This is a genomic window from Parafannyhessea umbonata, assembly GCF_900111255.1.
GTDB classification, from domain to species: Bacteria; Actinomycetota; Coriobacteriia; order Coriobacteriales; family Atopobiaceae; genus Olsenella_J; species Olsenella_J umbonata_A.
The window spans coordinates 115,344-173,014 of the sequence record NZ_FOGP01000002.1; the positions used below are offsets into that span (position 1 = coordinate 115,344).

General features: G+C 63.5%; 46 protein-coding genes and 7 tRNA genes (2 of these 53 cut by a window edge). 15 read left to right on the forward strand and 38 right to left on the reverse strand.

Annotation, left to right across the window (positions count from 1 at the left end):
• The 9 genes from BMY31_RS03255 to BMY31_RS03295 form a co-directional block, all read right to left on the reverse strand.
• Positions 1–5, reverse strand: partial view of a zinc ribbon domain-containing protein gene (locus BMY31_RS03255; protein WP_078686846.1) — the 5' portion only. The gene continues 427 nt to the left of window position 1, outside the view; only the first 5 of its 432 coding nucleotides appear in the window; it begins with the start codon at positions 3–5; its stop codon lies beyond the left edge, outside the window.
• Between the two features lie 177 nt (positions 6–182).
• Entirely contained in the window at positions 183–1,604 is a 1,422-nt protein-coding gene (locus tag BMY31_RS03260) for a bifunctional folylpolyglutamate synthase/dihydrofolate synthase (protein ID WP_091008271.1), read from the reverse strand.
• 25 nt (positions 1,605–1,629) lie between these two features.
• Positions 1,630–2,214, reverse strand: a complete 585-nt coding sequence (folE, locus tag BMY31_RS03265) for a GTP cyclohydrolase I FolE (protein WP_091008274.1) — start codon at positions 2,212–2,214, stop codon at positions 1,630–1,632.
• 1 nt (position 2,215) lies between these two features.
• On the reverse strand, positions 2,216–3,070 hold the full coding sequence (locus BMY31_RS03270; RefSeq protein ID WP_180371344.1) for a bifunctional 5,10-methylenetetrahydrofolate dehydrogenase/5,10-methenyltetrahydrofolate cyclohydrolase: 855 nt from the start codon (positions 3,068–3,070) through the stop codon (positions 2,216–2,218).
• Entirely contained in the window at positions 3,070–3,699 is a 630-nt protein-coding gene (locus BMY31_RS03275; RefSeq protein WP_091008276.1) for a cyclodeaminase/cyclohydrolase family protein, read from the reverse strand. The genes BMY31_RS03270 and BMY31_RS03275 overlap by 1 nt, the downstream gene beginning before the upstream one ends.
• Positions 3,700–3,758: 59 nt before the next feature.
• The gene (locus tag BMY31_RS03280; RefSeq protein ID WP_091008278.1) at positions 3,759–5,432 is read right to left on the reverse strand and encodes a formate--tetrahydrofolate ligase; all 1,674 of its coding nucleotides are present in this window, start codon (positions 5,430–5,432) and stop codon (positions 3,759–3,761) included.
• Between the two features lie 164 nt (positions 5,433–5,596).
• Positions 5,597–6,193 (reverse strand): 5-formyltetrahydrofolate cyclo-ligase, encoded by a 597-nt coding sequence (locus BMY31_RS03285; protein WP_180371345.1) that lies wholly within the window; start codon positions 6,191–6,193, stop codon positions 5,597–5,599.
• Positions 6,194–6,233: 40 nt separating this feature from the next.
• Complete coding sequence (locus tag BMY31_RS03290; RefSeq protein ID WP_091008283.1) at positions 6,234–7,745, reverse strand: serine hydrolase domain-containing protein; 1,512 nt, start codon at positions 7,743–7,745, stop codon at positions 6,234–6,236.
• Positions 7,746–7,908: 163 nt separating this feature from the next.
• Entirely contained in the window at positions 7,909–10,596 is a 2,688-nt protein-coding gene (locus BMY31_RS03295) for a valine--tRNA ligase (protein ID WP_091008286.1), read from the reverse strand.
• Positions 10,597–10,824: 228 nt separating this feature from the next.
• On the opposite strand from BMY31_RS03295, the gene BMY31_RS03300 reads away from it, so the two are divergent.
• Together BMY31_RS03300 and BMY31_RS03305 are read left to right on the forward strand one after the other, a co-directional pair.
• Entirely contained in the window at positions 10,825–11,619 is a 795-nt protein-coding gene (locus BMY31_RS03300; protein ID WP_091008288.1) for a tRNA threonylcarbamoyladenosine dehydratase, read from the forward strand.
• The gene (locus tag BMY31_RS03305) at positions 11,616–12,473 is read left to right on the forward strand and encodes a TatD family hydrolase (RefSeq protein ID WP_091008293.1); all 858 of its coding nucleotides are present in this window, start codon (positions 11,616–11,618) and stop codon (positions 12,471–12,473) included. The genes BMY31_RS03300 and BMY31_RS03305 overlap by 4 nt, the downstream gene beginning before the upstream one ends.
• Before the next feature lie 114 nt (positions 12,474–12,587).
• On the opposite strand, the gene clpX is transcribed toward BMY31_RS03305, so the two are convergent.
• The 7 genes from clpX to gdhA form a co-directional block, all read right to left on the reverse strand.
• Positions 12,588–13,877 carry an ATP-dependent Clp protease ATP-binding subunit ClpX gene (gene clpX / locus BMY31_RS03310; protein ID WP_078686856.1) on the reverse strand — a complete coding sequence of 430 codons (1,290 nt, stop codon included), beginning with the start codon at positions 13,875–13,877 and terminating at the stop codon, positions 12,588–12,590.
• A 35-nt stretch (positions 13,878–13,912) separates the two neighbouring features.
• On the reverse strand, positions 13,913–14,527 hold the full coding sequence (locus BMY31_RS03315) for an ATP-dependent Clp protease proteolytic subunit (RefSeq protein ID WP_078686857.1): 615 nt from the start codon (positions 14,525–14,527) through the stop codon (positions 13,913–13,915).
• An 81-nt stretch (positions 14,528–14,608) separates the two neighbouring features.
• The gene (tig, locus tag BMY31_RS03320) at positions 14,609–15,928 is read right to left on the reverse strand and encodes a trigger factor (protein ID WP_091008296.1); all 1,320 of its coding nucleotides are present in this window, start codon (positions 15,926–15,928) and stop codon (positions 14,609–14,611) included.
• 65 nt (positions 15,929–15,993) lie between these two features.
• Positions 15,994–16,080 (reverse strand) — tRNA-Leu (locus tag BMY31_RS03325).
• Between the two features lie 99 nt (positions 16,081–16,179).
• Entirely contained in the window at positions 16,180–19,404 is a 3,225-nt protein-coding gene (gene carB / locus BMY31_RS03330) for a carbamoyl-phosphate synthase large subunit (RefSeq protein WP_078686859.1), read from the reverse strand.
• On the reverse strand, positions 19,404–20,657 hold the full coding sequence (gene carA, locus BMY31_RS03335) for a glutamine-hydrolyzing carbamoyl-phosphate synthase small subunit (protein WP_091008299.1): 1,254 nt from the start codon (positions 20,655–20,657) through the stop codon (positions 19,404–19,406). The genes carB and carA overlap by 1 nt, the downstream gene beginning before the upstream one ends.
• Positions 20,658–21,036: 379 nt before the next feature.
• On the reverse strand, positions 21,037–22,392 hold the full coding sequence (gdhA, locus tag BMY31_RS03340) for an NADP-specific glutamate dehydrogenase (RefSeq protein ID WP_078686861.1): 1,356 nt from the start codon (positions 22,390–22,392) through the stop codon (positions 21,037–21,039).
• Between the two features lie 214 nt (positions 22,393–22,606).
• On the opposite strand from gdhA, the gene BMY31_RS03345 reads away from it, so the two are divergent.
• The 3 genes from BMY31_RS03345 (at position 22,607) to BMY31_RS03355 (ending at position 23,912) form a co-directional block, all read left to right on the forward strand.
• Positions 22,607–22,683: transfer RNA gene (locus BMY31_RS03345), tRNA-Pro, on the forward strand.
• 4 nt (positions 22,684–22,687) lie between these two features.
• Positions 22,688–22,763 (forward strand) — tRNA-Gly (locus tag BMY31_RS03350).
• A gap of 192 nt (positions 22,764–22,955) precedes the next feature.
• Positions 22,956–23,912, forward strand: coding sequence for a diacylglycerol/lipid kinase family protein (locus tag BMY31_RS03355; RefSeq protein WP_091008302.1), 957 nt, complete (start codon positions 22,956–22,958; stop codon positions 23,910–23,912).
• Between the two features lie 120 nt (positions 23,913–24,032).
• Here the strand turns inward: BMY31_RS03355 and ptsP are convergent, their stop codons facing one another.
• The 5 genes from ptsP to BMY31_RS03380 form a co-directional block, all read right to left on the reverse strand.
• On the reverse strand, positions 24,033–25,736 hold the full coding sequence (ptsP, locus tag BMY31_RS03360; protein WP_078686863.1) for a phosphoenolpyruvate--protein phosphotransferase: 1,704 nt from the start codon (positions 25,734–25,736) through the stop codon (positions 24,033–24,035).
• A gap of 105 nt (positions 25,737–25,841) precedes the next feature.
• Positions 25,842–26,768: a 1-phosphofructokinase gene (gene pfkB, locus BMY31_RS03365; protein ID WP_078686864.1), complete on the reverse strand. Its 927-nt coding sequence runs from the start codon at positions 26,766–26,768 to the stop codon at positions 25,842–25,844.
• A gap of 213 nt (positions 26,769–26,981) precedes the next feature.
• Positions 26,982–27,058 (reverse strand) — tRNA-Arg (locus BMY31_RS03370).
• A gap of 73 nt (positions 27,059–27,131) precedes the next feature.
• Entirely contained in the window at positions 27,132–28,022 is an 891-nt protein-coding gene (locus tag BMY31_RS03375) for an ROK family protein (RefSeq protein ID WP_078686865.1), read from the reverse strand.
• A gap of 142 nt (positions 28,023–28,164) precedes the next feature.
• Positions 28,165–28,677, reverse strand: a complete 513-nt coding sequence (locus tag BMY31_RS03380; protein WP_234970655.1) for an NUDIX hydrolase — start codon at positions 28,675–28,677, stop codon at positions 28,165–28,167.
• Positions 28,678–29,051: 374 nt separating this feature from the next.
• Between BMY31_RS03380 and BMY31_RS03385 the strand changes: the two genes are divergently transcribed.
• The gene (locus tag BMY31_RS03385; RefSeq protein ID WP_091008304.1) at positions 29,052–30,671 is read left to right on the forward strand and encodes a DEAD/DEAH box helicase; all 1,620 of its coding nucleotides are present in this window, start codon (positions 29,052–29,054) and stop codon (positions 30,669–30,671) included.
• Between the two features lie 898 nt (positions 30,672–31,569).
• Here the strand turns inward: BMY31_RS03385 and BMY31_RS03395 are convergent.
• The 3 genes from BMY31_RS03395 to BMY31_RS03405 form a co-directional block, all read right to left on the reverse strand.
• Positions 31,570–31,645 (reverse strand) — tRNA-Lys (locus BMY31_RS03395).
• Positions 31,646–31,687: 42 nt separating this feature from the next.
• Positions 31,688–31,763, reverse strand: a tRNA-Lys gene (locus BMY31_RS03400).
• A gap of 16 nt (positions 31,764–31,779) precedes the next feature.
• A tRNA-His gene (locus BMY31_RS03405) sits at positions 31,780–31,855 on the reverse strand.
• A gap of 428 nt (positions 31,856–32,283) precedes the next feature.
• Here BMY31_RS03405 and BMY31_RS03410 point away from each other — a divergent pair.
• The 5 genes from BMY31_RS03410 (at position 32,284) to BMY31_RS03430 (ending at position 40,038) form a co-directional block, all read left to right on the forward strand.
• Positions 32,284–36,810, forward strand: a complete 4,527-nt coding sequence (locus tag BMY31_RS03410; RefSeq protein ID WP_143802925.1) for a VaFE repeat-containing surface-anchored protein — start codon at positions 32,284–32,286, stop codon at positions 36,808–36,810.
• Positions 36,811–37,006: 196 nt separating this feature from the next.
• The gene (locus BMY31_RS03415; protein ID WP_159443976.1) at positions 37,007–37,564 is read left to right on the forward strand and encodes a class B sortase; all 558 of its coding nucleotides are present in this window, start codon (positions 37,007–37,009) and stop codon (positions 37,562–37,564) included.
• Between the two features lie 117 nt (positions 37,565–37,681).
• Complete coding sequence (locus tag BMY31_RS03420) at positions 37,682–38,530, forward strand: substrate-binding domain-containing protein (protein ID WP_091008312.1); 849 nt, start codon at positions 37,682–37,684, stop codon at positions 38,528–38,530.
• 55 nt (positions 38,531–38,585) lie between these two features.
• The gene (locus BMY31_RS03425; RefSeq protein ID WP_200802601.1) at positions 38,586–39,224 is read left to right on the forward strand and encodes an amino acid ABC transporter permease; all 639 of its coding nucleotides are present in this window, start codon (positions 38,586–38,588) and stop codon (positions 39,222–39,224) included.
• Positions 39,217–40,038 carry an amino acid ABC transporter ATP-binding protein gene (locus tag BMY31_RS03430; protein ID WP_091008313.1) on the forward strand — a complete coding sequence of 274 codons (822 nt, stop codon included), beginning with the start codon at positions 39,217–39,219 and terminating at the stop codon, positions 40,036–40,038. The genes BMY31_RS03425 and BMY31_RS03430 overlap by 8 nt, the downstream gene beginning before the upstream one ends.
• Before the next feature lie 115 nt (positions 40,039–40,153).
• On the opposite strand, the gene BMY31_RS03435 is transcribed toward BMY31_RS03430, so the two are convergent.
• Genes BMY31_RS03435 through BMY31_RS03445 form a run of 3 tightly spaced genes read right to left on the reverse strand, consistent with a single transcriptional unit; the run spans position 40,154 to position 43,696 of the window.
• Positions 40,154–41,167, reverse strand: a complete 1,014-nt coding sequence (locus BMY31_RS03435) for an aspartate-semialdehyde dehydrogenase (RefSeq protein ID WP_078686873.1) — start codon at positions 41,165–41,167, stop codon at positions 40,154–40,156.
• Between the two features lie 51 nt (positions 41,168–41,218).
• Complete coding sequence (locus BMY31_RS03440; protein ID WP_078686874.1) at positions 41,219–42,562, reverse strand: aspartate kinase; 1,344 nt, start codon at positions 42,560–42,562, stop codon at positions 41,219–41,221.
• A 3-nt stretch (positions 42,563–42,565) separates the two neighbouring features.
• Entirely contained in the window at positions 42,566–43,696 is a 1,131-nt protein-coding gene (locus BMY31_RS03445) for a homoserine dehydrogenase (RefSeq protein WP_091008315.1), read from the reverse strand.
• A 105-nt stretch (positions 43,697–43,801) separates the two neighbouring features.
• Here BMY31_RS03445 and thrC point away from each other — a divergent pair, with 105 nt between their 5' ends.
• Together thrC and thrB are read left to right on the forward strand one after the other, a co-directional pair.
• Positions 43,802–45,286: a threonine synthase gene (gene thrC, locus BMY31_RS03450; RefSeq protein ID WP_091008319.1), complete on the forward strand. Its 1,485-nt coding sequence runs from the start codon at positions 43,802–43,804 to the stop codon at positions 45,284–45,286.
• Positions 45,283–46,200 (forward strand): homoserine kinase, encoded by a 918-nt coding sequence (gene thrB, locus BMY31_RS03455; protein WP_078686877.1) that lies wholly within the window; start codon positions 45,283–45,285, stop codon positions 46,198–46,200. The genes thrC and thrB overlap by 4 nt, the downstream gene beginning before the upstream one ends.
• A 24-nt stretch (positions 46,201–46,224) precedes the next feature.
• On the opposite strand, the gene BMY31_RS03460 is transcribed toward thrB, so the two are convergent.
• Both BMY31_RS03460 and BMY31_RS03465 read right to left on the reverse strand, forming a co-directional pair.
• Positions 46,225–47,046: a PHP domain-containing protein gene (locus BMY31_RS03460; protein WP_078686878.1), complete on the reverse strand. Its 822-nt coding sequence runs from the start codon at positions 47,044–47,046 to the stop codon at positions 46,225–46,227.
• Between the two features lie 130 nt (positions 47,047–47,176).
• On the reverse strand, positions 47,177–47,533 hold the full coding sequence (locus BMY31_RS03465; RefSeq protein ID WP_090991503.1) for a winged helix-turn-helix transcriptional regulator: 357 nt from the start codon (positions 47,531–47,533) through the stop codon (positions 47,177–47,179).
• 115 nt (positions 47,534–47,648) lie between these two features.
• Between BMY31_RS03465 and trxA the strand changes: the two genes are divergently transcribed.
• Together trxA and BMY31_RS03475 are read left to right on the forward strand one after the other, a co-directional pair.
• Positions 47,649–47,966, forward strand: a complete 318-nt coding sequence (gene trxA, locus BMY31_RS03470; protein WP_078686879.1) for a thioredoxin — start codon at positions 47,649–47,651, stop codon at positions 47,964–47,966.
• A gap of 145 nt (positions 47,967–48,111) precedes the next feature.
• Positions 48,112–48,519, forward strand: a complete 408-nt coding sequence (locus tag BMY31_RS03475) for a hypothetical protein (RefSeq protein WP_078686880.1) — start codon at positions 48,112–48,114, stop codon at positions 48,517–48,519.
• A gap of 167 nt (positions 48,520–48,686) precedes the next feature.
• Here the strand turns inward: BMY31_RS03475 and BMY31_RS03480 are convergent, their stop codons facing one another.
• The 9 genes from BMY31_RS03480 to rho form a co-directional block, all read right to left on the reverse strand.
• Positions 48,687–49,397: an ABC transporter ATP-binding protein gene (locus tag BMY31_RS03480; protein ID WP_078686881.1), complete on the reverse strand. Its 711-nt coding sequence runs from the start codon at positions 49,395–49,397 to the stop codon at positions 48,687–48,689.
• Position 49,398: 1 nt separating this feature from the next.
• Positions 49,399–50,247, reverse strand: coding sequence for an ABC transporter ATP-binding protein (locus tag BMY31_RS03485; protein ID WP_091008322.1), 849 nt, complete (start codon positions 50,245–50,247; stop codon positions 49,399–49,401).
• Positions 50,240–51,364, reverse strand: coding sequence for a branched-chain amino acid ABC transporter permease (locus BMY31_RS03490; RefSeq protein ID WP_091008326.1), 1,125 nt, complete (start codon positions 51,362–51,364; stop codon positions 50,240–50,242). The genes BMY31_RS03485 and BMY31_RS03490 overlap by 8 nt, the downstream gene beginning before the upstream one ends.
• 12 nt (positions 51,365–51,376) lie before the next feature.
• The gene (locus BMY31_RS03495) at positions 51,377–52,252 is read right to left on the reverse strand and encodes a branched-chain amino acid ABC transporter permease (RefSeq protein ID WP_218969852.1); all 876 of its coding nucleotides are present in this window, start codon (positions 52,250–52,252) and stop codon (positions 51,377–51,379) included.
• 169 nt (positions 52,253–52,421) lie between these two features.
• Positions 52,422–53,615, reverse strand: a complete 1,194-nt coding sequence (locus tag BMY31_RS03500) for an ABC transporter substrate-binding protein (protein ID WP_091008328.1) — start codon at positions 53,613–53,615, stop codon at positions 52,422–52,424.
• A 237-nt stretch (positions 53,616–53,852) separates the two neighbouring features.
• Positions 53,853–55,067 (reverse strand): ABC transporter substrate-binding protein, encoded by a 1,215-nt coding sequence (locus BMY31_RS03505; RefSeq protein WP_078686886.1) that lies wholly within the window; start codon positions 55,065–55,067, stop codon positions 53,853–53,855.
• 153 nt (positions 55,068–55,220) lie between these two features.
• Positions 55,221–55,679: a VanZ family protein gene (locus BMY31_RS03510; RefSeq protein WP_091008331.1), complete on the reverse strand. Its 459-nt coding sequence runs from the start codon at positions 55,677–55,679 to the stop codon at positions 55,221–55,223.
• 3 nt (positions 55,680–55,682) lie between these two features.
• A complete protein-coding gene (locus tag BMY31_RS03515) occupies positions 55,683–57,092 on the reverse strand; it encodes a hypothetical protein (protein ID WP_091008333.1) in 1,410 nt (469 codons plus the stop codon).
• Between the two features lie 314 nt (positions 57,093–57,406).
• A protein-coding gene (gene rho / locus BMY31_RS03520; protein WP_091008336.1) for a transcription termination factor Rho crosses the window boundary here: on the reverse strand, positions 57,407–57,671 show its final stretch. The gene runs 1,877 nt beyond the window's last position; 265 of the gene's 2,142 nt are visible here — the last part of the coding sequence; the start codon falls outside the window, past its right edge; the stop codon is at positions 57,407–57,409.

The following is a 57,671-nucleotide window of genomic DNA, read 5'->3' on the forward strand; positions in this document are numbered from 1 at the left end:
GACATGTCGTCGATGACCTTTCTTCTTCGTCAAAGGTTCCGTTGATGGCCTCAGGCCATAACTCGAGCAATTGTATCAGACCTGCGCCCAAGCGAGTGCCCAAACGGGCAAGGCACGGCGTCACCACACCTCATCGGCACGCGAGCGCGGAGGCGGCCGCAGGGACAAACTCCGGCGAGTGGCTACCAGCGGTCGCTTCCGCGCAGGATCTTAGAGACCTCCCCGGCCGTCGTGATGGATCCGCAGGCGACGAAGGGCCTGTCGCTCAGGGCCGTGAGGGCCTCCTCAACGGAGGGGTAGGTCGCCTCGACCTCTCCCCCCTCCTCGCGCAGGATCCGTGCGAGTCCGGACTCGTCAAGCGCGCGGGGACTCTGCGTCTTCGTGACAACGAAGCGCGGGAACTCGGGCGCCAGGATGCGACAGATGCCACGGACGTCCTTGTCGGCAAGGACGGCAAGGAGAAGAACAGGGCGCTTCCGGACGTCAGGCTCGACCCCCCTCACGGCAGAGACGAATGTGGCAACCGACTGGGGGTTATGGCACGCATCAATCAGGCCGACCGGCTCGGGTCGCACGACGTCGAAACGTCCGGGCGTAGGGCAGGTCACAACCGAGTCGAAGAGTGCGTCAGCATCGAGGTGGCGACCCAGGAACTGCTCGCTCAGGACGATGGCGCAGGACACGTTGGCCGCCTGGTAGCTAGGCTTGAGCGCGCTCACGCCGTCGTACTCGGCAAGGGGCGTCTTGATGTCAACCACAAGCGAGCCGCCGATACGGCCCGGGAAGCGGCTGATGCGGTATCCCGCCCTGGGAAGATCGCCATGGAAGGCGAGCTCGCCGGAATTGAGCTCTCCGGCGGCGTCAAAGGGGCGGTCGGGGCGCAGGAGGACGGGGGTCACGCCCACGTCCCGGCAGCGGTCGAGAAAGACGTCTTCCACGCTCGCGGGCGTCGCGGTCCCCACACCCAGGACGCAGGTGCGCCCATGCTTGATGATGGCGGCCTTCTCGCCCGCGATAGCCTCGAGGGTGTCACCCAGGATGCGCGTGTGGTCGAGGCCGACGCCGGTCACGGCGACGGAGCAGATGGACTTGGCGGCACTCGTCGCGTCCCAGCGCCCGCCCATGCCGCATTCCAGCACGGCAACGTCGACCTGGGCCTCCGCGAAAGCGACCATGGCCGCAACCGTCAGCGTGTCGAACTCGGTGATGTCGTAGGGCCTCAGGCCCTGTGCCTCGCGAGACTCGTTGACCCTTCTGCCCGCCTCGCGCGCGACGGCAATGCTGTGGGCGAAGGCGTCCCTGGCGATTGGCGCGCCGCAGATCTCCATGCGCTCGTTGTAGCTTACGAGCTCGGGACTGGTGTAGAGTGCGACCTTGAGCCCCTCCCCCGCCAGTATTGCCGCCGTGTAGCGGGCGGTCGAGGTCTTGCCGTTGGTACCGGAGATCTGGATGCACTTGAAGCAGAGGTCGGGGTCGCCGCAGGCGGTCAACATGTCCTCGACGCTCTCGAGCATGGGCTGGATGCCAAAGCGCAGCGCGGAGTGAAGGACGTCCAGCGACTCCTCGAAGGTGAGGGGCTCGACGTCGAATGGAACCTGGTACATGTGGGGAATGCTCCTTCCGGGAAGGCTATACGCCCAAGAGGCGCAGCGCCTCCTCGCGGGTCTTGAGGTTATCGAAGCAACCGCGCACGGCGGAGGTGACGGTGAGCGCTCCCGCGCTGCGAACGCCCCTCATCGTCATGCAGGTGTGCTCGGCCTGCATGACCACGAGGACGCCTAGGGGCTCGAGCTCGCGCATCATCGCGTCGGCGATCTGCGAGGTGAGGCGCTCCTGAAGCTGGGGGCGCTTGGCGTAGCCGTTGACGCACCTCGCGATCTTTGAGAGACCCGTGATCCTGCCCTTGCGCGGGATGTAGCAAACGTGGGCCTTGCCGACGAACGGGAGCAGGTGATGCTCGCACATGGACGAGAACGCGATGTCCCTGACGATGACCATCTCCTCGTTCTCGCCCTCGTGGAACTGCTTGCGCAGGTAGACGCCAGGATCCTCCTGCATGCCACCGAAGATCTCCTCGCAGGCGCGCGCCACGCGGTCAGGGGTGCCCCTGAGCCCCTCGCGGTCCGGGTCCTCGCCGATGGCAAGTAGGAAGTCGCGAACGGCGGCCTCGACGCGCTTCTTGTCGAGCGCGTTGTACGATAGTTGGTTGTCCATGCTAGCGAACGCTCCTTTCGGCAGCCCTGACAACGTGCTCGGCCAGGACCGCGGTGGTGACGGAGCCCACGCCGCGCGGCACGGGCGTAATGGCGCGGACGATGGGAGCGACGCCCTCGAAGTCGACGTCGCCGACGAGGCGCTGGTTCTCCTCGTCCCAGTTGATTCCAACGTCCACGACGACCTGTCCGGGCCTGACGTGCTCGGGACGCAGCGTGTTGGGCCTTCCCGTGGCGACCACGATGACGTCCGCCTCCCTGCAGGCGCCGGCGAGGTCGACCGTGTGCGAGTGACACAGAGTGACCGTGGCGTCACGCGCCTGGAGCAACATCGCCACGGGCCTGCCGATGACGAGCGAGCGGCCCACAACGGTCACGCGGGCACCGTCGAGCGCAACATCGTAGTGATCAAGAAGGCAAACGCAGGCCTCAGCCGTGCAGGGCGAGAAACCCAGGCTCTGGGACGCATACACGCCAAAGGAGGAGGCGCGCGTCACGCCGTCGACGTCCTTCTGGAACGCGAGCTCCTCGCAGGCCTGTACCTCGTCGAGGTGCTCTGGAAGGGGCCTAAAGAGCAGGCAGCCATGGACCGAGGGGTCTGAGTTTGCCTCGCGAATGGCACCGAGGAGCTCCTCCTGCGCACAGCCCTGGTGAAGAACAACTCTGCGCACGGCCATGCCGAGACCCTCGCAGCGCTTGGTGGCAGCGCGCTCGTAGGTGAGGTCGTCGGGTCGGTCGCCGACGCGGATTATGGCCAGCGTGGGAACGACGCCCTCGTCTGCAAGGCGCCCGACGCGCTCGGAAAGCTTGGCCCCAAGGGCCTTGGCGACCGGCGCTCCCCTCATCTCAAGCTCCATCAGTGCCTCCTGATTCGATCCGCCACTCGCCTCGTGATGGCCTCGGCGCGGGGCACGTAGTCGTCCAGCATGTCGGCGCAATCCGCCTCGAGGCTCTGGGCAAAGCCCCTGTCGCCCAGCGACTCGGTGTTGACGAAGACCGAGAGGCTGGCGGCCTCAAGCGCGGATCGGCAGAGGATCGCACCACATCCGATGTCCGAGAGGAGCATATGGCTCACCTTGTTCTCAAGATCCTCGATCAGGTCGATGGCGGAGCAGATCTCCCGCATCATCGCAAACGGGACCTTCGCCGCGCCCTTGGTCGCACGCTCGATCACGTCAGCCCTCGAGGCGTCAGTGCGGTCCATCTTGTAGGCCTGCGATAGCTCAAGGTAGGCGGCGGCATCGCCGTCGACCAGCTCGATCAGGCTGCCCCTCACGCGCTCGGCGGCCTCGAGGTCGGCCCGCACGTCGTCCTGGAACTGTTCCAGGCTCGCCTTTCCAAGCGCGAACGAGCCCGCCATGGAACCGAGGGCGACGCCCAGCGCGCCGACGTAGGCGGCGGCGCCACCACCACCCGGGACGGGCTTGCGCGCAGAAAGCTCCTCGGCAAAGCCCGCAAGAGTCTTGTCAGTCAGTCTCTCGTGCATACATCTCCTAGCAAAGGGCGCCCCGCAGGGCGCCCGAAACAACGTTTGAGCGACGATGGCTAGAACAGGCCCACGATCCTGCCGTCCTCGGTAACGTCAATCTTCTCGGCGGCAGGAACCTTGGGAAGGCCCGGCATGGTCATGATGTCACCGGTCAGCGCAACGATGAAGCCGGCGCCGGCGGATACACGAAGGTTACGCACCGTGATCCTGAAGCCCTTGGGCGCGCCCAGCTTCTTCGGGTCGTCGGTGAAGGAGTACTGGGTCTTGGCGACGCAGATGGGAAGCTTGTCATAGCCAAGGTCGGTGAGCTTCTTGAGCTGCTTTCTCGCGGTGGGCGTGAAGTCGACGCCGTCGGCGTGGTAGATGCGCGTCGCGATGGCCTCGACCTTCTCCTCGATGCTGCCGTCGAGCTCGTAGGAGAAGTGGAAGTCAGAGGGCTCGTCGCAGAGGCGCACGACCTCCTCCGCGAGTGCGACTCCGCCCTCGCCGCCCTTGGCCCAGACCTCGGAAAGCGCGACGTTGACGCCAAGTTCGTTGCACTTGGCCTCGACTAGGTCGAGCTCAGCCTTGGTGTCAGTCGGGAACGCGTTGATGGCGACGACGACGGGCAGGCCGTAGACATCCGTGATGTTGGACACGTGCTGGAGCAGGTTGGGCATGCCCGCCTCGAGCGCCTCGAGGTTCTCATCGGCCAGCTGGTCCTTGGGCACGCCGCCATTGTACTTGAGGGCGCGCACGGTCGCGACGAGGACGACGGCACTCGGGACAAGGCCGGTAGCGCGGCACTTGATGTCCAGGAACTTCTCGGCACCAAGGTCGGCGCCGAAGCCCGCCTCGGTCACGACGTAGTCCGCGAGCTTGAGGGCAGTCGTGGTGGCCTCCACGGAGTTGCATCCGTGCGCGATGTTGGCGAAGGGCCCGCCGTGCACGAAGGCGGGATTGTTCTCGAGGGTCTGCACCAGGTTGGGCTTGATGGCATCCTTGAGCAGCGCGGTCATGGCACCCTCGGCGTGGATGTCGGCGACCGTGACCGGCCTCTGGTCGAAGGTGTAGGCGATCACCATGCGCGACAGGCGCTCCTTGAGGTCCTTCAGGTCAGTAGCGAGGCAGAACACCGCCATGACCTCGGATGCGACCGTGATGTCGAAGCCGTCCTCGCGCGGCATGCCGTTGGCGACTCCGCCGAGGCCGTCCACGACGTTGCGCAGCTGTCGGTCGTTCATGTCGACGCAACGCTTCCAGACGACGCGACGGGGGTCGATGCCCAAGGCATTGCCCTGCTTGATGTGGTTGTCGAGCATCGCGGCACACAGGTTGTTGGCGGCGCCGATCGCGTGGAAGTCGCCCGTGAAGTGAAGGTTGATGTCCTCCATCGGGACGACCTGCGCGTGTCCGCCGCCGGCTGCGCCGCCCTTGATGCCGAAGACGGGCCCGAGACTGGGCTCGCGCAGGCACAGCAGCGTCTGCTTGCCCATCTTGTTCATGGCATCCGCAAGTCCTACGGAGGTGGTCGTCTTGCCCTCTCCCGCGGGAGTGGGATTGATGGCGGTCACGAGGACAAGCTTGCCCTTGAGGGGCTTGTCCTTGAGGGAGTGGATGTCGACCTTTGCCTTGGTGTAGCCATAGGGCTCGAGCGTGTCCTCGTCGAGTCCCGCCCTCTTGGCGACCTCGAAGATGGGAAGCATCTCTGCCTCCTGAGCGATCTCGATGTCGGACTTGTAATCTGCCATCTAGCAACTCCCCCTTGGATAACGTATGGCGACACCGGGCGCCGCCGCGCGACGGTACAAATGATACTATCCCGCAATCGATGGCACGAGGGGACGAGACGCAAAGCTATCCGCAATCGCAACAATATGGGCGGCGGAAAAGTGCCTCACCCTTCGCCCGTGCCCTACAGGCGAAGTATGCCGGCAGGAGTCGCAACCGCCCCTACCGGCAGGTCGAGGCACGTCACGAGCCCGGCGGAAGCCAGACTGTCAGCCAGCTGCTCCGTGCGGCAGAGCCCCAGCGTGGCACCCTCGAAGGAAGAGAGGAAGACGTCATAGTAGCCGCCACCGTACCCCAGCCTATGGCCCGAGCGGTCGAAGGCGAGGCCCGGCACCAATGCGAGCGCCTGCCCCATGAGGGACGAATCGAGCAGGGTCGCGGGGTCTCCGTCGGGCTCCTCGACGCCAAAGCGACTCCTGACGAGTCCGTCCAGACTCGTGACCACGTGCCACTCCATGCGTCGTCCGGGGACGCAGCGCGGCAGGGCAACCACCTTGGCAGCCTCCAGCGCCGCGGCGATTATCGCGCGCGTATCGACCTCGCCAGGCATCGAGAGGTAGGTGAGCAGCGCCGGCGACGAGGCGAACGGGCTCGACTCAAGCACGTGGCGCGAGATGTCTCGGTCGGCCGCGATGCGATATGCGGGATCGAGCGACGACCTCAGGGCAAGGCACCTCTCCCTTGCCTCGCGCTTCCTCATGGCCACTTCTTCTTGCGTCAAGCGATGCTCCTCATCGGCGTTCGAAACGAAATGGAACCACTCAACTACCTGCGGGCTCTTCCGACCCATCCCCCTTGCGCCTCCCGCGCAGGTCCCAAAGGGCCAGGGCGACCTTCGCCGCGCCTTCCGCGACGAGCAGACCAAGCACCAGGGTCATCACGAGGCCCTGCTCGGGATAGAAGTCGCAGAAGTCGTGCCAGCGCATTCCCATCTGGCCGGACGAGCACCAGATCAGCAGCGGGAGGAGGGCGTGCTCGAAGGCGACGCAAAGCCAAAGGACCAGGCGCGGGCGAGAAGAACGCAGCCACTTAGCCTTCCAGCGTCTCAGCAGAGCGAGCGGCGCCGCTGCCGCCACGACCGCGACGAGGTAGGCAAGGTTGAGCATGGCGTGGGTGCCGAGCGACCCGCCGGCATCGACGTCCTGGGGCTCATATCCCATGGCGATGGAGTACACGCCGTCAGCGAGCTGGCCAAAGCCCTCGTTGTCCCCTATCTCGTCGTCGCAGTCCGTGAGGACGACTATGCCGAGGTCTCGTCCGGGGACGACGACCATCTGCGCGGCGTAGTTCTCGACCTGGCCAGGATGCACCATAACGGGCTCTCCATCGTCATCGCACACGAACCAGCCCATCGCGTACGCGGAGTCGGGGTCACCCAAAAGGGCGCAGTCCCGAACTGTCTGGTCGATGTCGCCCCGCTCGAGGACGTCCCTTCCACCGTTGAGGTACATGCGCAGGTAGCTGGCCATGTCGTTGACGCTCGAGCGTATGTAGCCGGAGGCCGGGCCACCCCAGGCGCCATCGCCGGTCCCGTGGCGGAAGCCGTCCGCGACGTACACGCCGAACCAGCTGCGATGTCCTGGCGCCTCGCTGGCGCGCCCCTGCTCGACGCCGTCGATCGAGGAGTCGTTCATCTGCAGGCGGTCGAGCACGTTCTCGTGCAGGTAGTCGGCGTACGACTGGCCCGTGACCCTCTCGACGATGCGTCCGAGGAGGTCGTAGTTGACGTTTGCGTACGAGAAGGTCCCCACGCCCTCCTGTGTGCCCAGGTCGTCGAGGGGCGAGAAGTACCCGAGCCCGCTGGTCTGGTCAAGAAGATCCCGAACGGTGACCGCGTCTCCGAGCCCATACTCCGGTACGTAGAGCGACACGGGGGCGTCGAGTCGGACCAGGCCGCGCTCGGCAAGCTGCATGATACAGACGCCCGTAAAGGACTTCGAGAGCGAGCCTATGACGAAGGTCTGGCTGGAATCGGTCACGTCGCCATAGGTCGCGACGTAGCGGACGCCCTTCGAGCTGACGACGGCAACGGCAAGGCCAGGGACGCGCGACGCCGAGAAGTTTCGGTCGAGGTAGTCGTCGAGCGCCGCGGAAAGGTGATCGTCAGACATGGTGACGTGAACGGTCGGCTGGTCGCTTCCGTCGCGGTCGGCCTCGAGCGCCGAGACGAACGCCCCGTCGGGCATCGCGACGCGCGCACAGGCAACCAGCAGGAAAAGAAGGACGACGACCCCGCAAAAGAGGGCCAGCCCGAAACGAAGCCTCTTGGCCATGGGATGCGCCTCCGTTCGCCAGCTCGACGGCCATACCACCTACCGTAACGATACGCACACGGACGAGAGGGGGCAAGCGTCGCCCCAGATGCCCACGGTTCGATGAACAAGAAAGGAGGGGAGCCAAGCCCCCCTCCCCAATTAGCCATGAAAGCCAGCGCGACTACGAGAAGTCGGAGATCTGGTCCTTGAGCTGAGCGATGGTCTGCTCGAGCTCGGCCTGCTGGGCGCGCTTCTTCTCGATGACGGCGGGAGCGGCCTTTGCGACGAAGCCGGCGTTGCCAAGGGTCCTCGAGACGGAGGCGAGGTCCTTCTCGGCCTTCGCGAGCTCCTTCTCCAGGCGCTTCGCCTCTGCGGCGAGATCCACAAGACCACCGAGCTCGACAAAGATCTCGAGGGTGCCGTCGGCGGCGCTGACCGATCCCTCGGGCTTCTCCTGGCCGTCGGACACGGCGAGCGCGCTCACGCGGCCGACGGAGCGAATGAAGGCATCCTGGGCAGCGAGGACGTCAGCGTCCTCCTGGGAGCAGCGAACCGCGACCGCGAGCTCGGCCTTGGGAGACAGGCGGTAGCGGGCGCGCGTGGAGCGAACCGCGGAAACGACGCGCCTAGCAAGGTCGAAGTCGTGCTCTGCCTTGTCGTTGACGAACCCGGCGAAGTCGGCAGGCTCGGGCCACTTGGCGACCATGAGGAACTGCGCGTCATGGTCGTCGAGGCCGGAGGCCGGCAGGGCGTCCCAGACGCTCTCGGTGACGAACGGCATGACCGGGTGCAGAAGGCGCATAGATGCATCGAGAACGAACACGAGGTTGCGCTGGACCTGCAGCTTCTCGTCGGGCGTGCCGTCCAGGAGGCGGCCCTTGCACAGCTCGATGTACCAGTCGCAGACCTCACCCCAGAAGAAGGACTGGATGTTGCGAGAGTAGTCACCGAAGTTGTAGCTCTCAAGCTGCTCGGTCGACTCGGCGACGACCTTCGCGAGGCGGGAGAGCATCCAGGCGTCCTCGGGCGTCTCTGCCTTCGGGTCGCCCGGGACATAACCCTCGAGGTTCATCTGGACGAAGCGGCTGGCATTCCAGATCTTGGTGACGAACGACCTGGCCTGCTCGGTACGCGGGCTGTCGATGAGCTCCCTCGTCTTCTTGTCGATGTTGGCATCGAACTTGACGTCCTGGTTGTTGGTGATGAGTGTCAGCAGGTTGTAGCGCATAGCGTCCGCACCGTACTTCTCCATGAGGTCCATGGGGTTGACGCCGTTGCCCTTCGACTTCGACATGCGGCTTCCGTCCTTCGCCAGGATGGTCGCGTAGATATACACGTCGTGGAACGGAATCTGGTCCGTGAAGTAGAGCGAGCTCATGATCATGCGGGCGACCCACAGTGCGATGATGTCGCGCGCGGTGACGAGGACCTTGGTCGGGTGGTGCTGGGCGAGCTCCTCGTTGTCGTCAGGCCAGCCCTGGGTGGCAAAGGTCCACAGCTGCGAGGAGAACCACGTGTCAAGGACATCCTCGTCCTGGTGAACGTGGTGGCCTCCGCACTTCGGGCAGACGTCGGCGTCCTCCATAAGTGCGTCTTCCCAGCCGCAGTCCTCGCAATAGAACACGGGGATGCGGTGGCCCCACCAGAGCTGACGGCTGATGCACCAGTCCTTGAGGTTCTCCATCCAGGTGAGGTAGGTCTGGGTCCAACGCTCGGGGTGGAAGGTCACCTCGCCGCTCTTCACGACCTCGGTCGCGCGCTCCTTGAGCTTGTCGACGGCGACGAACCACTGCTCGCTCAGCCACGGCTCGAGCGCCGTGTCGCAGCGATAGCAGTGCATGACGGAGTGGTCGAGCTCCTCGATGTGGTCGAGCAGGCCGTGCTCGTCGAACCAAGCGACGACGGCCTCGCGGCACTCGTCGCGGTCCATTCCGCTAAACTCGCCGTAACCGTCCACCACGTGGGCGGTCTCGTCGAAGATATTGATCTGCTCGAGGTCGTGCGTCTGGCCCATGGCGTAGTCGTTGGGGTCGTGGGCGGGCGTGACCTTGACGAAGCCGGTGCCAAAGTTGGCGTCGACGTGCCAGTCGGAGAAGATCTCTATCTCGCGGTTGACGATCGGGAGCATGACCTTCTTGCCGATGAGCTTCTGCTTCTCGGGGTCGGAGGGACTCACCGCGATGCCAGTGTCGCCGAGCATCGTCTCGGGACGGGTCGTCGCGACGGTGATGTACTCGATGCCGTCGACGGGCTCGACCAGCGGGTAGCGAAGGAACCAGAGGTGGCCCTTCTCGTCGTGGTACTCGGCCTCGTCGTCAGAAATGGCCGTGCGACAATGGGGGCACCAGTTGACGATGCGCTTGCCGCGATAGATCAGGCCGTCGTGGTACCAGTCGACGAAGACCCTGCGGACGGCCTTCGAGAACTCGGGGCTCATCGTAAACTTCTCATCGTCGAAGTCGATGGAGCATCCCATGCGCTTGATCTGGCTGACGATCGTTCCACCGTACTCGTGGGTCCAGTCCCAACAGGCGTCGAGGAACTTCTCGCGGCCAATCTCGAGGCGGGAAACGCCCTCGCTCTTGAGCTTCTTGTCGACCTTGGTCTGAGTCGCGATGCCGGCATGGTCGGTGCCCAGAATCCAGCGGGTCGAGCGGCCGCGCATGCGGTTGTAGCGGATGAAGGTGTCCTGGATGGTGTCGTCCATCGCGTGGCCCATGTGCAGGATGCCCGTAACGTTGGGCGGCGGGATTACGACAGTGCAGTCTCCCACTCCCTTACTGCGCTGGTAGCATCCGGCGCTCATCCACTTATCGATGAGCTCGGGCTCTGCCGACTGAGGATCGTAGTTCTTAGGCATTTCTTCCACGGTAATGACCGCCTTAGTACGCGCCCGACAGACGGTGTGGGCACTCGTGTCATGAGCGCGCGCCTCTGCCCGGCTGGGTTGCAAAACGGCTGCACGACGCAGCCAAGTAATGAGAATAGCACGCAAGCCTCGCCAGGCGGGCCACATCGAAACATAGAGTTAGGACTACAGAAAAGCGCGTGCTACCATGGGCGAGAAGAGCATGACCGACCACCCGAGGAGCCCTGCATGACCGAAGACACGCTGCCCGTCGAAGCACAGGAGAGCCCGACCGACCGCCTGCGCATCGTCATGGGAGACGAGGCGCTCGAGCGCGTGCAGAACGCGCGCGTCATGATCTTGGGCATCGGAGGCGTCGGCTCCAACTGCGCCGAGGCGCTGGCGCGCGGCGGGGTGGGAGAGCTCGTCCTTGTCGACCGCGACGTCGTGGCGCCGTCGAACATCAACCGCCAGGCCGTGGCCTTCCACTCCACGGTTGGCCGGCCAAAGACCGAGGTCATGGCCGAGCTCATCGCCGACATCAACCCCGAGTGCAAGCTGACCCTGGTCCACAAGTTCCTTTCGAAGGAGAACCTCGTACCGACGCTCGCGGCGCTTCCCCGCCCCGACTACGTCGTCGACGCGATCGACACGGTCAGCCAAAAGCTCATCGTCGCGCAGTGGTGCCAGGACGAGGGGCTGCCCGAGATCTCGAGCATGGGCGGGGCAAACAAGCTCAACCCGGAGCGCCTGCGCTTCTCGACCATCGAGAAGACCAAGTCGGACCCCCTCTGCAAGGTAGTGCGCAAGGAGTGCCGCAAGCGCGGCATCAGGGGACTCCAGGTGCTCTACTCGTCGGAGGTGCCCCTCCCCGTCACGCCTCGCGGGCGCGAGCTGCCCGAGGACGGCTCGCGCCCTCAGAGGGGCGTGACGCTGGGCACCATGAGCTACATGCCGCCCATCATGGGCATGATGATCGCCGGCCGCGTGATCTGCGAGCTGGCCGGCCTCTCCAACGAACTCGACGTGCAGAAGCCGCTATGAGCGACGCGACGAAAGACAACGCCGCGTTCCCGCCCGAGGGCACGCGGCTCTTCGACGCGCACTGCCACCTCGACTTCATGACGAACGCGACCGAGGTGGCCGAGGACGCCCGGAGGATCGGGCTCTCCATCTTGGCGACGACCATTGGGCCCGAAGGATACCGTTCGCTCGCGCACGTACTCGCGAACCGACCGAACGTTCGGGTCGCGCCGGGGCTTCATCCCTGGTGGGTAGCCGATGGCCGAGCGGACGGGAGGGCCGTGGACGCAGCCTGCAGCCTCGCTGAGGGGTCATCCTGGGTGGGTGAGGTGGGCATCGACCTTTCGCCGCACCATGTACCAGAAGGGTCTCGCGACATCCAGGCACAGGCCTTCGAGCGGGTCTGTCAGGCCGCCGCACGTTCAGCGCGAAAGAGCGGCTCTCCCACCGTCATCTCGATTCACTCGGTCCGCGGGGCCACGCTCGCCCTCGACATACTGGAGGAGACGGGCTGCCTCGCGACCTGCCGACCCGTCTTCCACTGGTTCAGCGGCACGAGCGACGAGCTCACGCGCGCCGTCCGCTCCGGCCTCTGGTTCTCGGTGAACGAGATGATGCTCAAGACGCGTCGAGGCCGCGAGTACGCGCGGCAGATCCCAATCGAGCGCCTCCTCACCGAGACGGACCTTCCTCCCGAGGAGGGCAAGCCCTTCTCAGCGCGGGCCGTCGCGGACTCGATCGAGCGCACCATCTCCGCACTCGGCAAGATCCGCGACATGGACGAGGCGGAGCTCGCCGAGGCCATCGTGGACAACGCGTGCAGTCTCTTCTCCCCTGCCAGCCAAGCACAGCAAGGCCACTACGCACGGAGGTGAAACCCAGGGGAGAGGGGCACGACCCCCCGGGGAGCAAACCCATCGCGCATACGCGCATGGCAAAGGGGGCCGGACTCAGTCCGACCCCCTCGTTCGTTGCGCATTCGGCGACGACTAGGCGCGCTTCTCGCTTTCCGTGTGACGCACGATCTGCGGCGACTCGTTTCCGCCGACGGACTCGGGCGTGACGATGACCTTCGTGATCTCAAGGTCGCTGGGCAAATCGAACATCGTGGCCTCGAGCGTGGACTCGCAGATTGCACGCAGGCCGCGGGCGCCGGTGTTGCGACTGATTGCCTGCCTGGCCATCTCGCGCAGCGACTCCTCCTGAAACTCCAGGTCGACGCCCTCGATCTCGAACATGCGCTTGTACTGCTTGACAATCGCATTCTTAGGCTTGGTCAGAATCTCGACCAGGTCGTCCTCGGTCAGCTCCTTGGTAGAGGTGATGACGGGGATGCGGCCGATGAACTCGGGGATCATGCCGAACTTGTGCAGGTCCTGGGGCATGACCTTCGAGATGAGCTCGTCCTGGTTCTCCTCGACCTTCTTGTTGAGCTCGGCATTGAAGCCGATGCCCTTCTTGCCGATGCGATCGGCGACGATCTTGTCGAGGCCGACGAAGGCGCCGCCGCAGATGAACAGGATGTTGTCCGTGTTGATGCGGATGAGCTCCTGCTGCGGGTGCTTTCGACCGCCCTGAGGCGGAACGCTTGCCTCGGTGCCCTCGAGAATCTTGAGGAGCGACTGCTGGACGCCCTCGCCCGACACGTCACGCGTGATCGAGAGGTTCTCGGCCTTGCGGGCAATCTTGTCGATCTCGTCGATGTAGACGATGCCGACCTCGGCACGCGAGACGTCACCGTCGGCTGCCGTAATGAGCTTGAGCAGGATGTTCTCGACGTCCTCGCCCACATAGCCAGCCTCGGTGAGGGTGGTGGCGTCGGCGATGGCGAAGGGAACCTCCAGGAATCGGGCAAGCGTCTGCGCGAGCAGCGTCTTGCCCGTGCCGGTCGGTCCAAGCAGGAGAATGTTGCTCTTCGCGAGCTCAACCTCCTCGCCGTCGGCATTCACGCCGGAGTCGCCCTGCATAATGCGTCGATAGTGGTTGTAGACGGCGACGCTCATCGCGCGCTTGGCCGCCTCCTGGCCCATGACGTACTGCGACAGCTCGTCGTAGATCTCATGCGGCGTCGGAAGGTTCTGGAGGGGCTGCTGGGAGGTTTCCTCCTGTATGCCGGCGATGCTCGCGTCATCGTCAGAAATGATGTCCGCGCACTCGCCAACGCACTCGTCGCAGATGAAGACGCCGTTGGGCCCCTGGATGAGCTTGCGCACCTGGCTGCGGGTCTTGCCGCAGAAGGAGCAGCGCATCTCGGGCGTATTGTTGTCGTTTGTCGGCATGTACCTTCTCCTATAGAGATAAAGCTCAGAAAAAACTAGTCGACCTGCTCCGTGCGAGAAGCAATCACCTTGTCGACCAGGCCGTACTCCATAGCCTCCTGTGCGCGCATGTAGTTGTCACGCTCGGTGTCGGCGTTGATCTTCTCCACGGACTGACCAGTATACTGCGCGAGAAGGCCATTGAGATGCTGGCGAATGTACTTCGTCTCGTCCGCCACAATCTGGATGTCGGTCTGCTGGCCCTGCGCGCCGGAGAGCGGCTGGTGAATGAGGACCATGGAGTTGGGCAGCGCAAGGCGCTTGCCGGGGGTGCCTGCGGCGAGAAGGACGGAGGCCATCGAGGCAGCCATGCCCACGCAAATGGTGGAGACGTCCGGCTTGATGAAGTTCATCGTGTCAAGGATGCCGAGACCGGCGTAGACCTCTCCGCCAGGAGAGTCGATGTAGAGAGAGATGTCCTTGTCGGGGTCCTGGCTCTCGAGGTGCAGGAGCTGCGCGATCACAAGGTTGGCGGAGTCGCGCGTAATCTCCTCGCCGAGGAAGACGATGCGGTCGTTCAGAAGGCGGGAGTAGATGTCGTAGCTGCGCTCGCCACGGGGCGTTTGCTCGACGACATACGGAATAAGCGGAGTGTTGATGGGATTGTGCATACGAGTCTCCTTACGATAAAAATGCGCTCCGAGGTTGAAGGTACCCCCGGAGCGCACGTGCTAGTCCTGAGACTAAACGGGTTACTCAGAATCCTTCTTCGCACGAGCCTCTGCGATCTCGTCGACTTCGGTGACGGAGGCGTTCTCGACGAGCCAGTTCACGGCCTTGGTGCGGCGGATGGACTCACGGATGGCGGGCATCTGGCCGCTCTCGGTGAACTCCTTCATGCTCTTCTCGACATCCTCGACGTTGGCGCGCTCGAACTCGGCCTTGACGTCGTCCTCGGTCGCCTCAAAGCCAAGCTTGGCGGCAAGCGCGTCGAGGGCAAGGGACTGGCGGGCACGCTCGGCAGCCTGCTCGTGGAGGTCGTTCAGGAAGTCCTCGCTCTTGATCTGGCGGGCAGCGAGGTACATGTCGAGGTTCATGCCCTGACGGCCGAGGGAGCCAAGGAACTCGTTGGCGAGCTCAGAGAAGACCTGGTTCTGGTAGGCCTCGGGAACCTCATCAAGGGTGAGGTGCTTGCCAATCTCCTCGACGACGCGATCCTCCTTGAGGGCAGGCAGGCTCGTCTTCTTGTCGTTCTCGATCTCCTCCTTGACGGCGTCACGAAGCTCGGCGACGGTGTCGAAGCCGAAGGACTTCTTGGCGAACTCGTCGTCGAGCTCGGGGGTGACGGTCTTCTTGAGGCCCTTGAGGGTGACGGAGACGGCGAAGTTGTGCTCGTGGTCGCCATGGGTCTGGGTCCAGCTGATGTCCTTCTGCTCGCCCTTGTTCATGCCGACGACGCCGGCGACGAACTCGGAGGGCAGGTAGGCGTTGCCGAGGCCGAACTGGCGGTCGGTGCCGGCGAGCTCCGGGGCGCCCTCCTTGTTCTCGACGTCGAGGACGACGACGTCGCCCTCGACGACGGCGCGCTCCTCGGTCTCGTCCTCGAAGCTGACGTGGTAGCTCAGGAGCTGCTCGATCTGCTGGTCGATCTCTGCCTCGGTGGCGTTCTGGGGAGGCATGTTGATCGCGGGAGCGTCGTAGGAGTCAAGCTCGCAGGTAGGCGGAACGTTGATGGTGGCAACCAGGACGAGGTCCTCGTGCTCGACCGCGACGACGGCATCCTCGCCGTAGCTGGGGCGGTCGACGGGAACGATGTCGAGCTGCTCGAAGGCGGCCGGCTGGGCGTCGTTCACGATGTCCTCTGTTGCCTGGGCCAGGATCGCGTCACGACCGACGATGCCGTCGATGACGGGACGGGGTGCGTGGCCCTTGCGGAAGCCCTGGAAGTTGTACTTGGCGGCAACCTCCTTGTAGGTGTTGGCGATGGCCTTGTCGACCTCGGCAGCGGGGACGGTGATAGTGGCGACGACCTTGTCGCTCTCGGGCCTCTCGGCGGTGACGGTGATGTTCAACGTTCCTCCAGTGTTCTCATGCCAGCGACAAAGGCGCCCCTGGCCAGTACCTAAGCGGGTGTCAGTGGTGCGGGCGAAAGGATTTGAACCTTCACGGGATTTCTCCCACTGGAACCTAAATCCAGCGCGTCTACCAATTCCGCCACGCCCGCAGTTCACACACAGCCTATGGATGATAGCAAAGGTTCGCGTTAATGGTCCTCATCACGCAAATCTTTCCACGTGCTATGCGCAAACGGTAGCCACCTCCTCTAGCCGAGGTCCTGCAGCGCATAGGCGCTGATTCGGGCATCCCTGGAGGCGGCGAGCGCCTGCACGAGGGCGGTGGTCGCCGAGAGGGCCGTCACGCAGCAGATACCGCGGTTGACCGCCTCGCTCCTCACCTTGGCGCCGTCGCCGCGCGACTCGTGGCCGTGGGGCGTATTGATGACGAAGGACACGTCTCCGGAGGCCATGAGATCAACGACGTTGGGGTGTCCCTCGCTCACGCGCTTGACGACGCGCGCGGGGATGCCCGCGGCGGCGAGCGTCTTGGCCGTGCCTGCGGTCGCGACGATGTCATAGCCCATGCCACTGATGGCCAGGGCGACGGGCGCAATGGCGCGCTTGTCGCGGTCACAGACGGAGACGAAGACGGCGCCCTCCCCCGGCATCTCGTAGTCGATTGCCTCGCGGGTCTTGGCGTAGGCCTCGGGGAAGGTTTTCGCGATTCCCATGACCTCGCCGGTCGACTTCATCTCGGGTCCGAGGACCGAGTCGGCGCCCGGGAAGCGAGACCAGGGCATGACGGCCTCTTTGACCGCGTAGTAGCCAATCTCGCGCGTCTCGTCGGGAAGCTCGCCCGAAGCGCGGAGGTCGCAGATCTTCTCGCCCTCCATGATGCGCACGGCCATGCGCGCCAGGGGAACGCCAGTGGCCTTGGACGAGAAGGGCACGGTTCGGCTGGCACGCGGGTTGAGCTCGATGACGTACACCTGCTCGTCCTTCACCGCGTACTGGACGTTGAGAAGGCCCTTGATGCCGACCGCGAGCGCCAGCCTGCGCGTGATGTCGCGGATGTTGGCGACGATGGAGTCCGAGAGCGAGAAGGGTGGGAAGCAGCAGGCGGAGTCGCCCGAATGGATGCCGCACTCCTCGATGTGCTCGAGCACCGAGCCCACGTAGACGTCATCGTTGTCGCAGAGCGCGTCGACGTCGAGCTCGATGGCGTCCTCCAGGAAGGCGTCGAGGTAGACGGGGTGGTCAGGCGAGACCTGGGTTGCCTCGGCCATGTAGGTCTTGAGGTCGGCGTCGTTGTAGACGATGGCCATTCCGCGGCCGCCCAGAACGTAGCTGGGGCGGACGAGCAGCGGGTAGCCGATGACGCGGGCGACCTTGCGTGCGTCCTCGATGGTCTCGGCAGTCGAGCTGGGCGGATAGCCAATCTCGAGGCGGTCGAGCAGGCTCGAGAAGCGCTCGCGGTCCTCGGCGAGGTCGATGGCCTCGGGCTGGGTGCCCATGATAGGCACGCCGGCGGCCTTGAGCCTCTTCGCGAGGTTGATGGGCGTCTGACCGCCCAGCGTGACGATGACGCCGGCGGGCTTCTCGATCTCGACGATGTTCATGACATCCTCGAAGGTGAGCGGCTCGAAGTAGAGTCGGTCCGAGGTGTCGTAGTCAGTGGAGACCGTCTCGGGGTTGCAGTTGACCATGACGGTCTCGTAGCCCTTGGCCTCGAGGGCGTAGGCAGCGTGGACGCAGCAGTAGTCGAACTCGATGCCCTGGCCGATGCGGTTGGGGCCGGCCGAGAGGATCATGGCACGCGGCTTGGAGGCCTCGCGGTGCTCCGTGGCGCCGCCCTTCTCGTAGGTCAGATAGTGGTAGTCGGTCTCCGCGGCGAACTCGCCGGCGCAGGTGTCGACCGTCTTCACGACCGGCATGACCCCGAGGACGCCCCTCAGCGCTCGGATGACCTCCTCGCTGGAGCCGGTGAGGTGGGCGATCTGGACGTCCGAGAAGCCCATCTGCTTGGCGGCGAGCAGGCGCTCGGCGCTCAGGCCGCTCACGCCGCCCTCGCGCAGGTTGTTCTCGGCGTAGACGATGTCGGCGATGCGCTCGAGGAACCAGCGGTCGATGCGAGTTGCCTCGTGGACGCGCTCGACGCCCCAGCCGCGGCGCAGCGCCTCGGCGACGTATAGGATGCGCTTGGGGGTGGGCCTGCTGACGAGGTCGTCGAAGTTCTCTTCGTCGTACTCGTCGTTGCCGTCGGAGCCAAGGCCGGCATGCCCCTGCTCGAGGGAGCGCATCGCCTTCTGGAGGGACTCCTCGAAGCAGTGGCCGATGGCCATGACCTCACCGACGGCCTTCATGCGCGTGGTGAGCGTGTCCTCGGAACCCTTGAACTTCTCGAAGGCGAAGCGAGGGATCTTGACGACGCAGTAGTCAATCGAGGGCTCGAAGCAGGCGGGCGTCACGCGCGTGATGTCGTTGGTGATCTCGTCGAGCGTGTAGCCGACGGCGAGAAGCGCCGCCGCCTTGGCGATGGGGAATCCCGTGGCCTTGGAGGCTAGGGCGGAGGAGCGGCTCACGCGCGGGTTCATCTCGATGACGATGATGCGGCCGTTGTTGGGGTTGACCGCGAACTGGACGTTGGAGCCGCCGGTCGCAACGCCGACGCGCTCGAGGCAGGCGATGGAGTAGTCGCGCAGCCTCTGGAGCTCGACGTCGGTCAGGGTCTGCGCGGGAGCAACGGTGATCGAGTCGCCCGTGTGGACGCCCATGGGGTCGAGGTTCTCGATGGAGCAGATAACGATGCCGTTGCCGGCAGAGTCGCGCATGACCTCCATCTCGATTTCCTTCCAGCCCTCGATGGACTCCTCCACCAGCACCTCGTGCTCGGGAGAGAGCTGAAGGCCCTGCGAGACGATGTGGAAGAGCTCCTGCTCATCGTGGGCGATGCCGCCGCCGGCGCCTCCCAGCGTGAAGCTCGGCCTGATGACGACGGGATAGCCAAGCTCGCCGACGATGCGTTTGGCGTCGTCGAGCGTGTGGGCGATGTCGGCGCGAGCCACGTCGAGGTTGATGTCCTTCATGGCGGCGGCGAACAGCTCGCGGTCCTCCCCCACCTTGATCGAGTCGAGGTCGCAGCCGATGACCTCGACGCCATACTTGTCGAGGACGCCCGCCTCGCCCAAGGCGATGGCGCAGTTGAGGGCCGTCTGGCCTCCCATATTCGGGAGCAGCGCGTCGGGGCGCTCGCGCTCGATGACGCGCGTGACGGAGTCGACGGTGATGGGCTCGACGTACGTGCGGTCCGCGGTCTCGGGGTCCGTCATGATGGTCGCGGGGTTGGAGTTGACGAGGACGACCTCGAAGCCCTCCCCCCTGAGCGCGCGGCACGCCTGCGTGCCGGAGTAGTCGAACTCGCAGGCCTGGCCGATGACGATGGGACCAGAGCCGATGACCAGGATTTTCTTGATGTCCTCACGCTTCGGCATTAGAAGCGCCTCCCCTCGCGAACGTCGATTGCAAGATAGTCCTCGCGGCCCTTCATGAGGCGCGCGAACGCCTCGAAGAGGTAGGCCGAGTCATGCGGCCCGGGGTTCGCCTCGGGATGGTACTGGACCGAGAACGCGGGGATATCGAGGAACTGGATGCCCTCGGGGGTGCCGTCGTTGAGGTTGACGTGCGTGAGACGTACGCGACCGAAGCGCTCGGACTCGACCACGGGGGCAATGCGCTTCTCGCTCCAGAAGCGAAGATCGGCGTGGTGCTCCGTCTCGCCACCAGAGAGCTCGGGAACGAGCCTGCCGAGGCTCTCGAACACGAGGCCGTAGTTGTGGTTCTGGGCCGTGATCTCCACCTTGCCGGTCAGAAGGTTCATGACGGGCTCGTTGCCGCCGTGGTGGCCGAACGGAAGCTTCTGGATCTGGGCGCCTGCGGCGATGGACATGAGCTGGTTGCCCAGGCAGATGCCGAAGACCGGAACCTTGCCGAGCACCTCGCGCGCGCAGGCGGCGGTCTGGGTCACCTGCTCGGGGTCGCCGGGGCCGTTGGAGAAGAACACGCCATCCGGGCTCTCGGAAAGAACGCGGGCGGCAGGCGTGTCCCAAGGCATGACCGTAACCTCGCAGCCGACAGACGCGAGGCCCTGCTCGATGCCGCGCTTCTCGCCGCAGTCGAGCGCCACGATGTGGAAGCGCTTCTCGCCCTTTGCGGGAACCGTGTAGCTCTGCTTGGTCGATACGTCGGGGACGAAGTTGTGGGCCGAGATGGGCAGCGACGTGGCTACGCGGGACACCAGGCTCTCGGGGTCGAGGTCGACCGTCGAGATGGCGGCGCGCATCGCGCCGGCGGAGCGAATCTTGAGCGTGAGGGCGCGGGTGTCGATGCCCTCGATGGCCACGACGCCATTCTGCTTCAGGAGCTCGGGCAGGCTGCCCTCGCTCGTCCAGTTGCTGGGCTCATGGCACATGTCATGGACGACGAGACCGCGCAGGAAGAGGCCGCCGGACTGCATGACCTCCCTGCAGACGCCGTAGTTTCCCACCTGGGGATAGGTGAGCGTAACGATCTGCCCGGCGTAGCTGGGGTCGGAGACGATCTCCTGATAGCCTGCCATGGACGTGTTGAAGACGATCTCTCCGAAGGTCTCGCCCTCCGCGCCGGCGCACCAGCCCGAGAACGTCGACCCGTCCTCAAGGGCCAGAAGCGCGCGCGCGTGCCTGTGGCGTTGTGCGAGTAGATTCATTCATTCCTCCTTCTGCCCGTGCTAAAAAAAGAGAGTCCCCATAAGGGGGCTCTCGAGAAACTCAGCACTTCATTTTGGGCGCCTTATCGGTATCTCTGTACCGTCCTTAAAGGTTGAAATGAATTCTAGAATGAATCGAATTCATTTCTACGCAAATCAACACAGTCGTTATAAGATTGACATATATACAAGGTCTAGCTGCGAATATCCAGAAAATAGGCCACTGGTCGTATGAAAGCAAGCTCAGAGCGCATATATGAAACAGAGGTCGTCGAGGACGGACCGGGCAAGACCTCCCACCCCAGGCAGGGACGCAAAAGAAAAAACCGGATGTCCGAGAGGGGCATCCGGCAAGTGGAGATGAACTGGAGAGCTGAGGCTAGCAGACGCCCTGGGCCATCATCGCGTCGGCAACCTTGAGGAAGCCCGCGATGTTCGCACCGAAGACGAGGTTGCCCTCGTGGCCGTACTCCTTCGCGGCGCTCGCGGCCGCGTTGTAGATGGATGCCATGATGCCCTTCAGACGGTCGTCGACCTCCTCGAAGGTCCAAGAGATGTGGCCTGCGTTCTGGCTCATCTCGAGACCGGACACCGCGACGCCGCCCGCATTGGCGGCCTTTCCGGGGCAGAATGCCACGCCATTGTCGATAAGGTACTCGGTCGCCTCGGTCGTCGTGGGCATGTTCGCGCCCTCGCCGACGACCTTGCAGCCGTTGGCGACAAGCGCCTTCGCGTCCTCGAGCAGCAGCGTGTTCTCGCGGGCGCAGGGCAGGGCAATGTCGCAGGGGATCTGCCAGACGCCACGGCCATCCTCGGCGTGATACTCGGCATCGGGACGGTAATCGACGTACTTGGCAAGGCTGACGCCCTTGTCGTGACCAGAGCGCTTTTCGGCGTAGATGGCCTCAAGCGCCTCGACGGAGAGGCCCTCGGAATCGTAGACCCAACCCTTGGTGTCGGAGCAGGCCACAACCTTCGCGCCGAGCTGCTCGGCCTTCTGAACGGCGTAGATTGCGACGTTGCCGGATCCGTGGACGACGACGGTCTTGCCCTCGAAGGAGTCACCGTGGTCCTCAAGCAGGTTCTGGACGAAGTAGACCAGGCCATAGCCGGTCGCCTCGGTGCGGGCGAGCGAACCGCCATAGGTGAGGCCCTTGCCGGTCAGGACGCCAGACCACTCGTTGCGCAGACGCTTGTACTGGCCGAACATGTAGCCGATCTCACGGCCGCCGACACCAAGGTCACCTGCGGGGACGTCGGTGTCAGGTCCGATGTGGCGCTGGAGCTCGGTCATGAAGGACTGGCAGAAGCGCATGACCTCCATGTTCGACTTGCCCTTGGGGTCGAAGTCGGAGCCACCCTTGCCGCCACCCATCGGGAGCGTGGTGAGGGAGTTCTTAAAGATCTGCTCAAAGCCCAGGAACTTCAGCATGCCCAGGTTAACGGTGGGATTGAAGCGGAGGCCGCCCTTGTAGGGGCCGATTGCGGAGTTGTACTCGACGCGGAAGGCACGGTTGACCTGTACCTTGCCGCTGTCATCAACCCAGGGGACGCGGAACATGATGACGCGCTCAGGTTCGACGAGGCGCTCGAGAAGGCCGTTCTCCTCGAACTCGGGGTGCGCGTCGAGCGCGGGCTGAAGCGTGCTGAGAACCTCTTCCGCGGCCTGGATGAACTCAGGCTCGCTGGAATAGCGCTCCTTCAGGTCAGCGATGACCCTTTCGGAATAGTTCATACGCAATCTCCTCTCGCAATGCATTACCAGAACACAACTCGAACTCGATTACGAATTCGTATAAAGAATACGTTCGAAGGATTTCAGAGGCATATCGTCCCAGCTCACCGTAACAAAGAGTAAACGCGAGCTGCCGTTCGCCCCGACGTGGAAAGAAAAGTTGAAAGCAACGTTGCCCAAAGCGATGCACTCGCCTATACTTCTAGAGCGGCTCCGGGGTGTGGCGCAGCTTGGTAGCGCATCTGCTTTGGGAGCAGAGGGTCGCTGGTTCGAATCCAGTCACCCCGACCATAATGCGGCGGTAGTTCAATTGGTAGAGCAGCAGCCTTCCAAGCTGCCTGTTGCGGGTTCGAGTCCCGTCCGCCGCTCCATGGATCCTCGAGGCCAGGTCCCAGTGACCTGGCCTTTTTTCTTACCGAATTTCGTCGCGCGTCAAACGACTCGCCAGCCGAGGGCGTCGATAGGGACGTCCCGTGCGCTTTATTCATCAAGCGCGGCGCGTTGCGTGCGCTCCGGCGCGGCAGCCGTAAAATGAACGCACGCAACAGACGACAGGAGAACCAATGACCTCCCCCACCCTGGGAAAGACCCTCATTATCGCCAACCCGGCCTCGCGCAGCGGGCGTGGGGCGGACGCGACACGCTTTGTGGAGCGCTTCCTTTCGGCATATGACTCCGCGACCGACAGCTTCGAGGTGTGCAGAACCAGAAGCTCGGGAGACGCCACCATCAGGGCGACGCAGGCCAGGGGCTACGACTCGCTCATCGTACTGGGCGGGGACGGGATAATCCACGAGACGGTCTGCGGCCTCATGCGGCTTGACAGGGAACTGCGCCCCGCCCTGGGCATCATCCCCATGGGGTCCGGCAACGACTTCGCCCGCTCGCTTGGCATGGTCCTCAACGAGCCACAGACGGCACTCTCCCAGATCATGTCAGGAGAGGCACGTCCGTGTGACATCGGGCGCGTGAACGTCAGGGACACCGGAGAGCTGACCTACTTCGTCGAGACCCTCTCGTTTGGAGTCGATGCCGCAATCGCGCTCGACACCACCGCCAGGCGCGCGGGCGGCTCCCACCAGGAGGGCGCGAGCCTCTTTGCAACCTCGGGGGTCAAGCTCTTCTCACATGCGCAAAAAGGTTGGCCCTACGCCGCATCCTTCGACGGCGGCGAGCCGATATCGGGCCGGGAGATCATCTTTGCGGTGCAGAACGGCCCCACCTACGGCGGCGGCTTCAAAATCGCCCCTGACGCCATCGTAAACGACGGCCTTCTGGACGTATGCCTCAACACGCGCGTCCCCCACGTGACGCACGCGCTGGCGCTGTTCGCAAAGGCACGCAGCGGCCGACACGTCGAATCGAGGGTCGTTCGCACGCTCAAGGCCAGGAGCATCGACGTTCGCTTCGAGGGAGAAGTTCCTCCCTGCCAGGTCGACGGCGAGGGACTCACGGGCAGCCACTTTGCGATTGATGTGATGCCCGCCGAACTCAGGCTGATCTGGCCCGGCCGCCTCTAGCACTTCTCCACGGGCGCGCCCAGCAGCCGCCGCGTCACACAACCAGCAGAGACAAAAAGGCGGCCCCCTTGCGGAGGCCGCTTCGTTTTAGCTATGTAGTCAGCGTGTTTCCTGATGCGACTACTTTGCGGCAGCCTGGAGCGCAGCCTTGACCTCAGAGGCTGTCTTGAGCTTGAGGATCTTCTCGGTGAGGGCGTCTGCCTCCGCCTTGGTCCACTCGGAGATGATGCGACGGGTGCGCAGGATCGAGGGGGCGGAAACGGAGAACTCGCTCAGGCCGAAGGAGAGCAGCACGGGGATGAGCAGGGGATCTGCCGCAGCCTCGCCGCACATGCCGACCATGATGCCAGCCTTGTTGCCCTCGGAGATGACGCGCTTGAGGGAGCGAAGGACCGCAGGCTGGTACACCTCGTAGAGGTAGGACACGCGATCGTTGCCGCGGTCGGCGCACATGGTGTAGCCGATGAGGTCGTTGGTGCCAATCGAGAAGAAGTCGCACTCGGCGGCAAGGTCGTCAGCGATCAGGGAGGCCGCAGGGGTCTCGATCATAGTGCCGACCTCTATGTTCTTGTTGTACGCAACGCCACGGGCGTCGAGCTCGGCCTTGCACTCCTCGATGAGGGCCTTGGCCTGGCGGACCTCGTCAAGAGAAGTCACGAGCGGCAGCATGATCTTGATGTCGCCGAAGGCGGAAGCGCGCAGGAGCGCGGTCAGCTGGACCTTGTACTGCTCGGGGTTGTTGAGGCAGTAGCGAACTGCGCGGAAGCCCATGAACGGGTTCTCTTCCTTCTGCAGGTTGAGGTACGGAATCTCCTTGTCGCCACCCACATCGAGCGTGCGGATGATGACAGGTTGGTCCTTCAGGCGAAGGGCGACCTTCTGGTAGGCCGCGAACTGCTCGTCCTCGCTGGGAAGCTCGGAGGCATCCATGAAGAGGAACTCGGAGCGGAACAGGCCGACGCCCTCGGCATCGTGCTCTGCCGCAACGTTGGCGTCCTCAGGGTTGCCGATGTTGGCGACGAGAAGGACCTTGTCGCCGTCGCCCGTCACGGTCTCCTTGCCGCGGTAGGTCTCGAGGGCAGCCTTCTCGTCGGCGAAGTTCTTCGCCTTGGCGCGATAGTGCTCGAGGTCATGGTCGGAGGGAGAGACGAGGACCTTGCCAGCGCCGCCGTCGATGATGACCATGTCGCCGGTCTTGATGTTCTTGGTCGCGTCGGCGACGGAGAGGACGGCGGGGATCTCGAGGGCGCGGGCGATGATCGCGGAGTGAGAGGTGCGGCCACCGGTCTCGGTAATGATGCCCGCGACGTTCTTCTTGTCGATGTCGGCGGTCATCGAGGGCGTGAGCTCCTCCACGACGACAATCGAGTTCTCGGGGAGCGTGGAGAGGTCGACGACCTCTTTGCCCAGGAGGTCGGCAAGAAGGCCAGTCTTGACGTCGGCGACGTCGGCGGCACGCTCACGGAAGAGCTCGTCCTCCATGTTGGAGAACATGTTGAAGTACATGTCGTAGGCCTCGCTCACGGCCTGCTCGGCGCACATGCCGGAGTCGATGGAGCCGTTGACCATGTCCTTGATGCCGTCGTCCTCGGCAAACTCGATGTGGGCGCCCATGATGAGGGCAGCCTCCTCGCCGACGGACTCCTTCATGCGATCGATCTGAGCGTTGGTCTGGGCCACGAACTTCTCGAGTGCCGCGTTGTAGCGCGCCTTCTCGGCCTCGGGATCATCCGGGGCCGTGGGGGTGAAGGACAGATCGGGAGCGACCGCGACCTGTGCAACGCCAATGCCATAGCCGTCAGAAGCGTTTACGCCTTCGTACATTGAATCCTCCTGTCGATTTGCAGAAACGGCATAGTGCTTTCCGAACTATTGAGCCGAACCGAAGTCCGGTTTCGATCACATGGTAAGAGCCTGGTGGAGAAGAGCCTACTTCTGCTCGGCAATGAGCTTGTTGAGGTTCTCGTACACGCGGTCAATAGTAGCGCGCTTTGCGATGCCCTTGCTCGCAGCAGTTGCGGTGCCGCAAGCAGAGGCGAAGCGGAGGGCCGTCTCGTAGTCAGCGCCCTCCTGACACTTGGCGACAAAGCCAGCGACCATGGAGTCGCCGGCGCCGGTGGCGTTGACGAGGCGAATCTTTGCCGTAGGAACGGTGTGTACCTCGCCGTTCTCGTCGTAGAGGAGCGCACCGTGGCCACCGCAGGAAACGATGACGTTCTGCGCGCCGCGCTCGTGGAGCTCCTTGGCAAAGGGGATGCACTCCTCGGGCGTCTCGGGACGGGCGTCAAAGATGCGGCCAACCTCGTGGTTGTTGGGCTTGATGAGGAACGGACGTGCAGGCAGCGCCTCAAGCAGAAGGGAACCAGGCGCATCGACGACGAACCTGATGCCGCGGCCCGCGAGACGCTTCATGATGGTGTCGTACATATCCTCGGGGAGCGACTTGGGGATGGAGCCAGTGAGGATGAGCGTGTCGCCCTCGCCCACGTAGTCGATCCTCTCGAGAAGCTCGTCAACCTTCTTCTCGGAGATCTTGGGGCCCATGCCGTTGACCATGGTCATGACGATGCCGTTCAGCTTGACGTTGATGCGCGTAAAGCCGTGGTCGAGGCGGACGAAGTTAGACGAGATGCCATTCTTCTGAAGGGTCTCGATAAGGTAGTCACCCGTGAAACCTGCGGCAATGCCGTAGGCAACGTTGACGACCTTGAGCTCATTGAGCAACGTTGAAATGTTGATGCCATTGCCACCGCAGTAGAGCTCCTCGCTCGATGAGCGATTGGTGAAGCCCATGTCCAAAGTGAGCGGATGCATGACGTAGTCAATAGCCGGGTTCAACGTGACGGTGTAGATCAACGGAAGCTCCTTCCAGCACACAATGTAGACTCCATTATGCCGCAAGAGTCATGCAGCCTGCTGCGAGAAACAACACACCGGACACGCAAATTAGAATTATTTCTCAACATTTGAACGCTTGTCATCAAATAGTGGTCAACTTCTTGTGACAACATGACGAAAGCGTTAAGAAGAGGCCACGGCGCCCGAAGGCGGCCGTGGCCGACTAGTCTATGGTGCGCCCTAGGCGATTCGAACGCCTGACCTGCGGTTTAGAAGACCGATGCTCTATCCAGCTGAGCTAAGGGCGCGCGCCGCTACATAGTAGCACGAAACTACGGTCGAAAGACAAGCCGCGTCGAGCCGTCAGCGCACGGCTCGCGATCAGCGATCGGCCTGGGCCTCGAGCGCCCTCCTACCAAGCTCGAGGCAGCCAAGGATGCCCTGCTTCTCGTTGAGGCTGTTCGGGACGATGTAGCTGTCAAGGTCCTCAAGCTCAGGGGTCCTGAGGTACTTGTTCAGATATGCCGCAAACTTCTCGCGAACCAGCGGAAGCAGCTGCTCCTGGTGCATCACGCCGCCGCCGAGGATGATCTTCTGGGGAGAATAGCAGACCACATAGGTCTCGAGCGCCTGCGCGATGTAGTCGCTCTCGAGCTCCCAGACCTCGGGTCGGTCGACGAGCTTCTTTGCGGGGGCACCCCAGCGCGCCTCGATTGACGGGCCGCTCGCCAGGCCCTCGAAGCAGCGGTCGTGAGATGGACAGATGCAGGAGCCGGGGTCGCCGGGAGACACGGTAAGGAGGATGTGCCCGGCCTCGGGGTGAAGCATGCCGTGAACGAGCTCGCCGCCGATCATGACGCCCGCGCCGATGCCCGTACCGATGGTGATGTAGACTACGCTGTCGAGGCCACGGGCGCAGCCGAAGGTTGCCTCGCCGAGGCACGCGACGTTGACGTCGGTGTCGTAGCCCATGGGGACGTCGCAGCCCTTGCGCACGTTCCCCAGGAAGTCATAGCCCTGCCACGCCAGCTTGGGCGTGAAGAGGATGCGGCCGAAGTCGGGGCTCTTGGGATTGACGGCAGTGGGCCCGAAGGCGCCGATGCCGATGGCGTCCACGTTCCTCTCGGCAAACCACGCGGCCATTTGGGGAACCACCTCGTCGGGAGCCACCGTGGGCATGGAAACCTGCTCTTCGATGTTGCCGTCTGCGTCGCCAACGGCAAGAACCATCTTCGTTCCGCCGGCCTCAAGGGCACCAATACGCTTGGACATGCTCTCTCCCATCAACGGGGCGCTACGCGCCGAAACAAGCTAAGCTAATACTGCATCGTTGCAGCACATTCTATATGAGAACGATTCCATATTCATACAATACGCCTACTTTCGGCCCAAACCAAGAACGTGCAAGGACCAATCAGCCCAAGTTGCGTGTTTTGGCGGCAAGCGCGGCAACGATGGTCTTGGAGTCCTGTATGAGCCCCGCCGCCACGGCGTCGACCACGTCGTCGAGCGGAACCCAGACGACGTCGGCGAACTCGCCCTCGTCCAGACAGCGCTCGCCCTCCCTCAGGCCGTGGGCAATATATATAGATGTTGCCTCGTCGCAAAAGCCGGGAGATCCGACGCTCCTCGCCAGGAACTCCAGGTTGTCCGCCACCAGCCCCGTCTCTTCCCGCAGCTCGCGCGCGGCGCAGACGGCAGGATCTTCTTGCCCATCGACCTTCCCGGCGGGAATCTCGAGCGTGGCTCGGCCCAGTGCGACTCGGTACTGCCTGACCAGGCACATACGGCCATCGCGCACCACGCATACGCCCGCTCCCCCATGGTGACGGACGATCTCGCGCGCGGCACGGCGACCACCAGGCGGGGCCACCTCAAGAAGGTGCGCCGAGAAGATCGCGCCCCTCCAGACTGCACGGTCCGACAAGACCCGCTCCTCCAGCCGGGCGTCAGGCCCTAGGAGCCCCTCGATGGTCGAGAGCCCATCGGCCGATTCCGCATCTTGCCTCAACGTTGGCACCTCCGAATGATCGCGGCAGCGCGATTGCGCGCAATACGTATATATCAATTCGCATATATCAAGCATACGTCTCGGCGGACGCGCAAACGTGGTCGTGCTGTGCCGAGTATGCGCGTTTATTTCGGAAGATGCGCCACGCCTGTATTGCGCGACCCGCGCTCGCATACCATGGGCAAGGCGCGCAGGGCACATCTCGCCCGAAGGGGACGGCGAAAACACTCCCGAGGCCACCCCACGTCCAGAGCACGCTTGAAGCAATCCGAACGATTGGAACAACAAATATGTCAGAAACACAAGGGAGCCGAAGGGTTCCAAGGCACCATCATGCGAATGACGGTCGCGCAGATCGCGAGGCCTCCACGAGCGGCGCCGAGGGGTTCGCCGCGCTTGGCCTGAGCGACCAGACGCTCGCTGCCGTCAAGGACATGGGGCACACTGTGCCCACCCCCGTCCAGGCACAGTCCATCCCCCTCACCCTCGCAGGCAGGGACGTCCTCGCAGCCGCGCAGACCGGCACAGGCAAGACGGCCGCCTTCCTGCTGCCCACACTCGACCGCCTCTCGCACGCCGGACGCGGAGAGGGCCCGCTCATGCTGGTGGTCACCCCCACAAGGGAGCTCGCCCAGCAGATCGACGGCGTCGCGCAGGTCATCTGCAAGCACACGCACCACAAAGTGACGACCGTCGTAGGCGGCGTAAGCTACGAGCCGCAGAAGTCCGCGCTCAGGCACGGCTGCGACGTGCTCGTCGCCACGCCAGGCCGTCTGGAGGACCTCATCGCCCAGGGCGCGGCCAACCTCTCGCACGTTGAGGTGCTCGTTCTGGACGAGGCCGACCGCATGCTCGACATGGGCTTCCTGCCGGCAGTCAAGCGCATTGCGGCAAAGACCCCCCAGTCAAGGCAGACGTTGCTCTTCTCGGCCACCCTCGACGAGGACGCCCAGGAGTGCACGGCTGGCCTCGTGAAGAACCCCGCCTGCGTGGAGATTGCCCGCAGGGGCAGCATTGCCGACACCATCGACCAGTTCATCCTGCCCGTTTCGGCGAAGGCCAAGAACAACCTCCTGATCCAGCTCCTCAAGCGCGAGGGCTCGCAAAGGGTGATCGTCTTCTGCCGCGGCAAGCACCGTGCCGACGGCATTTGCCGCCGTCTTCGCAAGGCAGGCATCACCTGCGCGCCCATTCACGGCAACAGGTCGCAGAAGCAACGCGAGAACGCGCTACGCAACTTCAGGTCCGGCGACGTCGACGTGCTGGTGGCGACCGACGTGCTGGCGCGCGGCATCGACATCCCCGAGGTGTCCTACGTGGTCAACTTTGACGTCCCCGGCGAGGCCGAGGACTACATCCATCGCATCGGCCGCACCGGCCGCGCGGGAGAGTCCGGCTGGGCGCTAACCTTCGTCACCGAGGACGACTACCTCGACCTTCGCGATGCCGAGCAGCTGATGAAGTCCATCGTCCCCCTGTACCAGAAGACGGACGGTCTCGACCAGGGAGCAGACCTTCCCAAGATCGACCCACACCGTGACCCCCTGGAGAAGCTTCCCGGGAAGAAGGCCCGAAAGAAGATGGCCGAGGCCCGCGAGGCCAGGCGCAAGTCCCAGGAAGGCAAAGTCGCACTCCAGGACGACGCCAAGTCCCAAGGCAACGCCAAGTCCCAGAGCGGTACCCAGAAGAGGAGCTCCGAGCGCGGCAATAGGAAGCGCGAGCGCGGTGGAAAGCGCCTGGCCGACAGAACACAGAAGCCCAGGCGCAAGTCAGGCGGCGAAAAGAGAGGGCCTTCGCGGGCGAACGAGCCTTCTGGCCGCGCGGTGCAGAAGTTCGGTCCCGCTGGCAAGCCGACGGCAAAGCCGAAGCGCCTGAAGCGTCATCCCGGCGACCGCGGCGGAAGACGGTAACACCGGCATAAGCCAGACATGGCAAGCGTCAGGGGGCATCCGAGAGGGTGCCCCCTGCATCTCGAGCACGAGGCCCACACGTAGAAATCAACCGTCCCTTTCGAACACCCAGGGCCTGTTTGCCTATTCACCACTGGAGGAACGCCCCAGAGTAACATGAGCGGAATTACCTCTTCCGCCCCCCTACTCAACGACCGTCGGGTACAGGCCGTAGTTGGCAAGCGTTAGGGGGTACATCGCCCACTCGTTCTGAAGCCTCTCGCGACGGGCCGCCAATAGTTCGGCGTCGTTCCCACACGCCCCCGAACGCTGGTAGCGCTCCAACGCGTTCTCGCCCCCAATGGCGCGCGTCGGCGAGGACGTACCGCACGGTGCAGAGGATGAGATCCATTGCATTTCCGTCATCCCCGTCCACCCTGCACGCGGCTTGCGCGCCGCACGGCGGCGAGAGCCCCATGCCCTATATGATCATGTAGACAGGGCGATTACTCCCTATGGCCGTAGTGTGGTGAAGTCGCGTTTAGAGCGCGAGGGCAATATCATGCGAAAGCACTCTAAGAATCTACGGTTTTGTGTGGCATTGCGCTATGGCAAGGGAATTCGCAGTGTCGTTCTACGACTCCGAGCAATGGTAGGGGACACGCGAGGAGTACATGAACATGCCAGGAAAACAATGCTCGGAACGTGTCTGGGCACGCCCCGCAAACGCCGCTGAGTGCACTGGCAACGTGACGGCACCGCAAGGGGCTATACGGACAGAGAGCTTTCCGATCGCGAAGCTCAACCGAAGTCGCGTAAAAACCAGACCGCGCTTCTGAGTCACATTGCTTTGCAATTATTGGCGATTCTTCTAAAAGAAAAAGGTCAGAGGACAAAACCTCTGACCTGCTGTTCCAGATGGTGGGTCGTGAGGGGGTCGAACCCTCGACCTTGGGATTAAGAGTCCCCTGCTCTACCAACTGAGCTAACGACCCAAAGAAAAACCAGTCGCAAGCGACTGGCCCTGGTATGTAAGATGGTGGGTCGTGAGGGGGTCGAACCCTCGACCTTGGGATTAAGAGTCCCCTGCTCTACCAACTGAGCTAACGACCCATCTACGGTTATAAAATGGGGTGGGTAGAGGGGCTCGAACCCTCGACCTACGGAGCCACGGTCCGTCGCTCTGCCAACTGAGCTACACCCACCATTTGGTCCACTCGATAACGCGCTTGATTATCATGCCTAAACCTGAGCGATGATGCAAGGGCGATTTTCAAATTCTTTTCCGAACCCCCGATTCATCACATTCCATTCCCATTTTTGTTGACGTCTGCGTGTTAGGTGTCACTGCAAAAGCAGCCTCGGGATAGCTTTGCTCACTGCACATCACCTTTTTAATTACCAACCAACAAATGGCGTTTTAAATCAAAAAGTGGCTTCTTTCGAGGGTCTCTCGCATGCAATAATCCGTCATCCATTACCCGGCGAGCATAAATGGAGACGAGATGAAGCATCGAGGCGACACACGAGCGCGCAAGGCAATCCCTCCCCCACTTTGACCACAGACAGCCAGACGGCCCAGTCGGCCATAGGGCAAGGCGCACCCCATGCGCCCAAAAGACGGGAGGAAGCCATGAGAGCGTCACCAAGGTTCCAGCAGAGCAAGGCCGCGGCAGCGAAGGCGCTGCCGCGAGGAAAGCGCGTCATGCCCATGCTCGTGATGGCCATCGTCCTGATAGCGATCACTGTGCTCGCGTCGAGCGGATACGGGCTCGACGCAGGACAGAAGACCTTCACGGGATTCAAGACAGAGTCGGGGCAATGGGGATACAAGTCGAACTCAGACGAGGTCGCGTACTGCCTCGACGGCCAGAAGGCGGGTCCGGACGGAGCAACCTACGCGGCCTGCAGCGAAAAGGCAACCGGGGCCGCCGGCTACATAGCCTTCCACGGATACCCACGCACGACCTCGATATGCGGACGGGACCTCACGCCCAATGAGGCGCGCATGGCGACCCAATGGGCCCTCTGGATCCATGGGGGCTTCCTCACGCGTTCCGGCCTCACCGCAAAGGCCAACGCGGCCGAGGGCTATCCTGCAGGGGCTCGATGGCTCCCCTGGCACCAGTCTCGCAAGGAGGTGCGCGACGCGGCTCTCGCGCTCTTGGACGAGGCGGAGGCCTGGGAGCGTGCGGGCTCGGACGGAAGCGAGTCCGAGTATGCAATCGTGTACCAGCCCACGGGCGCAGGCGACCGACAGCGCATACTGCTCGCGCCCAACACCGGCTCCATCGAGCTCCGCAAGCAAAGCGCCGCCCCCGGCGTGACGCGAGACAATCCCAACTACTCCCTTGGTCAGGCGTCATACCTTGTCTACCTGGACGAGTCCTGCACGCACCGCGCTCGGGACATCTTCGGCCGCGAGGTCGATATCACGACCGACGAGAGCGGCCGCGGAAGGGCTGACGACCTGCAGGAGGGGACATACTACGTCAAGGAAGCCGGATCTCCGCGCGGATTCGCGCTCAGCCCCGAAATACACCGCGTCACCGTCACGAGGGACGACGTCTCGACCGTCGAGGGCAAGGTCGAGGACAACCCGGAGACGGCGATGGCCACAGTGCAGAAGCTCGACCAAGACGGCGTAGCCCTCGGCTCGGACGCCGTGGTCGCGAGCGCACAGGGCAACGCGAGCCTGGAGGGGGCGCTCTTCGAGCTGTCCTTCTACGCGAGTGCAGACGGAAGGCGCGAGGGAAGGCCAACGAGGGTCTGGACGTTTCAAACAGACGAGAAGGGCGTAGCGACCTTCGATGAGGCGCACTTCTCGTCCGGAGACGAGCTGTACAGGAACGCCTCCGGGAAGATCGTTCTCCCCCTTGGGAGCTATTCGGTCAGGGAGGTCGCGGCGCCTTCCGGATACCAGCTGAGCGATGCCGATTCGCACCCGTTCGACATCGTGCAGGAGAACGGGGTCGCGAAGGTGAAAAGCGACAGCTGGAACGTTCCCCAAGCCAAGGGCGCAGAGGGACGCGCGATATCGGACAGGGTCCTCAGAGCGGGCATCTGCGTCCGGAAGGAGGACACCGAGCACGGGCGAGCGCAGGGAGACGCCTCTCTCGCGGGCATCAGCTTCGATATCGTCAACAAGAGCCGCGGCGCCGTCGTCGTGGACGGCAACGTCTACCAGCCCGGGGACCGCATCGAGGGCCGGCTCGTGACGGACGAGAGCGGGCGGGCGAGCACGGCGTGCGATCTTCTGCCCGTGGGAACCTACGAGGTCGTCGAGGCCGCCTCAAACGAATCTATGCGTCTCGGTGGCGAGGGGAAGACCGTCACCATAGCTCCCAGCGACGTCGGCCGGCTCGTCGAAGTGGACTCGGCCTTTTCCGACGAGGTGAAGCGCGGCGGCATGAGCGTCAGGAAGGTCGACCTCGAGACGGAGGCGAACAGGCCTCTGGGCGCCGCCAGTCTGGATGGCGCGCACTTCTCGGTGAGGAACGCGTCTGACGCCCCCGTGGTGGTCGGAGGAAAGGCCTACGCCCCCGGAGAGACCATCGACAAGGCAGAGCTGGTGACAGACGACAAGGGGGCCGCGCAGACGGCGGGCGACCTCCTGCCCTACGGGACCTACGAGGTGTGGGAGAGCGCCGCCCCGCGAGGCTACCTCCTGTCAGACGAGAAGTGCCGGGCCACCCGGCAGACGGTCATGCTGCGGGAAGACGGGGCCATCGTGTCGCAGCCCGAGGGCCCCACGAAAGACCAGGTGATCCGCGGTGACATCGCCTTCACCAAGAAGGAGGCCGGAAGCATGCGGCCCCTGGCCGGGTGTGCCTTCAAGATCACCTCGCTCACCACGGGGGAGTCTCACGTTGTCGTCGCAGACCAGAACGGCATGGTCGACACCTCGGCCGGCTGGGTCCCGCACACGCGCGACACCAACAAGAACGACGCCGCCGACAACCAGGATGGGTCCGCGGACGAGTCCAAGGGCACGCCCAACGCGGGCGTCTGGTTCAGCGGCACGAAGGACGGCGAAGCTAGGCCGGACGACTCCCTTGGCGCCCTTCCCTTCGACAGCTACGAGGTCGACGAGCTCACGGGCCCGTCCAATGAGGGGACCTCGCAGGTGAGCTTCACCGTTACCATCACCCGAGACGACGTGAAGGTCGACCTGGGAACCATCGACGACGAGCCGCTGCCGAGGCTCGAGACCGTCGCCCGCGGAGACCTGGGCCCGAAGACCAGCGCTGCATCCGCCGAGGCAAAGCTGGTGGACACCATCTACTACGACAACGTGAAGCCCAACTCCCGCTACACCGCCGTGGCCACGCTGATGGACAAGCGCACCGGAAAGATGGTCACGTGCGACGACGGCAGCGCGGTGGAGGGAAGGTGCACCTTCAGCACGAACGCCCCCTACGGGACCGCAGAGGTCGACATTCCGGTTGACGCGACTGGTCTGGGCGAGCGCGACCTCGTCATCTTCGAGACGCTCCTGGACAACAGGGGCAGACGCGTGGCAATCCACAACGACCCGGACAACGCCGACCAGACAATCAGCATCCAGCCGACCATTTCGACCAAGGCCAGCGACGGGGCTGACGGAAACCACGAGGTACCCTCCGCCGGAGCACAGACCATTGACGACGAGGTCTCCTACAGCGGCCTGATTCCGGGCGAGAAGTACGTGATCTCCGGATGCCTGATGGACGGAAGGACCGGACAGCCGCTACTGGACGCAGACGGCAATCGCCTGACGAGCGAGGTGTCGCTCGCTCCGGTGGAGCCGACAGGAAAGGCACGCGTCTCGTTCCATCTTGAGGGAGAGCAGGGGCAGACGGACTCCATCGTCGTGTTCGAGAGACTGACGCGAGGCGACGAGGTCGTCGCCACGCACGAGGATCTCTCCGACGAGAGTCAGACGATCAAGGTGCCGCGCATCGAGACCTCAGCGTCAAACGCGCCTGACGGGACCAGCCAAAACCAGGCAGGTGACAATCCGACGGTGACCGACCGCGTCACCTACACCGGGCTCGAGCCGAACGCCACGTACGTGCTGACGGGCAGGCTGGTTGACAAGGACAACGGACAGGAGTTGACGGATCCGAACGGAAGGACGCTCGAGGCAGAGCTCGAGTTCACCCCCGAGGAGGCCTCGGGGACGGTGAGCCTGTCCTTCTCGGCGCCCAGAGAGACGCTCGCGGGAAGGAGGGCCGTGGCGTTCGAGAAGCTCGAACGAGACGGAGTCGTGCTCGCCTCCCACGAGGATCTCGACAGCGAGGAGCAGAGCGTGAGCTTCCCGGAGCTCCAAACCGAGGCCTGCGAGACCGAGGACGACTCGCACTTCGCGGGAAGCGAGGCGCCGTGCCAGATACGGGACGTAGTCACGTACAGCGGACTCACGCCCGGTGCCACCTACGTCGTCAGGGGCTCGCTCAGACAGGGCGGAACCGGGGAAGCGCTTCCGGAGGGCAGCGGCCAGGCCGTCGAGTCTCAAGCGGAATTCGTGCCTGAGACGCCAAGCGGGTCGGTCGAGGTTGCCTTCGACGTCGACGGGAGCAAGCTCAAGGGAAAGGCGGTCGTCGCGTTTGAGGAGCTCTGGGCAGGCGACAGGAAGGTCGCCGAGCACGCCGACGCGAACGACAAAGCACAGTCGGTCCACTTCGCGCGCATGGCGACAAGAGCGTTCGACAAGGCGGACGGTGACTCGGCCGTCGATGCCGGAAGGGCCGAGCTGGCAGACGAGGTCTCATACGAGAACCTCGTCGCGGGCCAGGAGTACAAGCTTTCGGGGACGCTGATGGACAAGGAAACCGGACAGCCGGCACGGGACGCCGAGGGAAGCGAGATCCGTGGAGAGGCGACGTTCACCCCACATGAGGCAAGCGGAACGGCGGAAGTAACCTGCAAGGCTGATTTGGCCACACTTGATGGGCATGAGCTGGTATTTTTCGAGAGCCTGACAAAAGGCGACGTAGAGATCGCGTCTCACAAGGACATCGAGGACAAGGAGCAGACCGTTCGAGTCGAAAAGAGGAAGGGGGCGGCCATGCCCCAGACCGGCGTCATGTCGCTTGCCGCCGTGGCCATCGCAATCGGGGTCGCGCTCTTGATAGTGCAGGGCCTTGCCAAGCCGAGGTCGGGCACGCGCCATGAGTAGGCGGAGGGCGCCGCGCGGCAGAGCACCCCGGCACCCTTCCCTCAGGCGTCTGGCGCTCGTCGTAGGGCTAGCCCTACTAGCCCTGGGGCTTGCTTCCGTCGCCCGTGACAGCTGGGCGCTCCACAGACTGGGCGCTCTCGGCAAGCCCGCGCAGGAGGCCTCAGGGAACGCGGCAAGACCAGACGCCTGGACGCGCGTGCCGAGCCTTTGCGCCTGGCTCGCCATCGACGGCGCCGGCATAGACTTTCCCGTGTGTCAGGCGGACGCGAGCGACCCGGAATACTACCTGGACCACGACCCTTGGGGAGCGCCCTCGAGGGTCGGGGTCCCTTTCGTCGACGCGGACACAAACGCAAACGCACCACACGTCATGGTATACGGCCATCACCTCGCGCTGACGGGCGGCATGTTCACCCCGCTCTTCGACTGCTACAGGCAAGAGCGGTTCGACCAGGTCCTGGGAGAGGCGCGCTGCAGATGGACGACGACGGAGAAGGGCAAGCAGTCCTTCTTGCCGCTTTGCGCCCTCTCCGTGGACAAGGCGGACGGTGAGGCCCGGTTCTTCGCGGCGACGAGCGGGATCGACCTGAGACGATGGGCGGCAGGGATGCTCAAGAGGTCGACCGCCAGGTCCAAGGACGCGGAGGAGCTCTGCGCTCAGGGAGAGCGGTTTCTCACCCTGGTCACGTGCAGCTCGGTCTTCGCGGGAAGGAGAGAACGCACGCTCGTCATCTTCGCCCTGTGCAAGAAATAGCAGCTAGAAACATACAGTTAATTGGCTCAACCTTGAAGGAGCAACCCATAGCGACTATGCTTGCTCCATCTCGCTAAAGTGCTTGACGGCCATCGTGGCCCGACGATTGGAGGAGCAATGAGAACCATCTATCGCGCAGTTGACCGCAGGCAGTTTCTGAAGGCATCAGCGGCGGCGCTCGCCATAGGGACCCTCGCGGGCTGCGGGGCGCCGGCGGCAGATAAGGACGGCGGCACCGGCTTCGACGGCAACCTCATCGTTGGCTTCGATCAGGACTTCCCTCCCTACGGCTACGTCGCCGACGACGGCAGCTACACCGGGTTCGACCTTGACCTTGCGAAGGCCGTCTGCGACAAGGAGGGCTGGACCTTCTCGCCCAGCCCCATTTCCTGGGACGCAAAGGACGGCCTGCTCAACAGCGGCCAGATCACGTGCATCTGGAACGGCTTCACCATCGAGGGCCGAGAGGACGACTACGCATTCACTGCGGCCTACATGGAGAACAGACAGGTCGTAGTCGTGCGCAGGGACTCCGGCATCGCATCGCTGGCCGACCTTGCCGGAAAGCACGTCGTCACCCAGGCCGACTCGACGGCGTACAACCTCCTGAACGACGGAGGCGACCAGGCCGGTCTGGGCAAGAGCTTCGCGGACCTGCAGACCATCGGCGAATACAACACGGCCTTCATGATGCTCGAGAGCGGTTCCGTCGACGCGGTTGCGATCGACTATCCCGTCGCCGTCTACAACATGGGCGGGAAGGACGATGTCTTCTCCATTCTTGACGAGGCGCTCAACTCGGAGCACTACGGCGTCGGATTCGCCAAGACGGACGCCGGCAAGGAGCTGGCCGCAAAGGTCGAGACCGACCTCAAGGAGCTCTACAAAGACGGGAAGGTCAAGGAGCTCTGCGACAAGTATGCCGACCGTGGCGTCTCGTACGATCTGTGGATGCTCAAGGACTAGCGGCGCAAGCGCAAAAACCACTCTGATCAGGAGAGATAGTTTGGAACTCTCAACGATGACATCGATGCTGGCCGAGGGCTACGTCGTCTCGATGCAGATTTTCGCGATTACGCTCGTGGGCTCGATTCCCCTGGGCGCACTCGTGGCGGTTGGCCGGCTGTCCAAGGTTAGGCCCCTCTCGTGGCTGACGAGCCTCTACATCTCCGTCATGCGCGGAACGCCGCTCATGCTCCAGATGTTCGCCGTGTTCTTCGTCCCGTTCTACGTGTTCGGAAGGCAGACGCCGCCCAGCTACATGTTCGTGGCCGTGATCATAGCCTTCGTGATCAACTACGCGGCCTACTTCGCCGAGATCTTCCGCTCGGGAATCCAGAGCATGCCGCGCGGACAGTACGAGGCGGCGCAGGTTCTGGGCTACACGAGCAGACAGACCTTCTTCCGTATCGTGCTCCCCCAGGTCATCAAGAAGATCCTGCCAGCGATGGGAAACGAGGTCGTCACGCTGGTAAAGGACACGTCACTGGCGTTCTCCATCGGACTCGCGGAGATGTTCACGACCAGCAGGGCCCTCGTGGCCTCGCAGCGAACGATGGTCCCCTTCATGATCGCAGCGCTCATCTACTGGCTGACCTGTCTGCTCATCGAGCTCTTGCTGGGCAGGCTCGAGAAGAAACTGGACTACTACCATGACTAACTCGCACCTGCGCCCGATACCCACGCCCGAGGTCAGCTTCGCCTCGGCGACGGGCCTGCCGGCGGTATACCTCAGAGGAGCCCGGAAGTCATTCGGCCAGAACGAGATCCTGCGCGGGGTCGACCTGACCATCTCCAAGGGAGAAGTTCTTTCCCTTCTGGGCCCGTCCGGCGCCGGCAAGTCCACGATCCTCAGGTGCCTGGCCACCCTCGACAAGTTCGACGGCGGAGAGCTCGCCTACGGCAGCCTCCGCGTGTGTACGAACGACCCACAGGGAAAGGCCGTATACGACCGCGAGGCCATGTACAAGGCGCGCATGAAGTTCGGCATTGTCTTTCAGGACTACAACCTCTTCCCACACTTCAGCGTTATGAGGAACGTCACTGACGCGCCCATATGCGTGCAGGGACGCGACCCCGAGGAGGTCGAAGAGCAGGCAAGGGGGATCCTCCGGAAGCTGGGTCTAGCCGAACGCGCCGACATGGTGCCCTGCCAGCTCTCGGGAGGCCAGCAGCAGCGCGTGGCAATCGCGCGAGCGCTCTGCATGAACCCGAACGTGCTCTTCTTCGACGAGGCAACCTCCGCCCTGGACCCCAAGCTCACCGAGGAGATGCTGAAGATCATCCGCGACCTCGCCGGCGAGGGAATGGCCATCGGCATCGTTACCCATGAGGTCGGCTTCGCGCGGGACGCCTCCGACCGCATCGCCGTGATGCTCGACGGCGAGATTGCCGAGGTCGGAAAGCCCAAGGACGTTCTTGGAAGCCCGCGCGACGAGCGCGTCGCGGCGTTCCTCTCGCACTCCATGGAATAGGAGAAGGGCGAGGCTCGTTTGAGCACGCCTAAGGCAAAGTGCGAAAAGGCGGGGCCGTCACAAACGTGACGGCCCCGCCCCATCAGCCAAGCGGCACCATGCTGCGAGCCAGTCCCTACACGAGGTACTCGGCAATCTGTACGGCGTTCGTCGCGGCACCCTTACGAATCTGGTCACCACAGCAGAAGAACGTGAGCGCGTTGACGCCGTCGGGCGCAGACAGGTCGCGACGGATGCGTCCGACGTAGACGAGGTCCTGGTCGGAGGAGTCAAGCGGCATCGGGTAGGCAAGGGAGGCCGGATCGTCGACCACCTTGACGCCAGGCGCGCCCGCAAGGACCTCGCGCGCCTCGTCGGGCGAGATGGGCCTGTCGAACTCGCAGGTGATGGACTCGGAGTGCGAGCGCACGATGGGAACGCGCACGCAGGTGCAGTTGAAGCGGCAGTCCGGGAGATGCATGATCTTGCGGCCCTCGTTCTGCATCTTGAGCTCCTCGGACGTATAGCCATCGTCCTTGAAGCCGCCAATCTGCGGAATGAGGTTGTAGGCAAGCTGGTATGCGAAGGGATCGCTGTCGCCGACCTCTCCCCCGTCAGCCAGAACCTTCGTCTCGCGCTCGAGCTCCCTCAGGCCGGGCATGCCTGCGCCCGAGGCGGCCTGGTAGGTCGAGACGATCATGCGCCTGAGGCCCGCGGCCTGGTGAAGCGGCCAAGTCGGCACGAGGCCGATGATGGTAGCGCAGTTGGGGTTGGCGATGATGTTGCGCGGGTGGTTCTGGATGTCCTCGGGGTTAATCTCGGGAACGACCAGGGGGACGTCCGCGTCAAGGCGGAAGGCGTGGCTGTTGTCTACGCAGACCGCACCGCGAGCCGCGGCCTCGGGAAGAAGCTGCTTGGCCTGAGCGTCTCCGGCCGCGCCGAGGACGATGTCGACTCCCTCGAAGGCCTCGGGAGTCGCCTCCTGGACGGTCACCTTCTCGCCGTGAAAGTCAATCAGCTTGCCGCGCGAGCGGGCGCTTGCGAGCGGAACGAGCCTGGATACGGGGAAGTTCCTCTCCTCGAGGCACTGCAGCATCTGAGTGCCGACGACTCCGGTGGCCCCCAGGATGGCGACGACCTTTCCTGACATGTGCAAATCCTCCTCCTGCTAAAGCAGCGTTAGACAAAAGAGCGGGGGCGCTTAGGCGCTGGCTCCGTCGGCGGTAACCATCTCTCCCTCGACGAACTTGTCGTAGATCACCCTGATGGCGCGAGAGAAGTCATCGTTGTTCACGCCGAGGATGATGGAGATCTCCTGCGAGCTTTGGGTGATCATGCGGATGTTGATGCCAGCCTCGCCCAGGACGCCGAAGATGCGTCCGGAAGTGCCGGCACGGCGGCTCATGTTGCGGCCGACGACGGAGATGAGGGCAAGCTCGTCGACGACGTTGATCGAGTCCGGCTTGAGCTCCTGCTGAAGGTCGCTCACGATGGAGTAGATGGTGTCCTTGACGTCCGACCCGCTCACGACGATGCCGAAGGAATCGACTCCAGTCGGGATGTGCTCGACCGAGACGCCGTAACGCTCGAAGACCGCCAGCGCGCGACGGATGAAGCCAATGGCGTTCGACATGTGGGCCTTCTGCACGTGGACGGCCATGAAGTCCTTCTTGCCAGCAATGCCGGTGATGAGGTGCTCGCGCTCGTGCTCGGAAGCAGTCTCGCGAATGACCGTGCCCATTGCCTCGGGGTCGTTGGTGTTCTTGATCTGGATGGGGATACCAACCTCGCGGACGGGGAAGATCGCCTCCTCCTGGAGGACGGACGCGCCCATGTAGGAGAGCTCGCGCATCTCGTCGAAGGTGATGCGGTGAATCGAGCGCGGCTTGTCGACGATGCCGGGGTCCGCCGCCATAAAGCCAGAGACGTCGGTCCAGTTCTCGTAGACGGTCGCGTCTATGCAGCGAGCGAGGATGGCGCCGGAGATGTCGCCGCCGCCGCGCTGGAAGAGCTTGACGGTGCCGTCGACCGTGGAGCCATAGAAGCCCGGGAGGACGAAGCCGCCCAGGCGCGCGACGGCCTCGCGGACGTGGGTCTGGGTGCGCTCCATGTCGACCGTCCCGTCATGGTGGAAGACGATGACGTCGGACGCGTCAAGGAAGGGCATGTTGAGGTACTCGGCCATGAGCTGTGCCGTGAAGAACTCTCCGCGTGAGACGATGTACTCGGGAGAGAGGCTCTTGATGACCGAGGAGAACTCCTCGAACTTCTCCTCAATGGGATACTTGAGCCCGAGCTCGTCTCGGATGTCCACGAAGCGCTGCTCGATGTCCTTGAGAAGAGCGGTGCAGTCAACGTGGTACTCGATGTGGGCGTTCACGAGCAGGAGCAGGTCCGTGAGCTTGTTGTCGCCCGCAAAGCGCTTGCCCGAGGCAGACACGACGACGTAGCGGCGGTCGGGGTCGGCCTTGACGATGTCCCGGACCTTCTTGAACTGCCCGGCGTTGGCGACGCTCGAGCCACCGAACTTTGCAACCTTGATCATCTGTTAGTCCTCCTGGGGAAGTGCGGCCATGAAGCTCGTCGGGTCGGACGCAAGGGCGGTTTCCAGGATCTCACGCGCGTCCTGGGCGGTGGTGCCCCTCACGACCTTGAGGCCGCCTTCAATCTCCAGGGCGCCTGCGACGTCAGCCTTCGTGCGGAAGACGTAGTCAGACGTCAGGAGCGTGGGGTCATACGCGAGGTCTGACGAGAAGTCGTAGCTGGGACGCCTGCCCGCGGCGAAGTCGAGGACATCCTGGACCATGGCGTTGCCCGTGGGGAGCATACCGGCACCCTGACCGTAGAACTTGAGCTCGCCGACGGTCGTGGCGTCGAACGTGACCAGGTTGAAGTTCGAGGGGACGTTCGCCTCGAGGGAGTCCAGCGGAACGGCGACGGGCTCGACGGCAACGGCATAGCTGCCCTTCTCCATCACTCCGCGTCCCAGGAGCTTCACTCCCCTGCCGAGCTTCCTCAGGGCGTCGAGATCAGCCTTGGTGAGCGTGCGGATGCCCGTGACGGGGAAGTCACTCGTGCAGGCAACGTCGAAGGCGACGCTCGCCGAAATGATCGTCTTGTTCTTGACGTCGATGCCGTCGATGTCAGCCGAGGGGTCGCGCTCTGCATAGCCGAGCTCCTGCGCACGACGGAGAACGTCCTCGAAGTCGGCGCCCTCCTTCACCATGGCGTCGACGATGTAGTTCGTCGTTCCGTTCATGATGCCGTAGAACGAGATGACCTCGTCGATTCTGCGGGCCTTCTCGATCGAGGCGATCCAGGGGATGCCACCTCCGACCGACGCCTCGATGAGCAGCGAGGCGCCAGAGGTGCGGGCCTGCCTCGCGAACTCCTCGAAGTAGGCAGCGACGACGGCCTTGTTGGACGTGACGACGCTCTTGCCCGCGGCAAGCGCGTCCATGATGAACGTGTGAGCCGGCTCGAGACCGCCCATGCACTCGACGACGAGGTCGATCGAGGGGTCACCCACGATCTGCGAGTAGTCCGAGGTCATGCGCTCGTCCGTAAGCCTGTCAGGCAACTCAAGGATGCGCGCGACCTCGACTTCCTCGAGGCGGTTCGTGATGATCTCGTCGACGCCGCGACCGACGGTGCCGTGGCCGAGAATGGCAATCTTCATCGCTGTCCAATCTTTCTACTGTGTGACGGATGGGAAACGGCAGATACCGCAAAGCTATGATATTGCTGAGGAAAGCCCAACGAGCTCGAGGCAAGGAGCGTATCCGTGAACACGTTCTATCACAGCACGCGTGGCAATAGCGAAACCGTAACAAGCAAGCAAGCAATCCTGACGGGCATCGCTCCAGATGGGGGCCTGTTCGTGTCCGACCAGCTCGGCGACGCAAAGCTTGACCTTGCCCAGGTGGCCAGCCAGACGTACCACGAGACCGCGGCCCAAGTCCTCTCAGCGCTTCTCGACGACTACCAGAAGGACGAGATCGAGAGCTGTGTCGCAGGCGCCTACGGCGACAACTTCGACACAAGTGCCGTCACCCCGGTAAGCGCCCTCGGCGACGACTGGCTGCTCGAGCTCTACCACGGACCCACCTGCGCGTTCAAGGACGTAGCGCTCCAGATGCTCCCCCGTCTGATGTCCTGCGCCCGCAAGGGCGACGGTCGCAACGTCATGATCGTCACCGCGACCTCGGGAGACACGGGCAAGGCCGCGCTCGCGGGCTTCACCGGCATCGAGGGCTGCGGCGTCACGGTCTTCTACCCCGACGGCAAGGTGTCCGACATCCAGAGGCTCCAGATGGCAACACAGGAAGGCTCGAACGTCGCCGTCTGCGCAATTCGCGGAACATTCGACGACGCCCAGACCGAGGTCAAGCGCATCTTCGCCAACCAGGAGCTCGCACAGCGCCTGGCCGAGCGCGGGACCATGCTCTCGAGCGCCAACTCCATCAACGTCGGCCGCCTCGTTCCCCAGGTGACGTACTACTTCGACGCCTACGCCCAGCTCGTGCGCAACGGGAGCCTGAGCGTCGGCGACGCCGTCGACTTCTGCGTGCCCACCGGCAACTTCGGAGACGTGCTCGCGGGCTACTACGCGAAGCGCCTGGGCCTTCCGGTCGGAAAGCTCATCGTGGCCTCCAACACCAACAAGGTCCTCACCGACTTCCTTGAGACCGGAACCTACGACCGCCGCCGCGACTTTGTTAAGACGATCTCCCCCTCGATGGACATCCTGGTGTCCTCGAACCTCGAGCGCATGCTCTACTACCTGACCGACGGCGACTGCGAGAGGGTCTCGTCCTTCATGAGGGACCTCGCAGAGAAGGGCTTCTACACCCTGCCCGGCGCCCTTCTTGCAAAGCTTCGCGAGACCTTCGACTGCGGCTTCGCGACCGACGACGAGACGCGCGCGACCATCCGCTCGGCGTGGAAGCAGCACCACGTGCTCATAGACCCGCACACCGCGGTTGCCAAGACGGTCCTCGACCGCAAGGAGCGCGGCGGCAACCAGCGCGTCTGTCTGTCCACCGCCAGCCCCTACAAGTTCTCGGCGGACGTGCTCTCCGCCCTGGGCGCCAGCGTCGACGGCCTTGGCGGCTTCGCCTGCATGGACGAGCTCCAGAGGCTGACCGGCATCGCCGCGCCCACGCAGCTCTCCACGCTCCGCAGCAAGGACGTCCTTCACAAGGACGTCGTCGACCGCGACCAGATGCCCGACTTCGTCGAATCGTCCTGCAAGAGGGTCTTCGCATGAGCGACACAAGGGACGAGGTCCGCAAGGTCGTCGTGACGGTACCTGCTACGTCGGCAAACGTCGGAGTGGGATACGACTGCCTGGGCCTCGCGCTCGACCTTCCGGCCCGCTTCACCTTCGAACCCGCGCGCGAGCTGCTGATCGACGGCTGCGAGGAGCGCTTCAGGGGCGAGGACAACCTCGTCTGGACGAGCTATCTCGAGACCTGCAAGAACCTGCTGGCAAAGCCGATTCCCCTGCACATAACCATCGACTCCCCCATCCCCCTCTCCGGAGGACTAGGCTCTAGCTCCACCTGCGTCGTCGCCGGCGTCGCGGCAGCGCAGGTCTTCTGCGGCAGGGGGTACGAGCCGCAGTCCGCCCTCGAGGCGGCCTGCCGCATCGAGGGGCATCCCGACAACGTGGCCCCGGCCATCATGGGCGGCCTCGTGAGCTCCTTCGCCGATGCGGAGGGAACGCACTCGATTAGGTTCGACATCGCAGACAACCTTGCCTTCGTCGTCATCGCACCACCCTACGAGGTGCGCACCGCGGACGCACGCAAGGTCATGCCCGAAAGCGTCTCGACCGACGTGGCGGTGTGGCAGATTGGCCATGCCGTCGCAGCGGTGAACGCGCTCGAATCGGGAGACGCGGCCCTTCTCGCCCGCGCCTGCCAGGACAAGCTCCACGAGCCCCATCGCTCGGCACTCATTGCCGACTACGAGCCCCTTAGGAGGACTGCGCTCGCCGCGGGCGCAGCGACCTTCCTCATCTCGGGTTCGGGCTCGACGATGCTCGCCATCGCCGACGGCAAGGCTGCCGCGCAGAGGGTCGCGGATGCCGTCGAGAACATGGTCGAGAACCACGTGGACGGCGTGTGGGTGCGCGTGCTGGACGCCAATGCGTGCGGCGCGACCGTCGAGGTCGCCTAGCGGGACGTGCGGCCAGTCCCTGGATCACAGCGTGTCGAGCGCGACCTGCCTGAGGGCGACGTCGCCGAGCGAGTCATGCTCGAGCACGTTCACGTGGGTGAAGCCGGCGGCAATCGCCCGCTCGACGGCGACGTCGAACCCGCCGTTGAGCAGCTCGCGCTGGTGGGCGTCGGATGAGATGAGTATTTCTCCCCCAAAGCGCCGGAGGGCAATCAGAAGCTCCTGGCGGGGATAGAGCTCCGCCTTCCTGCCGCGGTTGAGGGCGCCGCAGTTGATCTCGAACGGGACTCCCTGGGACACAAGACGCTCCATCGCGTCGAGGGCGGGCCCGAGGTAGCGGGCGTCGGTCTCATCCAGCACGTGCATCTGGTCGTTGAACCTCACCACAAGGTCGAAATGGCCGACGAAGGTGCAGCGCGTCCGGTCGTACACCTGTGACTCGAACTCGTAATAGGCCTTCGAGAGGGCATAGTAGTCTCCGCCGTAGTACTCGCGGCAGAGCTGCGAGAAGAGCTCGGGCGTATTGTCGACGCTCATGGGAACCGGCGAGTCAACGGGGAGGAAGTGCGTAGAGCCGATGACGTACTCGGCCCCCGGGCAGCAGGCGGGATCGTAGGCGTTGTCGAGCTCGACGCCCATGAGGATGTCCATGCGGTCGCGATAGAGCTCCCGCACGCGCGCCACCTCGGCGACGTACGCTCCCCAGTCCATGTGGATGTCGGGGTCCATGTGACCCGAGAAGCCCAGCGCCAGAAAGCCGATCTCGTTCGCACGGCGCGCCATGTCCTCGATGGTGTCGGAGCCGTCGCACAGCGTGCTATGGGTGTGGTAGTTGGCACGAAGCATTCTAGCCCCTTCTGTAAGAGCCCCATGACAGCCGCATCATCTCGCGCCGGCGGGCCGGGCGCAATGCGGCGCAGCAAAGGCGAAACATAGCGTCGAGGCAGGCTCGCCGAGAGGCAGGCGCGACGGCCGGCTAGAGATTCTCTTCTCCCCAGTCCTTCAGTTCCATGAGGATGGGTATGAGGCTGCGGCCCGTGTCGGTGAGGCTGTACTCGACGCGCACAGGCATCTCGTCATACTGCCTGCGCGAGACGAGCCCGTCGGACTCGAGCTCACGAAGCGAGTTGGCGAGCATCGTGTTAGTGATGCCGAAGACGAGTCGTCTGAGCTCGCCATACCGAAGCTCCTCGTCCTGGGACAGAGCGACCAACAAGAGGATCTTCCACTTTCCGCCCACGGCGTTGAGGACGCGGCGCAGGGCGCAGCCCGCCCCGGTGATAGACGGGTCCGCGCTGCCGAGACAGCTCATGAGGTCATTTGCTCCGGACATGGTCAGCTTTTCCTTACCACATTTCTTTAAACTGCGTACTTGCTCAGAATTATATACCACGTAGACTCGATGTCAGATAGAAGCAAGACATGCCACAAGCGAAAGGAACACCGCCATGGAGTATTCGTTCACCGCAGAGAACTTCGAGCAAGAGGTGCTCAACAGCGATATCCCCGTCCTCATCGACTTCTACGCCGACTGGTGCGGCCCCTGCCGCTCGATGCTGCCCATCGTCGAGAGCCTGGCACAGAAGTACGAGGGCCGCGTCAAAGTCGGCAAGGTGAACTCCGACGAGCAGCAGGAGCTCGCCAAGGCCTTCAACGTGATGAGCATCCCAAGCTTCTTCATCGTGAAGGACGGCAAGGTCATCGACAACCTGGTGGGACGTCTCCCCCAGGAGATGCTCGAGCAGAAGCTCGACGCCATCGCGTAACGTCCGAGCAAGGCCACAGGCAGCGAGCTCAGTCCAGGGAGAAGGACCAGCGTTGCCGTCGCAACGGACTGCGGGACGCAGCTCCCCTACGCTTGCGGGGTATCGCAAGCACGCGGGCATGGCCCGCAGACAGAAGGAGACCCGCATGACCGACCAACAGAACCGGCTGCTTGGGGCCGTGGTCGCGCTTGGCGCGACAATCGCGGACGCCATGGACGACGCACCGGGATTCACGCCCTGCGCGACGCCGGCGCAGATGATTCTCGTGGGGCTCCGCACGTGCTCGGCACAAGACGACACAGGCGTCGAGCAGAGGATTGCCGAGACGCTCGAGCTCGCAGCGCACGTGGCAGACCATCGCGGCGTGGCAGTGCACACGGCCGCGGATGTGGAGTCCTTCTCCCCCGCCCAGAGACGGCTCGCAGACGAGCTGCAGAGCCGCGCGAGCGCCGCGGACATCCAGATGATAACCGAGACGGAGGTCGCATGGCTCTACCGTGCCCTCGCCGCACTCGAGGGTGACGACGACCAGGCCACCAGACTTCTAGCCTAGGAGCCTACGCTGACGCAGCCACGGGAAAGAAGAAATCGTATCCCCGGCGCAAAGAGGGAGCCGGCCCACGTGGAGGTGGGTCGGCTCCCCTTCGCATGAGTGGGCTCGCGCGAGACCAAGGGCGCGCTCAAGCGCCCCGGGTTCCGGGAGTGTCCCAGGATGACCTGCTAGCCTCCCAGGTAGGCCTTCCTGACGTCGTCGTCGTGCAGGAGGTCCCTTCCCGTGCCCGTCTTGCTGATGTGACCCACCTCGAGCACGTAACCACGGTCTGCAACAGACAGAGCCATCGACGCGTTCTGCTCGACGAGCAGGATGGTCGTGCCCTGGTCGTTGAGAGCCCTGATGATCTCGAAGATCTCGTCGACCAGAATGGGAGCGAGCCCCATCGAGGGCTCGTCGAGCATCAGGAGGTCCGGCCTGCTCATGAGCGCGCGACCCATGGCGAGCATCTGCTGCTCTCCGCCGGACATCGTGCCAGCGGACTGGTTGACCCTCTCCCTCAGGCGCGGGAAGCGCTCGTAGACGTGTTCTATGGTCTCGGCATTCTCGGCATCGGTCCTTGTGTAGCCGCCCATGTCGAGATTCTCGGCAACCGAAAGCTGGGTGAAGACCCGGCGTCCCTCGGGACAGAGCGCCAGGCCGCGCTCGACGATCTTGTGAGGCTTGATGCCCACCAAGCTCTCGCCCTTGAAGTCGATCGAACCGCTGTCAGGCTTGATGAGGCCCGAGATCGTGTTGAGCGTGGTCGACTTTCCTGCGCCGTTGGCGCCGATGAGCGTGACGATCTCTCCCTCGTTGATGTCAAAGGAGACGCCCTGCACGGCCTTGATGGCGCCATACGAGACGTGCAGGTCCCTAACGGAAAGAAGTGCCGCCATCCTAGTTCACCCCCTGCTTTCCCAGATATGCCTCGATGACCCTCGGGTCGTTCTGGATCTCCTCGGGCGTTCCCTTCGCAATGATCTTGCCGTAGTCGAGGACGCCAACCGCCTCACAGACGCCCATGACCAGGCTCATGTCGTGCTCGATGAGCAGAATGGCGATCTGGAACTCGTCGCGAATCTTCTGGATGTTCTCCATCAGCTCTTCCGTCTCGGCGGGGTTCATACCAGCGGCGGGCTCGTCGAGCAGCAGGACCTTGGGACGCGTTCCCAGGGCGCGCAGGATCTCGAGGCGGCGCTGCGCGCCGTACGGGAGGCTCCCGGCCTGCGCCTTCGCATACTTCTGCATGTCGAAGATGGCGAGAAGGTCCATGGCCTTGTCATGGAACTCTGCCTCCTGCCTCCAATGCTGGGGAAGGCGGAAGAGGTCCGTGACGAGCTTGGTAGACATGGAGTTGCCGAGACCCACGAGGATGTTCTCCTCGACCGTCATCTTGCTGAAAAGCCTGATGTTCTGGAAGGTGCGCGCGATTCCCATCTTGTTGACCTGGACCATGCTCTTGCCGGCGGTGTCGTAGCCGTCCAAAAGAACGGTCCCGCGCGTGGGCTTGTACACGTTGGTGAGCAGGTTGAAGATGGTGGTCTTGCCGGCTCCGTTAGGTCCGATGAGACCCGATATCTCCGTTCGCCCCATGGCAAGGTTGAAGTCGTCGACCGCCGTCAGGCCGCCAAAGTCGATGCCAAGGTGCTTTGCCTGAAGCACGGGAATGTGCCCAAGGTCGCGCTCGGGAATGAGGTTGGGCTCCTCCATCTGAACGAGGACCGAGCGCTTCTTCTCGCTAGTCATTTTCGTCCACCTCCTTCTTCGGCTTCCTCCAGGGGAGCTCGCCGTTGATGACACGCTCGAGGGTACCGGTGAGCGAGAAATCATAGGTGCCCAGAAGGCCCTGCGGACGGAATACCATGACGATGATTAGCACGACAGCGTAGACGACCATGCGGTAGTCGGCAAACGCACGCAGCGCCTCGGGAAGGATGGTCAGGACGGTGGCGGAGAGCACGGAGCCCAGCATGGAACCCATGCCACCAAGGACGACCATGACGAGGATCTCGATCGACTTCATGAAACCAAACTTGGCAGGCGCCATGACGCCGATGCAGCCGGCGTAAAGGCCACCGGCGATGCCAGCGAAGAAGGCGGACACAACGAACGCTAGCGTCTTGTAGTACGTGGTGTGGACGCCCGAGGCTTCGGCGGCAATCTCGTTGTCGCGGATGGCCAGGATTGCACGACCGTGGCGCGACTTCATCATCGTGTGGATGAGGAAGAGCGAGATGACGACAACCAGGAACGTGTTGAGGAAGTTGGTGTAGCTGGGAATGCCCGTAAGGCCCCTGGCGCCACCCGTCAGCTCGAAGCCCAGGACGCCGTCGATGTTAAGCATTACGACACGGATGATCTCCGCAAAGCCGAGCGTAATGATCGCAAGGTAGTCACCCTTGAGACGAAGCGCCGGGATGCCGATGATGAGACCGCAGATTGCGGCCATGACACCGCCGAAGAGCAGGCCCGCGCAGAAGAGGACGACGGCGGCGGGGCTTCCGGTGACGAAGTCGCGCACGGTGAGCCCCAGCGTGCCCTGCATATGCATGATGAACAGCGCGCAGGAGTAGCCGCCCACCGACATGAAGCCGGCATGGCCAAGCGGCAGCTGGCCAAGATAGCCCGTGGCGATGTTGAGCGACACGGCCATAAGGATGTAGATGCCCACCTGCTCGAGAACGGTAGTCTGGTAGCGGGTGATCGTACCGGAGCCAATCATGAGCTCGCCAACAACGATGAACACGGCGACCAAGACGGCGTTGATGAGGTAGCGCACGGGCATGGACAGTTTCTTGCGAGAAGAGCCAGAGGTCGACGCCGCCGAAGACTCAACCGCCTCGCTGAGATTGCTCTCTTCCATGGTTCGCCTCCCTTAGACTTTCTCGTTCATGGTGCGGCCGAGGATGCCCGTCGGCCTCACGATGAGGACGATGATCAGAAGTAGGAACACGACGGCATCCTTCCAGACGGAAAGGCCGATGGCCGAGACGAAGACCTCGGCAAAGCCGACGAGGAGACCACCGATGACGGCCCCAGGGATCGAGCCGATGCCACCTAGGACGGCGGCGACGAAGGCCTTGGTGCCCAGCATGATGCCCATTGTCGGCGTCGCCTGCGTGTAGGCCATCGCGTAGAGCACCGCACCGATGCCGGCAAGCGCCGAGCCGACGGCAAAGGTGAACGAGATGGTCGTGTTCACGTTGATGCCCATGAGGCGCGCTGCACCCATGTCCTCGGACACGGCGCGCATGGCCTTGCCGAGCTTCGTCTTTTGGACGAGGAACGTCAGAATGGCCGTGGAGACGACGGTCACCGCAATCGTGAGCAGGGCGATGGGTGACAGCTGCACGCTGCCGAACGAGAGAGGTGAGGCGTCAAAGTACGGCGGCACGACCTTCGCGTCGGCGCCGAAGACGAGCTGGGCGCCATTCTCGAGAAAGTAGGAAACGCCAATGGCCGTGATAAGGATGGAAAGACGCGGGGCGTTGCGAAGCGGCGCGTAGGCGACCTTGTCGATCATGACTCCAAGCAGCGTGCAGCCCACGACGGAAAGCAAGATCGCAATCGCGGGATGGAAGCCCATCTGGGCCATGACGATCCAGGAGATATACGCACCCACCATGATGATGTCGCCATGGGCGAAGTTAAGCAGCAAGATGATGCCATACACCATCGTGTAGCCCAGGGCGACGAGCGCGTAGATGCTGCCAAGCTGGAGGCCGTTGAGCACCTGCGTCAAAAACGTCACGGCAAACACTTCCTCTCTCATAGTTAATTAACGAGCGACGGATGGGACATTGGAACCAGGCGAGCAACGACCGCGCGGGCCTGGCGGCAGAACGAAGAACGTACTAGAAAGACGCGGGAGCGTCGGGACCCGAATGCCCCGACGTTCCAACGGTAGTGCAAAGAAGAACCTAGGCGCCGACCTCGTCAAACACCTTCTGGGAGCCACCCTCGAAGGTGATTACCAGAGTAGGCTTGACGGGGTCTCCACTGCCATCGTACTTGATGGTGCCGGTGACGCCGTCAACGGAGCCTTGCGCGATTCCGTCGACTATTGCCTGACGACCATCGTCAGACGAGAGGTCGACGCCCTTGGAGAGCGCAGTCTTGATACCGCCGAGCAGAACCATCGCCGCATCGTAGCCGAGTGCGCAGAAGTTCGTGGGAGCCTCGCCGTACTCGTCCTGGAACGCCTTGACGAACTTCTGAACGTCCTCGGACTCGTTCTCGATGACGAACGAGCAGTCGTAGAAGCATCCCTCGAGGTCTTCCGCAGAGGCATACTCCTGGTCACCGCCGACGATGTTGGACCAGCCGTCGGCGCCGAGAAACGCCCCGGTGTAGCCCAGCTGACGAGCCTGTGTAACGATCTGGCCGTCCTCCTGGTAGTAGTTCGGAGAGAGAACGGCATCAGGCTTGACGGCGATGATGCTGGTCAGCTGACCCTTGAAGTCAACGTCACCAGACTGGTAGCCCTGCTCGGTGGCAACGGAAAGGCCGATCTCCTTGCATCGGGCCACGAACGCGTCGTTAACGCCCTTCTCGTAGTCACCACCGCTGTTGTAGATGGTGGCAACCGTCTTGAAGCCCTGGCTGGCGGCAAAGTCCGCCATGAGTTTGCCCTGGTAGGGGTCGGTGATGCACGCACGGAAGGCATTCGGACCGAAGGAGACGAAGTCGGCTGCCGTGGCTGCCGCAGAGACGAGCGGCATGTTGTCCCCGGCTGCGACCTGGGCGACGGCTATCGAGGGCGTCGAGGTTACGTCACCGATGATGCCAACGACGCCGCCCTCCACCATCTTGTTGTAGACGTTGACGGCCTCGGTGGCATCGCCCTTCTCGTCCTGGGTGTCGAGCTCGATCTTCTTGCCGTCGAGCCCGCCGTCCGCATTAAGCTGCTTGACGTAGAGCTCCGCGCCCTTACGAACCGCGAGCCCATACTGGGCGACGTCACCCGAGTAGGGCCCCATGAGCCCAACCTTGATGGTATCGCTCGAGGAAGACCCGGAGCCCCCGCACGCGCTCAGAATCGAAGCGGCGCCCAGACCGACGGCGGAAATGCCGCTCAACTTAACGAAGTCGCGCCTACAAAATGCGTTAGCCATGCTCAACCTCCTAGTTGTCAACAGGCGTGCGGCCTTGTGGCCACGCGTTAGGGGCTACTGTAGAGGCATCTTTGTCACGGCCGATGCATCCCCGGAAACCTTTGCCTTTCCGTAACAGCAAGAAAACCTGAGGTACATCATATGGCCGCCATCACATAACGATGACGGCCACGGGGACTCTTGCCGACCCTCTGACCTGTAGAGGGGTGGCTTGCCATAAGCCGACACAGCCGAGCACTACTCCTGGTAGGGGACGCTCTCCTCCACCTTCTCGGTGCCATCGGGCTCAAAGCCGATGATGAGCGTGGACTTCGCGGGGTCGCCGTTCTTGGGATAGGAGATCTGGCCCGAGACGCCGTCAACGGTACCGTTCTTGATGCCGTCGATAATCGCCTGCCTGCCGTCATCGGAGGCCAGGTCGCTCACGCCGGAATCGAGCGCGGCCTTGATGCCCTCGGCAAGGACCATGGCTGCGTCGTAGCCCATGGCGCAGAACGACGTGGGAGTCTCATTGAACTTGGCTTTATAGTCGGACACGAACTGTTGGACCTTCTCGTCCTCGTCGTTTGCCGAGAACGCGGCGCAGTAGTAGCAGTTCTGCAGGTCCTGTCCGGAGGCGTAGGACTGGCCCTCGGGATTGGAGATTGCGGTCCATCCGTCGGTTCCGATGAAGGAGCCCGAGAAGCCCTGCTTGCGGGCCTGCGTAATGATCTTGCCCGTGTCCTGGTAGTAGTTGGGGCAGAAGATCGCGTCGGGAGATGTCGAAAGAATCGAGGTGATCTGGCTGTTGAAGTCAGCGTCACCGGCCTGGTAGGCCTGCTCGGAGGTGATGGAGATGCCCTTCTTGGCGGCCTCGTCCTTGAACGCCTCGGTTACGCCGACCTCGTAGTCACCGCCGACGTTGTAGATGATGCCCACCGTCTTGAGGCCCCTCTCAGCCGCAAAGTCAGCCATGAGCTTGCCCTGGTAGGGGTCCGTGAAGCAGGCGCGGAACACGTTGTTGCCACCCTGGTTGACGACGTCCGCTGCCGTGGCGACGGGAGTCACCATGGGCATGTTGTCTGCGACGGACGCCTGGGCGACAGCGATGGTGGGAGTCGAAGTGATGTCACCGAGAATCGCGACGACGCCGTCCTCGACGAGCTTGTTGTAGACGTTGACGGCCTCGGTGGCATCGCCCTTCTCGTCCTGCTCGTTGAGCTCGACCTGCTTGCCGCCGATTCCTCCCTGGCTGTTGATCTGCTCGAAGTACAGCTCCGCGCCATAGCGACACGGAAGGCCGTACTGCGCGACGTCACCGGAGTACGGTCCCATGACGCCGATCTTGATGGTGTCGGAGGAGCCGCCGGACGATCCGCCACAGGCAGTTACTACGACAGAGCTCCCCATTCCAGCCGCGGTTACGCCCATGAGCCTCACAAAGCTCCTACGCGATATTTTTTCAAATCTCATGCCAGCCCCTCCTTTTCGCAGGACGCGCGCGAATCCCTCTGACCCGCGCATTGGTGAGACTGACTGTAAGGCATGAGATTGCCAATGGCCTCCTGGTTGCAGAAGGCGTTTCATCTCGTTAACAGTTGAAGCGTGGCGTAAAGACAGACGGTGTCAGATGCTTTTCAAGCGGCCGCGACGCAGAAGCGCGTGGCAGAAGAGCGTGCCGACGAGCACGCCACCCAGGTCGATGAGCACGTCCGTGACAAGCCCGGCTCGGCCGGGAACGAATAGTTGGATGGTCTCGTCGAGGCAGGGCGCGAGCATCGCCCAGACGACGCTCAGCCCAAAGGGCAGAAGGCTCTCGCGAGGAAGGGACGAGCGCAGCCCGTGGGTAAGGAAGCCGAGAAGCGCGTACTCGCTGAAGTGGGCACACTTCCGGACCAGAAGGGTCATGACCGTGCGGTCACAGACCCCCGCCATGCCAAAGAGCGGGGCGAGGAGCTGCACGACAAAGCTACTCTCAGACGTCGAGGCGGGGCCGGGAACCATGGAATGGACCCAGATGAGCGCGGTCCACGCAAGCGACAGCGCGAACCAGACCGCGGCGCCCCGTCGCTTCCCACGTGACAAGGGCTAGGCCTCCTGGGCGGCGTCAGGAACGGCCATGTGCCTGGGCACGTAGGCTTTCTCGCTGTGCGACGAGCGATGCGAACCCATCCTGCGAAGGGTAACCGTCGACTTGAGGCTCTGACTTCCGCCCCTGATGAGTCGAAGGTACCTGCGCGACGAGGTGCGGACGGCCTTGGAGGAGCTGCGGGAGAACTCCTCGCTGATGAGGTAATCAACGTAGCTAGCGGTGTCGACAACCTCAGGGTGGCCCGCAGGAGTCCTGAACGGGATGAAGCTCGTGGCCTCTTCGAGGTTGTCGGGCTCGTCGATGGTGTCGACGCCGCCGATGACGTCCTCGAAGACGGGCGCGGAGGAGTACTGCGCGATCCTCTCGCCCATCGCCTGGAGGGCACTCTCCCAGACGTCGTCGTGGTCAAGCTCGTCGACGCTGCGCTTCTCGGGATACACGCCCTGGTTCACGGGTGCGACGGCCTGTGCGATGCGGACGGAGCGCGCCTGCGCCTGACGCTTGGCCGCCTCTTCCGACACGGGGGCCTGGGCGAATGCCGAACGAGCGACAGGCTCGCTGGAGACGTCACCCATCCAGTCGGGAATGGTGAGGTCGCCCATGGTAGCCGTCGGCGAGACCTCGCCGACGCGCAGGACGGAGTCGCCCAGTCGCGCGTTCCACCAGCCGGTGCCCACGTCGCCAACGGTTCCGTCGGCGCGTTCGATGATGGGAAGGCCTTCGAAGCGGTCGCCGCCAAGGCGCTCGGAGAGGACCTCCGCGACACCGCGGGCGCGGGACGCCATGCGCTCCTTGAAGGTCTGGCGACGGACATAGTTCTCGGCAATCTTGCCATAGTCGTTCGTTGCGTGCGCGGGACCCTGGGCCTGCACGACCGCGGGAGCCTCAGCTGCTCGAGTCGCTCCAGCCGCCGAAGACCGGGAGACGGACGCGGCGCGCGGGGCGTCGACGTTAACCTCGGGGATGCGTGCGCCAAGGTTGCGGGTGGCGCGAGCGGAAGACGTGACGCCAGCGGAAGCCGGTGCCGGCAGGTTGACCGAGGGAAGATCGACAAGGCTGCTTTGGCCCGCAGAGGGCTTCGTCACATTGGTGTTGGAGACGACCGTGGGCTCCTCCGCCGCAAGGTCGCTCGTCGCGTCCTCTTTGGCATTGGCCGCGACGCCTGCCACCGCGGGGAAGTCAAACAGTTCCTCGTTGCCGCGCTCGTGGGAATGTGCGATGCGGGAGACTATGATTCCAACGGCACCGGCAAATGCGGCACCCGAGACGCAACCCAAGGCAAACGGAATTACCGGAGAATCGATGACGCTGGCCTGGGTAGCCCCAAGCGCGACATGCGGTGCGCTGAATGCCACGACCCCAAGGAGACCTGCGACGACTGCCGGATTCCTCTTCTCTTGACACATAGAGCACTCCTCCCCCGAAACGCCTCGAAAGCGCAGCAAACAGCAAAGGAGATAAAGGAATCAAGTATGTAGATGATGGTCTTCTCGAACGAGCGAGCCCCCATATACAACGGCTTGGTGTGATTTATCTTCGTGTACCGTCGCGATGCGCCCAAGGCATAACAAACCTCAGACTGAACAAATAGTAGCGCTTATCGAGGCATTTGCAAGCGCATCTGCCGCAAAAACAGTGTCAATTGTGGGAAAGTGTCGACAAAGGTGGGGGGTCGCCCTGTGCGAGCAACCCCCCACGAGATCGTAACCGTGTTTCGGAACTAAGCGCCGAAGTATTCGGTCTGCTGGGCCTTCTTGGCGGACCTGATAAGGAACTCCTCGTTGTCCTTCGTGCCCTTGAGGCCCTTTACGAGCGCCGATGCCGCTCGCTCTGTGCTGTTCATGTTGGCCAGGATGCGACGGATGCCCCAAACGAAAGGCTGGAGCTCCGCATCGATGAGAAGGTCCTCGTTTCGGGTGCCCGAGGAGACCGGGTCGATGGCAGGGAAGATCCTCCTGTCCGCCAGCTCACGGTCGAGCTTGAGC

Bases quoted from the DNA above. Each gene is read 5' to 3' on its own strand.
- BMY31_RS03355 (WP_091008302.1), top strand. From the start codon at position 22,956: ATGACCTCCCCCACCCTGGGAAAGACCCTCATTATCGCCAACCCGGCC.
- BMY31_RS03315 (WP_078686857.1), bottom strand. From the start codon at position 14,527: ATGCACAATCCCATCAACACTCCGCTTATTCCGTATGTCGTCGAGCAA.
- carA (WP_091008299.1), bottom strand. From the start codon at position 20,657: ATGAATCTACTCGCACAACGCCACAGGCACGCGCGCGCGCTTCTGGCC.
- thrB (WP_078686877.1), top strand. From the start codon at position 45,283: ATGAGCGACACAAGGGACGAGGTCCGCAAGGTCGTCGTGACGGTACCT.
- BMY31_RS03280 (WP_091008278.1), bottom strand. From the start codon at position 5,432: ATGGCAGATTACAAGTCCGACATCGAGATCGCTCAGGAGGCAGAGATG.
- BMY31_RS03430 (WP_091008313.1), top strand. From the start codon at position 39,217: ATGACTAACTCGCACCTGCGCCCGATACCCACGCCCGAGGTCAGCTTC.
- BMY31_RS03410 (WP_143802925.1), top strand. From the start codon at position 32,284: ATGAGAGCGTCACCAAGGTTCCAGCAGAGCAAGGCCGCGGCAGCGAAG.
- BMY31_RS03445 (WP_091008315.1), bottom strand. From the start codon at position 43,696: ATGAAGATTGCCATTCTCGGCCACGGCACCGTCGGTCGCGGCGTCGAC.
- BMY31_RS03515 (WP_091008333.1), bottom strand. From the start codon at position 57,092: ATGTGTCAAGAGAAGAGGAATCCGGCAGTCGTCGCAGGTCTCCTTGGG.
- gdhA (WP_078686861.1), bottom strand. From the start codon at position 22,392: ATGAACTATTCCGAAAGGGTCATCGCTGACCTGAAGGAGCGCTATTCC.
- folE (WP_091008274.1), bottom strand. From the start codon at position 2,214: ATGGACAACCAACTATCGTACAACGCGCTCGACAAGAAGCGCGTCGAG.
- BMY31_RS03300 (WP_091008288.1), top strand. From the start codon at position 10,825: ATGACCGAAGACACGCTGCCCGTCGAAGCACAGGAGAGCCCGACCGAC.
- BMY31_RS03490 (WP_091008326.1), bottom strand. From the start codon at position 51,364: ATGGAAGAGAGCAATCTCAGCGAGGCGGTTGAGTCTTCGGCGGCGTCG.
- BMY31_RS03270 (WP_180371344.1), bottom strand. From the start codon at position 3,070: ATGGAGCTTGAGATGAGGGGAGCGCCGGTCGCCAAGGCCCTTGGGGCC.
- BMY31_RS03385 (WP_091008304.1), top strand. From the start codon at position 29,052: ATGTCAGAAACACAAGGGAGCCGAAGGGTTCCAAGGCACCATCATGCG.
- BMY31_RS03460 (WP_078686878.1), bottom strand. From the start codon at position 47,046: ATGCTTCGTGCCAACTACCACACCCATAGCACGCTGTGCGACGGCTCC.
- BMY31_RS03435 (WP_078686873.1), bottom strand. From the start codon at position 41,167: ATGTCAGGAAAGGTCGTCGCCATCCTGGGGGCCACCGGAGTCGTCGGC.
- BMY31_RS03465 (WP_090991503.1), bottom strand. From the start codon at position 47,533: ATGTCCGGAGCAAATGACCTCATGAGCTGTCTCGGCAGCGCGGACCCG.
- BMY31_RS03500 (WP_091008328.1), bottom strand. From the start codon at position 53,615: ATGGCTAACGCATTTTGTAGGCGCGACTTCGTTAAGTTGAGCGGCATT.
- BMY31_RS03425 (WP_200802601.1), top strand. From the start codon at position 38,586: ATGACATCGATGCTGGCCGAGGGCTACGTCGTCTCGATGCAGATTTTC.
- BMY31_RS03505 (WP_078686886.1), bottom strand. From the start codon at position 55,067: ATGAGATTTGAAAAAATATCGCGTAGGAGCTTTGTGAGGCTCATGGGC.
- ptsP (WP_078686863.1), bottom strand. From the start codon at position 25,736: ATGTACGAAGGCGTAAACGCTTCTGACGGCTATGGCATTGGCGTTGCA.
- BMY31_RS03290 (WP_091008283.1), bottom strand. From the start codon at position 7,745: ATGGCCAAGAGGCTTCGTTTCGGGCTGGCCCTCTTTTGCGGGGTCGTC.
- trxA (WP_078686879.1), top strand. From the start codon at position 47,649: ATGGAGTATTCGTTCACCGCAGAGAACTTCGAGCAAGAGGTGCTCAAC.
- BMY31_RS03475 (WP_078686880.1), top strand. From the start codon at position 48,112: ATGACCGACCAACAGAACCGGCTGCTTGGGGCCGTGGTCGCGCTTGGC.
- clpX (WP_078686856.1), bottom strand. From the start codon at position 13,877: ATGCCGACAAACGACAACAATACGCCCGAGATGCGCTGCTCCTTCTGC.
- carB (WP_078686859.1), bottom strand. From the start codon at position 19,404: ATGCCGAAGCGTGAGGACATCAAGAAAATCCTGGTCATCGGCTCTGGT.
- BMY31_RS03440 (WP_078686874.1), bottom strand. From the start codon at position 42,562: ATGATCAAGGTTGCAAAGTTCGGTGGCTCGAGCGTCGCCAACGCCGGG.
- BMY31_RS03480 (WP_078686881.1), bottom strand. From the start codon at position 49,397: ATGGCGGCACTTCTTTCCGTTAGGGACCTGCACGTCTCGTATGGCGCC.
- BMY31_RS03375 (WP_078686865.1), bottom strand. From the start codon at position 28,022: ATGTCCAAGCGTATTGGTGCCCTTGAGGCCGGCGGAACGAAGATGGTT.
- BMY31_RS03260 (WP_091008271.1), bottom strand. From the start codon at position 1,604: ATGTACCAGGTTCCATTCGACGTCGAGCCCCTCACCTTCGAGGAGTCG.
- BMY31_RS03420 (WP_091008312.1), top strand. From the start codon at position 37,682: ATGAGAACCATCTATCGCGCAGTTGACCGCAGGCAGTTTCTGAAGGCA.
- BMY31_RS03275 (WP_091008276.1), bottom strand. From the start codon at position 3,699: ATGCACGAGAGACTGACTGACAAGACTCTTGCGGGCTTTGCCGAGGAG.
- BMY31_RS03485 (WP_091008322.1), bottom strand. From the start codon at position 50,247: ATGACTAGCGAGAAGAAGCGCTCGGTCCTCGTTCAGATGGAGGAGCCC.
- BMY31_RS03305 (WP_091008293.1), top strand. From the start codon at position 11,616: ATGAGCGACGCGACGAAAGACAACGCCGCGTTCCCGCCCGAGGGCACG.